Origin of the sequence: Nostoc sp., assembly GCF_036917635.1 — a bacterium.
In the GTDB taxonomy this organism is placed as follows: domain Bacteria; phylum Cyanobacteriota; class Cyanobacteriia; order Cyanobacteriales; family Nostocaceae; genus Nostoc.
The window spans coordinates 57672-115143 of sequence record NZ_JBALCW010000018.1; the positions used below are offsets into that span (position 1 = coordinate 57672).

Below are 57472 nucleotides of genomic sequence, written 5' to 3' on the forward strand. Positions count from 1 at the left end.
CCTATTCCTAAGTGGTCGGAAGCTACATTCAAGACAACTCCTACATTTGCTGCTTCAAAGCCCAATCCCGAGCGGAGAATGCCACCGCGAGCCGTTTCTAATACCGCTACTTCTACTGTGGGATCTTGGAGGATGAGGTGGGCGCTTTGGGGACCTGTGTTATCGCCAGCTTCTACTAAGTAATCACCGATATATGTTCCATCGGTAGTAGTATAACCAACTACTTTACCAGTCTGTTTATAAATATGTGCTAGTAGTCGAGTTGTAGTAGTTTTGCCGTTAGTACCAGTAATACTAAGGATGGGAATTTGGCCAGATTGCTCGTTGGGAAACAGCATATCCATCACTGCGCCAGCAACGTTGCGGGGGATGCCCACACTTGGGGCAACATGCATTCGGAAGCCAGGAGCGGCGTTAACTTCGACAATTACGCCATCAACTTCCCGCAGAGGACGGCTAATATCCGTCGTGACAATATCGAGTCCGGCGATATCCAAACCGATAATTTTGACTACCCGTTCTGCTAACCAACGGTTTTCGGGGTGAATTTCATCGGTACGGTCTACGGCGCTACCACCTGTACTTAAGTTTGCCGTTGCTCTGAGATAAGAGATAGTGCCTTTGGGTGGCACACTATTTAGGGTATAGCCTTGCCTTTCTAATAGTTGGTAGCTGGTGCGGTCTAGTTCAATCTTGGTTAGGACGTTATCATGTCCTTCACCGCGATTTGGGTCAAGGTTTGTTTCCTCAATCAGTTCGGCGATAGTGGATCTGCCATTGCCAATTACATGAGCCGGAACGCGTTCGGCTACTGCTACTACTTTGCCATTTACCACTAGTACCCTGTGGTCACGCCCAACGTAATATCTTTCGACAATAATTGACCGAGAAACCTGTCTAGCAGCTTCGTATCCGGCTTCAGCTTCTTCCCAAGTTCTAATATCAATGGTGATGCCGCGTCCATGATTACCATCCACGGGCTTGATGACGATGGGATAGCCGCCAACCAATTCAAGGGCTTGTTCCAAATCGTCTAAGAAGTTGATCACTGTACCTCTTGGTACTGGCGCACCAGCGGCCGCGAGGATGCGTTTAGTGGCTTCTTTATCGCAAGCTAGTTCTACACCCAGAATGCTGGTGTTGTCCGTCATTGTGGCCTGCATCCGCTTCTGATTCACGCCGTAGCCCAGTTGAATTAAAAAGCGGGCTTCCAGAGACATCCAGGGAATACCTTTTTTTTCTGCTTCTTTGATAATCGCTTCAGTCGAGGGACCCAAAGAAGCATCACGGGTGAAGTCTTTCAGGTCTTGGATATCTTGCTCTAGTTCTGCTTTAGGATAACGGCCTCGATCAACGATACTCTGGCACAGCCGGACTGCGGCTCGTCCAGCGTAGCGTCCCGCTTCCTCATTCTGGTACTCGATTACTACTTGATAAATTCCGGGTGTGGCAGTTTCGCGGGTGCGACCAAAGCCAACATGCATACCAGCTAATTCCTGGAGTTCTAGGGCTACGTGTTCTACGATATGACCAATCATAGTGCCTTCTTTGACTCGCATCAGAAAACCACCACGACAGCCAGGAGAACAATAATGACCCTCCAGACTTGGCAACGCCTCAACTAGTCCTTCATAAAAGCCAGGGATTTCATTCGAGGGCGTCTCGGCAAGGTTTTCTAAATCGAGGCGCATGACGATCAGCTTGTGGCGTCGAATGCTCCAATAGTTTGGGCCGCGTAAGGTCTGGATCTTGAGGATTCTCATGGGAATAGGTAGATGGAGATTCGGAACCAAAATTCTAGTTTCTTACTGCAATTGACCGCTAAACTGTTTGCAACGAACAGTTTTTTCTTTTTACATAGTATTCTCATCATTTTTCTACAACAAGAAATAAATGTGCGGTCAACCGATTTTGGATTTTAAATTTATGATTTTGGATTAAAACAGACAATTAGGGTACTTCGCTCTCTTATTTAGATTTACGATCGCAAAGTCTTAACGAGTCCTTGAGGTTTTTAGATTTGTTTGTCCCACTTTTTGGCGGCATTTGCCAAAAAGCTCTTTTAATCTAAAATCCGTCTTGAAAAGTTTGCTAGGTGGGGAAACCCTCCTTACAACTTTTTGCAAAATCCAAAATCTCAAATTTGTGGCCAACTCAGTGTAACCTCAGATACTTTATCCCGTCAGCTGGAGATGCGGTGTACAGCAGGTAATACAGTGCGCTGGTACAAGTGGAAGCGATCGCCGTAGCTGAGGATATGTAAACGTAAATTATGTACTGTTAATGGTTCGTTAGCACCGACATGGGGTTCGTTGGTGTGGGTGGCTTCAGTGGGATCAACAATGGTGACACTGCCTTTACCCATAACTTGTAACCAACCATCACGTTCAAACACTGCACAAGTATCTTCGTCAATGCCAATACCTAAGCGATCGGGGTGAGCTGCGATCGCACTAATCAGCCGTCCCATGCGATTCCGGTTGTGAAAGTGTTGGTCAACGATTACTTCAGGAATAAATCCTAAACCCGTTGCCATATCAACTAGGGAACGATTTGGCGTCTCTCCACTACCGCCGCCAGCAATCATATGATGCCCCATTACTGCTGCTCCTGCACTCGTGCCTGCTAAGGTAAGTTGCCCCGCCCTCACACGCTGGCGAATAATTTCCATTGCTGGCGTATCTGCCAATACACCACAGAGACGCAGTTGGTCGCCTCCTGTCAAAAATACCCCACTACAGGCTTCTAAGGATGCTTTGATCTGGGAGGACTCACACTGTTCCCGTTCGCGGATGTCTAAAATCTCTACCTTCTGGGCACCCATTTCTTCAAAAATGCGAATATACCTACCACCGATGATGGCGGGTTCGCGGGAGGCAGATGGAATAATTGTAATATAAGCCTTACTAGCACCAGCGCGTCCAAAAAAAGTTCGTAGGATTTCGCGCCCATGAACTTTATCTTCTGCACCTCCGATAACCAGAACGGCGGTTTTTGTTGCTTGGGGTGTCCTCATTTCTAGCGATTTAGCTTGTAATTGCGGCATTGTGTTTCTCCTGTCAACAACTTCAGGTGAATTTAACAAGGTTCAGTTGCAGCCATGATTTTTGCGCTTTGCAACTTTCGAGAGGACACTTTTTGGAAGTTTGGAACTGGATCAGGCACTCTCCAAATTTTCACTTAACGCTCGCGTTGCTTCAGTCTAAACGTGTTCGTCCCCATTCCTCAAACCCAGCGCCTTGTTTTTCACCTGTCCACTTACAGCAGGGCAAAATAGTCTTTATCGGGCTAAATTCCCGCTTTGGGCTTGAGGACGAGCAGTTAAGACTACGCTTTTTTCTGAGGCTGGCTCGATGCATCCTGGAAGTTGTTAACTTGATAAGATTATTAATTTAAATGTAGTTGTGACAACATTTAAACATAAATTAAGTAATTAGAAAAACTTTTAATCCCATCTAAAATCCAAGAGGTCTGGTAGTTTTAGATACTATTGATAAAGTTTAACTGGAGTTTCACCCGAATGGCGGCTTGTTGATGTTTCCTAGACATTCAAATTTAAGATTAGTGTCCTTGAATACGAATAACTGTGCGCTTTGATATAGTTACGCTTTTTCCTGACTGTTTTAACTCTGTTCTCAATTCTGGTTTGCTAGGTAAAGCCTTAGCCAAACAGATTGCCGAAGTGCATCTGGTTAACCCACGAGACTTTACCACTGATAAGCACCGAAAGGTGGATGATGAACCCTATGGTGGCGGCGTGGGGATGCTAATGAAGCCAGAACCGATTTTTAACGCTGTGGAGTCGCTGCCAACTCTACCCCGAAGAGAGATAATTTTGATGAGTCCACAGGGTCAAACAATTAATCAACCTCTTTTGAAAGAATTGGTCACAAATTACGACCAGTTAGTAGTTATTTGCGGGCATTACGAAGGAGTGGATGAGAGGGTGCTACATTTAGTAACTCGTGAAGTATCTTTAGGAGATTTTATTCTGACTGGCGGGGAAATTCCAGCAATGGCTTTGATTAATGGCGTAGTGCGGCTGATCCCAGGAACCGTAGCCAAAACCGAGTCCCTCACTGCAGAAAGTTTTGAGGAAGGGTTATTGGACTATCCCCAATATACTCGTCCTGCCAATTTTCGCGGCTTGAAAGTGCCTGATGTTTTGCTCAGTGGCAATCACGGCGCGATCGCTCGCTGGCGTTACGAACAACAAATTGAAAAAACCCGCGATCGCCGCCCCGATCTCCTGGAGAAATTGGAGCAGGGGGTAGGGGAGGCAGGGGAGGCAGGGGAGGCAGGGGAGGCAGGGGAGGCAGGGGAGGCAGGGGAGGCAGGGGAGGCAGGGGAGGCAGGGGAGGCAGGGGAGAATAATAACTCCTAACTCCTAACTCTTAACTCCTAACTCCTAACTCCTAACTAATGACAAATGACAAATGACTAAAATTCGTATTGGTAACGGCTACGATATTCATCAACTGGTGAGCGATCGCGCTTTGATTTTAGGTGGAATTCAAATTCCCCATGAATTGGGTTTGTTGGGACACAGTGACGCTGATGTGCTAACACACGCGATTATGGATGCCATGCTTGGGGCATTATCTTTGGGGGATATTGGTCATTATTTTCCGCCTAGCGATCCTAAATGGGCAGGAGCAGATAGTTTAGTACTATTAAATCAAGTACATCAACTGATTCGGGATCAAGGTTGGCAAATCGGAAATATTGACTCGGTGGTAGTAGCAGAACGTCCGAAATTAAAACCGCATATTCACAATATGCGCGACAAACTAGCGGCGGTTTTAGAATTAGAACCAAATCAAATTGGTATCAAAGCTACTACTAACGAAAAATTAGGCCCCGTTGGACGTGAAGAAGGTATATGTGCTTATGCTGTGGTTTTACTAGTGGCTTTAGAGTAACTTTTATTTGGAACCATCGGTAAAAATATTGAAGACTCACGATGATTGAAATCAATGATTTATAGCAACCAACAAACCTTAACTTGGTTGGAAATTAGAGCCTTACAAGCTACAAACATAGAAGATATAGACTTTCCCGATATAGTTGCTTTAGACAAAGATGAGCAAATTATTCTCATAGCTGAAGTCAAGGGTTTACCATTCAATTTTCAAGTAACAAAAGCCAAAAAATATGCTATTTTACGGCTGATTAATTACTTACAAGCTGCAAAGATAGTGATTCCCTTTGCCATGCTTGTTGATGTAAATAACATTTTGATTTTTAAATGGGATGGCAATAATTTATCATAGGCAATTAAATTATTACATTAACTACGGCTATTTTTCAAGGAACTTTAAATAGAGTAATTTTTGAGAAGCATATTATAGATAGAATAATCTTGGAGTGTATAATTTTTCATGCTGGGTTACATCCCAATGAGAATAAATTATTTTTAAGTAGCAATTCTAAAGAATTTGGTAAACGTGAAGTTATAGAGGTTTTACGAGATCGTGGGATTCAATATTTAAATAAAACCCAAAACTTCCTTGGTTGGCTAGAATCTCAAGCAAATTAATTACAATACTCACATATTGAAGTTATGAAATTTTTTAGAAAAATATTTCTGGCGATTAAAAGTTTTTGCTTACCAATAATTCTAACTTCAGCAACAGCTATTACAGTTACTGCGTGCAATCCAGCGAACTTTAAAACCGCAGCTGCACAAGTTCCCCAGTTGGTGATTTCTACTACCACTGACCCTAAGACTTTTAACTTAGCCCTCATCCAAGAATCTCCCAATATTTCTGGTTTCACTTATGAAGCATTAGCCGCTCAAAATGGAATAACTAAAGAAATTGAGCCAGCTTTGGCTGAATCTTGGGAACTTTCACCAGACAAACTGCGGTTTGTCTTTACCTTACGAGAAGGATTGAAGTGGTCGGATGGTCAGCCATTAACAGCCGATGATGTCATTTTTTCTTTTAATGACATCTACATGAACAAGCGCATTCCCACTTATACCCAAGATGCTCTCCGCATTGGTATCAGTAAAGCTTTTCTCAAAGTCCGCAAAATCGATGAACGCCGGGTAGAATTTATTCTGCCAGAACCGTTTTCTCCTTTCTTGCGATCGATTGCAGCAGGGGTAGGAATACTACCAGAACACGCCCTGCGTACAGCAGTAGAAACCAAAAACTCTGATGGTAAGCCTGTGTTTATGTCCACTTGGGGAACCGATACAGACCCGAAAAAAATTATTGTTAATGGCCCTTACACAATCGAGAGTTATTCAACCAATCAACGCGTAACATTTCGGCGCAATCCTTACTACTGGCGTCCAAAAGATGCACAAGGAAAACAACTGCCATATATTGAGCGTATAATTTGGCAAATTGTGGAATCGCCTGATACAGCTTTGCTGCAATTTCGTTCTGGTGGCTTAGATTTACTAGAAATTGGCCCTGGAAATTTTCAATTGCTCAAGCGTCAAGAAAAGCAGGGTAACTTTACTATTAAAAATGCTGGGCCTGACTCTGGGACAAGTTTTATGACTTTCAATCTCAACAAAGGTAGTCGCAACGGCAAACCTGTTGTAGATCCTATTAAGTCCCGCATTTTTAACAACGTTGCTTTTAGACAGGCTGTCGCCTACGCTATCGATCGCCAAACGATGATCAACAACACTTTGCGGGGATTGGGGGAACCACAAGACTCTCCAATTTCTGTTCCCAGTCCCTATTATTTGTCTCCAAAAGAAGGTTTAAAAACATATAACTACAATCCAGAAAAAGCTAAACAACTTTTACTAGGAGCAGGATTCAAATACGATGATAAAGGTCAACTGTTGGACGCGGATGGTAATCGAGTCCGCTTCACAATGATGGGTGTTGCTGGTAATAGACCCACAATCACACCGAAAATTCAACAGGATCTCGCCAAGATAGGAATTAAAGTTGATTTACAATTTATTGACTTTAGTATTATTGGAGAAAAAATCTCTAACACCTTAGATTGGGAATGTTGGTATGGATCTATCACAGGTGGTATTGAACCGCAAGATGGTTTCAATGTCTGGTCTGTAGATGGTAACTTTCATGTATTTAATCAAAAAGCTCAAGCCGGACAATCTGCAACCGTAGGTTGGAAAGCTACCGATTGGGAGCAGAAAATTGAAGACCTCTACATTCAAGGAGCAAGAGAATTTGATGAAACAAAACGCAAAGCTATCTATGCAGAAACACAACAACTATCACAAGAGTATTTGCCTTTTATTCACCTATTCAATTCCCTAGCTTTAGTAGCCGTGCGTAATACCATTGAGAACGTAAAATATTCGGCGATCGCTAGTTACAATTGGAATCTTTATGAACTCAAAGTAGTAGAAGATAAAAAAGTTAGTCATTAGTCATTTGTCATTAAGTAGGTAGACGTAATTAAACATCTATATAAAACCTCACCCTCAATCCCTCTCCGATGCTTTGGAGAGGGAAGCCGGATTGAGGGTGAGGTTTTATATTTAATTTGACCCACTTACTTAGTCATTGGTCATTTGTCAGGAATTATTATTCTCCCCCTGCTTCCCCTGCTTCCTCATCCCCCCACTCGCCTCTTACCTTTATGCAGTCAAGGCTGAATATGAGGTGTATTATGCAAACAGTTTAGTCTTTCAGTTTTATGATTTTTGCCCTTTTGGCTACTCGCCGCCGTGGGTTTGTGGTTTTAGTAATATTCGGTCTATTCTTGATTTGTCAGATAGCTCTTATCAGTTGTAACCTAATTAATTTTAAGAGTAAGGCAGCACAAGTATCGCAATGGGTTACAAGCACTATCGGCGATCCAAAAACTTTTAACTACGCCTTCAATCAGGAATATCCTCATGTTTTTTTGTTTACGACTGAAGGACTAACTACCCTCAATGGAATTACAGGCAAAATTGAGCCAGCTTTAGCTGAATCCTGGGATATTTCTGAGGATAAAAAGCGAGTCGCTTTTACTTTGCGAGAAAATTTGAAATGGTCAGATGGCGAACCACTTAGCGTAGATGATATTATCTTTACCTATGAGGATGTAATTTTCAATCCACAGATTCCTACCGATTGGAAAGATGGTCTTAAAATTGGTTCTAGTGGTAGTTTTCCTAAGATCAGAAAAATAGGCGATCGCAAAATTGAATTTATTCTACCTGAGCCTTTTGCTCCTTTCCTTTCCACCACAACCGGAGCATCAACAAATTCAGTTGGAATTTTACCAAAACATGCTTTAGCTGAATCATTAAAATCTAAAGATGCTAAAGGTAATCCCAAGTTTCTATCTACTTGGGGAACGGATACAGAACCCAGTAAAATTATTGTCAATGGTGCTTATAAAATAGAAAGTTATACTCCCAGTCAACGTGTAGTATTTCGGCGCAATCCTTATTACTGGCGCAAAGATAGCCAAGGTAATCATTTACCTTATGTTGAACGTATTGTTTGGCAAATTGTGGAATCTACAGATACAATAATTCTTCAGTTTCGCTCTGGAGGATTAGATACAGTGACTGTTTCTCCTGAAAACTTTTCACTACTTAAGCGCGAAGAAAAGCGAGGAAAGTTTACTATCTACAATGGAGGCCCGGAATTTACCAATACTTATATTTCATTTAATCTCAATAAAGGTCGGCGGCAAAACGGGCAGCCTGTAATTGACCCAATTAAATCACATTGGTTTAATACCCTTGCTTTTAGACAAGCAGTTGCCCATTCAATCGACCGTCAAACAATGTTAAATAACGTTTTTCGGGGAATTGGTGTGTTGCAAAATTCGCCGATAGAAATTCAAAGCCCTTACTACTTTCCTCCAGAGAAAGGTCTTAAAGTTTATGAATATAATCAAGAGAAAGGTAAAAATTTACTATTAAATGCAGGTTTTAAATATAATGCTAAGAAACAGTTACTAGATGCTGATGGTAATCGGGTGCGCTTCAGTTTATTAACGAATGCTGAGAATAAAACTCGTGTATTAATGGGAGCGCAAATTAAGCAAGATTTAAGTAAAATTGGTATCCAAGTCGATTTTAATCCAATTGCTTTTAATACCCTTACAGACAAGCTTTCTAATTCTCTCGATTGGGAATGTTATATGCTAGGCTTTGTTGGAGGGATTGAACCAAATGACGGGGCTAATGTTTGGTTACCATCAGGTGGACTACACACTTTCAATCAGAAACTTCAAGCAGGACAAGAAGCACTTATTGGTTGGGAAGTTGCAGATTGGGAGGCAGAAATTGGTCGTCTTTACATTCAAGCAGCACGAGAGTTAGACGAAGGAAAGCGCAAAGAGATTTACACCGAAACGCAAAGCCTCTCTCAGGAATATTTGCCTTACATTTATTTAGTGAATCCTTTGTCTTTGGTTGCAGTGCGCGATCGCATCCAAAACGTCAAATTCTCTGCTCTTGGTTCTCAAAGAGGAACGTTATGGAACAAATATGAACTGAAAGTAACACAATAGAGTTTAAAGTATTAAAATCTCCGCCCTAAGTGGCACGTTTGGGAACATTTATAAAATCAAAACAACAGACTAGTGTCTCAAAATGAAACTCTGCGATCGCTACTCGTTGCCGTTGCCAATGGTAAAGTTACCCCAGATACGGCATTCGACTCACTCAAAGACTTAACTTATGAATCTGTGGGTGAATTTGCCAAAATCGACCACCATCGCCAGCTAAGAACTGGTTTCCCGGAGGTGATTTGGGGACCGGGTAAAACTCCCGATCAAATTGCTCAAATTATCGAGGTGATGCGCCTCCGCAACCCGGTGGTAATGGCAACCCGCATTGAATCAGCAGTTTATGCCGCACTGGAATCAAAAGTTAGCGGTTTGCGATATTACGAATCGGCGCGAATTTGTGCGATCGCTCCCCCTACCATCGAACCACAATTTGCGGGTGAAATTGGCATTCTTTCTGCTGGTACTGCCGATTTACCCGTTGCTGAAGAAGCTGCTGTCACTGCTGAACTTTCTGGTTTCCGCGTCCAGCGCCTGTGGGATGTTGGCGTTGCTGGGATTCACCGCTTATTAAGTAACCTCCACCTGATTGAGTCCGCATCAGTGTTGATTGTCGTTGCGGGGATGGAAGGCGCTTTACCCAGCGTTGTTGCTGGTTTAGCGAGTTGTCCTGTGATTGCCGTACCCACCAGCATCGGTTATGGTGCGAGTTTTGGCGGTTTAGCACCTTTATTGACAATGCTCAACTCTTGTGCAGCGGGAGTAGGCGTAGTAAATATCGATAATGGTTTTGGCGCAGCAGTTTTAGCGGGGCAAATTTTGCGGACTGCCGAGAAATTGCGGTTGGCATCGGCTGCATCTTGAGTTAAGACATTGAAGTTACACCCAAGATTTCAGTAAATAAGCTAAAAAACATCTAATTTGCATAACCCTTATTAAATAGAAATCTTGTGGGGTGGGCATCCTGCCCGCCCAGCTTATGCAAGTTTATTTGTGGAACAGCTTATCAGGAATTTATCTAAAAAATAAACTGATACTGAATTTTGCCACCTCCAACCTCTTAATCACCAAATATGAGCTATTACAGCGATTTGATATCTCAGTTATATTGGCATTTGCCTGTAAATTTGACAGCACTACTAGCACAAACAGTTACCGATCCAGACTTGATGGGTCAGGTTGAGAAATCTTGGCGTCACTTTATACAAACAGGTCAAGTGTGGGCATTGTTGATTGGTTTAGTCATTGGCTATATGATTCGGAATCTAACTAGCTACGGTTAAATCTAAAAGTTAGGAGTTGAAAGTGAGGAGTGAGGAGTTATGAGTTTTTAACTCCTCACTCCTCACTCTTAACTCTTAACTCTCCCCCCACTCCCCTCATAATATTTATGACCAAAGAAGAAACTTGGAGCCAGAGGTTTGAATCAGCGTTACATCCAGCGATCGCTCGTTTTAATGCCAGTATAGGTTTTGACATTGAATTAATCGAATATGATCTGACTGGTTCTCAAGCCCATGTCAAAATGCTCGCTCACACGGGCATCATCTCCCCAGAAGAAGGAGAGCAACTGGTTGCAGGTTTAGAACAAATTCGCCAAGAGTACCGCCAGGGTAAATTTCAGCCTGGTGTTGATGCAGAAGATGTACATTTTGCAGTGGAACGGCGACTGACAGAAATTGTCGGCGATGTGGGTAAAAAGGTGCATACAGCGCGATCGCGTAATGACCAAGTTGGTACTGATACCAGACTCTACCTCCGCGACCAAATCCAGCAAATTAAAAGCGAATTGCGAGAATTCCAAGGTGTTCTACTGGATATAGCCGAAAAACACGTTCAAACCCTGATTCCTGGCTATACCCACCTCCAACGCGCCCAACCCCTGAGTTTAGCTCATCACCTATTGGCATACTTTCAAATGGCGCAACGCGACTGGGAACGCTTAGGAGACGTTTCTCGCCGCGTGAATATCTCACCTTTGGGGTGTGGTGCTTTAGCGGGAACTACTTTCCCCATTGACCGCCACTACACAGCCAAACTCTTGAATTTTGACGATATTTATGCTAATAGCCTCGATGGAGTGAGCGATCGCGATTTTGCGATCGAATTCTTGTGTGCTGCTAGCTTGATTATGGTTCACCTCAGCCGCCTTGCAGAAGAAGTTATTCTTTGGTCATCTGAAGAATTCCGTTTTGTCACCCTCAAAGATAGCTGTGCCACAGGTTCTAGTATCATGCCCCAAAAGAAAAACCCTGATGTACCAGAATTGGTGCGGGGGAAAACGGGGCGTGTATTTGGTCATCTCCAGGCGATGTTAGTCATTATGAAGGGGCTACCTTTGGCGTATAACAAAGACCTGCAAGAAGATAAAGAAGGTCTATTTGATAGTGTCAACACAGTCAAAGCCTCTCTAGAAGCGATGACGATTTTGCTCAGGGAAGGCTTAGAATTTCGTACCCAACGATTAGCAGAAGCTGTGGCGGAAGATTTTTCTAACGCTACCGATGTCGCAGATTATCTGGCAGCACGGGGCGTTCCTTTCCGGGAAGCTTACAATCTCGTGGGTAAGGTGGTAAAAACTAGTATTGCCGCAGGTAAACTTCTGAAAGATTTGAAATTGTCAGAGTGGCAACAACTACATCCGGCATTTGCAGCAGATATTTATGAGGCAATATCCCCCCGCCAAGTTGTGGCAGCCCGCAACAGTTACGGTGGTACTGGCTTTGTACAGGTTAGCAAAGCACTGATCGCGGCCCGCGCTCAAATGGCTCAATAGAGGGAGTGGGGAGTAAGAATTTTAGATTTTAGATTTTAGATTTTGGATTTTAGATTGAAATTTAATCCAAAATCTAAAATTCAAAATCCAAAATTGAATTGCCTAATGCCCAAAAATAAATAAAGGCGTACATTTATTTGTACGCCCTAAAAGATAAATAATCTAAATAAGAAGGATTTAAGCAGTCAGCTTAGTCAGTGTCAGCTGCTGTTGCTGCTCCTTCTTCTTCTTCACTCTTTGGTGGTCTTTGTTGGAACCTTCTCTGCATTCTTCCTGTAGTAGTCCGTTTACGAAACTTTCTGGCATACGCCTGGTTCCGTAGCGCCTTTTCTTTTTTCGGGTTACGGCGCTTGGCCATGTTCACCTCATTAAATAAACAACAAAAAAGTAGCAACTAGGCATCACGTAGGCAATATCAGTTACCAATGTTATTGATATACTTGTAGCCTAGTGCAGCAATAAATACGCTTTAAACAGTGTACTAGTCTATCGCATTCTACCTTGCTCTGTCAATAACATTTTATAATTATTCCCACCAGCTAGCCGAAAAGCCCGGAATACAATTATGCGTGACTTTTGAGTTCCGCCTTGCAGTACTAGTTGTTGTTCTTGGAACAAACTAATCAATATTATCAAGAATTAGGTGGCGGTCTTAAACCCCGCTTAATTATCTCTTCTAATAAATTTGGGATTCAAACTTATCATTCAGATTATTTTTTTTAATGTGTGCTGAAAAAATATTACTGATAGCTGGTTTGGGCAAGGTTAATGTTAGTTATAAACTGAAAAACTTTCTGATTAAACAAATTTTATGTATATATGAATACAGTGCTTCTATTGAAACTTGATGTTAGAATCAAGAATATTCTACGTAAATCGTGAGAATAAAATCTCAAACCGCAAACAATTTTGTATAAACAATAACTCAATAATATTTTAATAAGTTGAGTTTATGTAAGTGGTAGAGAAGTATAGAATACAATACAAAAATTTTGAAGATTGAACGTTATTGCTTTTTTTCCGGCAGCTGTCCAGTCCACACGTAGCTTATGGCGTATTGGACAAACAGTATTGGGTATTATATTTCGTCATCCCATTACTGGCACTAGTATCATCCCAATTTTACCCGATGGTCGCATAGTACTGATCAGGCGGCGTGATGATGGTCTTTGGGCATTGCCTGGAGGCATGGTGGATTGGGGAGAAGATATTCCCAACACAGTCCGCCGGGAATTGCTTGAGGAAACCGGGCTAGAATTGGTGAAAATTAATCGTTTGGTAGGAGTTTACTCCGCACCAGACCGCGATCCCAGAATCCATTCAATTTGTGTTGTGGTTGAAGCCGAGGTACATGGGACAATGGAGATTCTAGATACTTTGGAAGTCATGGAAATCCAAGCTTTCTCTCCCAATTTACTACCTTCAGGGCAGATGTCTCACGACCATACTCGGCAGTTGCAAGACTACTTGAAGGGACTGACAACATTGGCATAACAATATTTAGTCATTTGTTATTTGTTATTTGTCATTTGCCGCCAAAGTATATGATCTAAGGAAGCTTTTCTACGAGATAAATTCGCGTTCGGCTCACACTTGTGTGTTTGTAATTTGTCAAAAAATAATTACTAATGACTAATGACCAATGACCAATTAGGGCTATTTCATTCTATAAATAAACCGCCCAAAACTAAAGTTCTAGGCTCATAGTTATAGTCCGTTTTAACGGACTATAACATGAGTCTCAGTCATCTTTAGATGAATGAGTGCTATAAGAGAGGTGAATTCATTCTGAGGCGGACTAGATGAGAATGAAATAGCCCTAATGACTAATGACTAATGACCAATGACTATTTATTATGGTGCTAAAAGTTAACTACTAAATTAAAATGAATATACTTTTCCGTAACTCGCGGATAAAGCTCTCTCAAGGGCTGATATTCTGGCGTGAAGTCGGTGAAAAAACTCCTATAATTTTTTTACATGGTGCTTGGAATGAGAGCAGTCAATGGTTATCTGTGATGGAGTCCCTTGCACAAGATTTCCATTGCTTTGCACTTGATTTGTTGGGGTTTGGTGAATCAGAAAATCCGAATATCCACCATTCGATAGATTTACAAGTAGAGTGTTTAGCTGAATTTTTGCAAGCTGTCAAGCTAGAAAAAGTATATTTAGTAGGACATTCTCTTGGGGGTTGGGTTGCTGCTAGCTATGCTTTAAAGTATCCAGAGAAAGTTGATGGTGTGGTACTGCTAGCACCAGAGGGTGTAGAGATAGCTGGACTTGAAGAGTATTGCCACAAGATGCGGCGATTATTGAATTATCCACCACTAATAGTTAAATTGTGGCGATCGCTAACTCCTTTCACTAAAATTGGGGGTTGGTATGAAAAAATTGCCCAGGATTTACAATTACTTCAGGAATTGTTGCGTTACCCCATAGCTTGTCAGTTACTCTTCAAACGGCGACAAGCAGAGATTGAGGCGGAATTAGTGCAAAAGCGGCTTTACATGATAGATGTGTCGGTTTTGATTTTACAAGGTGGCCAAGATTCACCAGATGCTTTAGCTAAAAGTCGGGTTTATGCTCAACTGATGCCGAAAGTCGAGTTAAAAATGATTCCCCATGCCGGAAATGACTTACCAAAATCTTGTGCTGGGGTTGTGGCGATGGAGATTGGGGATTTTATTAAAGATATTTTAAAAAGCCATAATTTAAACGAATTAAACTAGCTCATTAAGAGTTTGTTGCCAATCCACAACACATATTCCTTCGCTCTCAAAGCGTGATATGTGTTTCAAGTTTGTTGTTACAACTATGACTTGATCAAAACTCTTCAATTGGAGAATTGCTTGAGCAGCAAGAATTACATCACCATCCAAACTTTCATTGCTTGCTGTAGGCTGACCCTGGTTTCGTACCCATGCCCATAATTCGGCTGCTTTTAGCATCGTTTCGGGAGTCAGTGGTATGAGACAAATTTGGCTAAGTTTGTTAAGGCGATCTATACTTTTTTGTTTTCCTTGTCTCAATAGTTCACGCCGAAGTTCATAATCGGCTATTTCTGGCACACCTATAACAGTTTCAGTTTTCTGTAAAGATTTCAACCACTGCTGAACTTTTGGGTTTACTTTTGGATGCGTTACTTGACTCAAAGGATGAGTGTCTAGCAATATGGCTCTACCCATCTAAGTTTTTATAGTGATAACTGACTTTGGTTCAAAGCTGTCTTAATCTGCGGGTATGTTTGCTCATCGTATCCACATTCATCAGCCATCCATTCGTCAACTAGTCCTATTACTTTTTCTAAGGAATCATCCCCTTTTGCTTCCGATTCAGAAAATTGTAGAGCAAATTTATATTTATCCAGCTTGGTTACACTCGATGAGAGGGCAGGGAATTGGTTAGTCATAGCTCCTTCATTAATGTCTCTCGTCTCATTAGAAACAGATGTTGCTATACGATAGTTTTCAGAAATCAGAATATTGGACAATAGGGAAGATTTTTCTTCAATCAACCCATCGATTTGCGTTCTAATTTTTAGCAGTTCCACTAAAGATAAGGTATCTAATTGACGCAGAATCACATCTAGCTGTGATGTCTCGGACATAACTTAACGCTGGGTAAACTTCTATTTCAATTTTATGCTATTCAAGCTTTGTTTGTTTGCTGACCTTCTGATCGCTCTAAAACTCCCCGTTTACCTTTACCAGAATCTTGTGCTGGGGTTGTAGCGATCGAGATTCGGGAGTTTATTAAAGGGAATTAGTAATTACAGATATCTATAAAAAAACGTTTATTTATATTAATTAAATAAACGTCAGGGTCAATATAATCGCTAGGTCTTAATAAAGTTATTGATTTTCTGCAATATCGACGCTTAGTCCATCTCCAGTTTCTGCATCCACTACCATTAAAATTTTCGATTTTTTAAATTTTTCTGGATGTGGTGTTTTTTCATCACGGACTCGTTGTGCTACATCAATCCCGTTTGGTGCGTCAATTTCAATTAACCAGACACGACGGTTAGGGTGTACTTGAGCGTTTTCGACGATATCGCCGCCAAGTTTAGTTTTAAATTTGATGTAATCGGCGTAAGTTATAAGCCGTGCATTTTTGAGATTTAAACCCTGTCGTAATTGTCCAATTGCACGTTCTTTTGTAATCATCTGCAAAACGGATTTTGCGCTGTTATCTGGGTAAAGATATTCTGTCGGTGTTGTTGGTAATGGTGGCTCAGGAATAATAGGATGATTGAATTCAGGTGGTCTTCTCAATCCCGGAGGGTCACTGTTATCTGGGTTATCTACTGAATTTTGCGCTAATAATGATGTTGTCGGAATTGTCATACCAATCGCCAAAATACCTAAAAACAAAAGCTTTTTCATTTTTAACTCTGTTGATTACAATCTATTAAGGACGTAAGAATTGAATAACGTTTGGGTTCCCATTTTGTATAGAATACCAACTTGAATACCACCCATAGCTATTATTTTCTGCGGCTACAGGTGCAGTTCCGGTGTAATTCTGAAATCCTGATGCACCTACAGGATAAGTCCAGATATTCTCGACAGAAGTTCCATTTGTAAATGAATGTTGATTATCTTTTGACTCAATACCAATATTTAACTGCTTCCCAACATTGTAATTACTCGCACCTGCAATCGTAATGAAGTAAGCTGCAATGTTGTCAACAGATGACTTCCATCGATTAGGTTGAGTTAAATCCCGCTCTAGTTTATATCGGTGAGATCCTGTAGGATTTGCACTACCAATCGTCCCCTCGTAATACCATCTGCTACCATCGGCAGTAACACGCTGATAAGTGAAGTAGTGCCCATCCCAGTAAGTTTGTTCCTCTGGTCGTGGGTTAAGAATTTTAATTGATGTCGCAGTCAATCCTTTGCCTCCGCCCAATTCTACCCATTCTCCCGGTTTATTAATTTGTTGCGGAAAAAATATCCACATTGCTTTGTTTAGCGGGTATGGCGTGGCTGGTGAAGAAATTAAATCTTCAGTCTGTCCATTTGCGGTAAATGCAGCACCATACATATCTTGTATGATGTATCGCTGTGTGTACTGTGAAGATGTTTGTGTAGCATTAACTTTCGTCACACCAAGTATTGAGGCTGTCAGTACGAAAGCTGCTATCAATTTTTTATTCATAGTATGTGAATATGTTCCAATATTTACTTTAATCTCTGTGCTACGCCTTGTAAGTCCTAGTGTCCAACTAAATCTATACTCTTTATGAGTACGTTAGTAACCGTATATTTACTTGATAAGAGAAAATCAGTATTTACTGATTAGCTAACGAAATTTTATAAAGCTAATACAAAGACATTCCCAAAAAAATCAAATTGGGTTCCACAATCAAACGTGCTGCAATTTCAGGATAAAAGGCTTGTAGATAATTTAGTAATAAAGTGCGATCGCCCCCTTTAATCGCAATTTTTCCATTAGGAAATAATTGCAACCACGCTTCAATAAAATCTTTAATTCCAGCTAATATTGTATAAAATACTCCACTTTGAATAGCTTCTGTAGTATTCAAAGCAAAACGTGGTGGTAGAGACGGGAAATTTTGCATTTCTACTAATGGTAATTGTCCTGTTTTTTGACTGAGAGTTGCAAATTGTAAACCTAATCCTGGCAAAATTGCACCTCCAACTAGACACTGATTAGCATCCGCAGCCGTAAAAGTTAGCGCTGTCCCAGCATCAATTACCAACATTGGAAAACCCCACGTTTTCCCCGCTCCCCACAAAGCTAAAGCGCGGTCAATTCCGAGTGTGGGATAAACACCTGTTAGTGGTAATTGGTCTAAGGTAATAACATGAGTATTTGGGTAAGTTTGCCAAATAGCAGTTTGACTGGGAACTACAGAGGCGAGAATCAGGGGAGGCGGAAAATTTAAAGTCTCTCTCATTTTAGGAGAAAGATTTAGAGAGAGGTTTTCCAGATACTGTGAAAAGTCAGAAGATGAGGGGGATAAGGGAGATAAAGAACGATTTTCTTCCCCTGCTCCCCTAATTTTCTGATGGGATGGAAAAATTGCCAGTAGTAAATGATCCAAGGTTTGACATTTAGCTAACTGTTGCATGACAGACTCAGCTAGATGGTCGGTATCCCAAGCTGAGTAAAGCTTTTTGCCAATAAACAACGCCCAATGTAGCCGAGAGTTCCCAATTTCTAAAGCTAGCCAAATTTCTCCTATCTCCCTCATCTCCCTAATCCCTCTGCGGTTTCACACTTTTAACTTTTTTAAGTCAAGGATAGATTTTTTAATAAAACTTAACATTCAAGTCATGTCACAATAAAACTAGAGGAACAAATACTCATTGTGTCAAGGAGGGAGTTATGGTAGCGCTCACCGAAAAAACTGAAAAACGGCTCACCATACAAACTGTGGAGATTTCTCAAGGGACTACGGCTATTCGCTCTTTGGATTGGGATCGCGATCGCTTCGATATTGAGTTTGGTCTGCAAAACGGTACCACCTATAACTCGTTTCTCATCCGTGGGGAGCAGACAGCCTTAGTTGATACCTCTCACGAAAAGTTTCGTCAACTATACTTGGATACGCTCACCGGACTAATCAAGCCAACAGATATTGATTATTTGATTATCAGCCACACCGAGCCAGACCATAGCGGTTTAGTTAAAGATTTGCTGCAAATGGCTCCAGAAATAACCGTTGTCGGCTCTAAAGTGGCAATTCAGTTTCTGGAAGATTTCGTACATCAGCCATTTAAACGGCGGATTGTGAAAAATGGCGATCGCTTAGATTTGGGCAATGGTCATGAATTTGAATTCGTGATTGCCCCAAATTTACACTGGCCGGATACCATTTTCAGCTTCGACCACAAAACCAAAATTCTCTATACCTGCGATGCCTTTGGGTTGCACTATTGCTCAGATAGCACCTTTGATGAAGACTTGGCGGCGATCGAAGAAGACTTTCATTACTACTACGATTGCTTGATGGGGCCAAATGCCCGGTCAGTTTTATCTGCCCTCAAGCGGATGGCGGAACTGAAAACCATTAACATGATTGCCACAGGACATGGGCCATTATTATCTCACAATGTTGAGGAATTAGTTGGACGTTACCGCATTTGGAGCCAAACCCAAACCAAGCCAGAAACCGTGATTGGGATATTTTACGTTTCCGAATACGGATATAGCGATCGCCTCGCTCAATCAATTGCCAACGGTATCGGTAAAACCGGTGTTGCCGTGGAAATTGTCGATTTGGGATCGGAAGTAGATTTACAAGAACTGCGGGAATTAGTTAGCCGTTGTGCTGGGCTAATCGTTGGTCTACCTCCGGCTTCTGGGGCTGGGAACATCCAAGCTGCACTCAGCACAATTTTAGGATCTGCCAAAGAAAAGCAAGCTATCGGCGTATTTGAAACCGGCGGTGGCGATGATGAACCGATAGATCCTTTGCTGAGTAAATTTCGCAATTTGGGTTTGACAACAGTTTTTCCAGCGATTCGGATTAAACAAACGCCCACAGAAAATACATACAAGCTGTGTGAAGAAGCGGGTACAGACTTAGCTCAATGGGTAACACGCGATCGCAGTATTAAAGCCATGAAATCCCTTGGTGCTGACTTAGATAAAGCATTAGGTAGGATCAGTGGCGGACTGTATATCATCACTGCCAAAAAAGGCGATGTTTCCAGTGCCATGTTAGCCTCCTGGGTTGCTCAAGCCAGCTTCAAACCCTTGGGATTTTCCATTGCAGTAGCCAAAGATCGGGCAATTGAATCACTCATGCAAGTAGGCGATCGCTTTGTTCTCAACGTCTTAGAAGAAGGCAATTTCCAACCACTAATGAAGCACTTTTTGAAACGGTTCGGCCCAGGTGCTGATCGCTTTGAAGGAGTGAGAACCCAGCCAGCCGAAAATGGTGCGCCTATCCTCAACGACGCCCTCGCCTATATGGAGTGCGAAGTCGTCAGTAGAATGGATTGCGGCGACCATTGGGCAGTATACAGCACCGTCTACGCTGGACGAGTTTCTAAGCCAGAAACTTTAACTGCTGTGCATCATCGTAAAGTTGGTAATCATTATTAAAAAGTTAAAAGTTAGGAGTTAGAAGTTAAAAATTAGGAGTTGTAGAGATGAGTTTAACAAAAAATATCGTCTGCACAACGGAAGTTAAAAGATTTGGATTAACGACTTTCTTAAACTCCTAACTCCTAACTCATAACTCCTAAGTAAGTGGGCGCAAATAATCATCACTGGCTCGTAGTTGCGCTAAAGCGCAAGAGGGCGCAACTACGAGCCAAATACAGAGATTTTACTTTTCGTTACATAGTTTGGTTTTATCTTGCCTACCTACTTAACTCATAACTCATAACTCCTAACTCATAACTCCTAACTCATAGCTCCTAACTCCTAACTCCTAACTCCTAACTCTTGTTTTAGCCATGTCACAAAATAAACCCCGTGATGTTCAAGTTTATCCAATAGCTACAGATACAAGAATACTGCGATCGCGCAGTTGGTCTAGGCTCAGATTTGAAATTGAATATGCTCTTGCTAAGGGTACAACTGCTAATTCTTATTTAATCGAAAGCGAAAAAACTGCCATTATTGACCCTCCAGGGGAAACGTTTACGGAAATTTATTTAAAAGCGTTGCAGCAGCGTTTCCATCTCGAAGACTTAGATTATGTAATTTTGGGACACATCAACCCCAACCGGGCTACAACTTTAAAAGCTTTGTTGAAAATTGCCCCGCAAATCACTTTTGTTTGTTCTAATCCTGGGGCGATAAATTTACGTGGGACGCTGGAAAATCCAGATTTGCAAATTCTTGTGATGCGGGGTGAAGACACCCTAGATTTAGGCAACGGGCATAATTTACAATTTATTCCCACACCCAATCCCCGCTATGCAGATCAACTTTGCACCTACGATCCGCAAACGGAAATTCTCTACTCAGATAAGTTATTTGGGGCGCATGTTTGCGGAGATCAGGTATTTGATGAAGGCTGGGAAATATATAACGAAGATCGGCGCTATTATTTTGATTGCCTCATGGCTCCCCACGCTCGTCAAGTTGAAACAGCGCTGGAAAAATTAGCTGATTTTCCCGTGAGAATGTATGCCACTGGACACGGGCCTTTGGTACGCTATGGCTTAATTGACCTGACTAAAGCTTATCGCCAATGGAGTCAACAGCAAACATCTGCGGACTTGACAGTGGCGTTGATTTATGCGTCAGCTTATGGGAATACGGCAACATTAGCCCAAGCGATCGCTCGTGGGATTACCAAAGCTGGTGTTGCTGTAGAATCGATTAACTGCGAATTTACTGAACCAGAAGAAATCCGGGCGGCTGTAGAAAAAGCCGATGGTTTCATCATGGGTTCTCCTACCCTCGGTGGTCATGCACCTACACCCGTGCAAACAGCTTTAGGAATTGTACTATCCACAGCGACTAATAATAAACTCGCTGGTGTTTTTGGTTCCTTTGGCTGGAGTGGGGAAGCGGTTGATTTAATTGAGGGTAAATTGAAAGATGCTGGCTATCGGTTTGGTTTTGACACCATCCGCGTCAAATTCAAACCCGACGATGCTACCTTACAATTGTGTGAAGAAGCCGGAACCGACTTTGCCCAAGCATTAAAGAAAGCCAAAAAAGTGCGATCTGCGCCTCGCAGCAGCGCTTCGCTATCGCCAAGTCTTCCTGCTACTAATGTAGAACAAGCAGTTGGGCGGATTGTCGGTTCTCTTTGTGTTCTCACAGCCAAAGAAGGCGATCGCTCCAGTGCCATGTTAGCCTCTTGGGTGTCTCAAGCTAGCTTTAGTCCTCCTGGTTTAACCATAGCTGTAGCTAAAGACCGGGCAGTAGAAACACTGACACATACAGGCAATAAATTTGTCCTGAATATTCTTAAAGAAGGCAATCACTTGGGATTGATGAAGCACTTCCTCAAACCCTTCGGCCCAGGACAAGACCGATTCGCTGATGTCGCCGCAGAAGTTGCTGAAAACGGTTCTCCCATACTTACAAATGCCCTAGCATATCTTGAATGTTCCGTACAAAACCGGATGGAATCTGGCGATCATTGGCTGGTTTATGCCACTGTGGAGAATGGCAAATTGTTAGATAACGATGGTGTTACAGCTGTGCATCATCGCAAGTCGGCAACTCATTATTAAACATCTCCGAAAAAGAATGTAGAGACGTAGCAGTGCTATGTCTCTAGAAGGGTTCTGCGTAACGCATATTTAATTTCTGGAGATGTCTATTCAGCAGGGTGGTTTAGTCTCTAAGCGGTTGAAGAATAGGTATAAAACTACTCTTAAAGCTTTCTTGGGAATACCGTAAGATGTTGAACGTAAATTCTAGATTATGTCAATTTTGATGATTAGAGAATGGTTGCAAGGGGAGTATTCAATCACCACAGATGTTAATCAGCTAGACCTGAACATTATACACCAGTTTCTGGCAAGTTCTTACTGGGCAAAAGGGTTGCCACTTGAGGTTTTACAAAGATCCATTCAAAATTCCCTTATATTTGGTTTATATAAGGGCAAACAACAAATTGGCTTTGCCCGCTTGATAACAGATCATGCCACATTTGCCTATGTTGCTGATGTGTTTATTTTAGAGCCTTTTCGGGAGCAAGGTTTAGGCAAGTGGCTGATAGAAACGATTATTTCTTATCCTGAATTGCAGGGCTTGCGCCGATGGTTGCTAGCAACAAAAGATGCACATGAGTTGTACAGACGATTTGGATTTACTGAACTTAAGAATTCAGACCGCTTGATGGAGAAGTGGAGTCCAGATGTTTATCAGCAGACAGGTGATTGACCTCAATCCAAAAAAGCGTAGTCAAAGCGATCGCTCGCTTTGAATAAAGAAGGAGCAGTTCAATATTTAGGCTTCCCAATAGACCTGTAAAAACTCAATAGCACTCTACACAAATCATCTAACTGAGCAATTGAAAGCCTTTGAGTTGGGCTTGCAACTCAGGTGTAACCGTTGCAATACGACTGTTAAGAATGATACCAATGACAGATGTACGCCTCTACTGAGTATTATTAACAAGTAAAGTTTTGCGTAAAAAAGGCTCAAGCATTGCTGCCTAAGCCTTTTCTAGATTCAACTAAATGACTTTCGCCTACTTAGCTTAGTAGCGACCACGGTTGTAGCCGCCGCCGCCGCCGCCGCCGCCGCCGCCACGATTACCACCACCACCGAAGGAGCCACCTCCACCTCGGTCTTCTCTGGGCTTGGCCTTATTCACTTTAAGGTCACGACCCAACCATTCAGCACCATCAAGCGCTTCAATGGCTTTTGTTTCTTCATCTTCTGAACTCATTTCCACGAAAGCAAAGCCGCGTAAACGACCTGTTTCACGATCAGTAGGTAGCTGAACACGCTTTACAGCACCATATTCTGCAAATACAGCACTCAGCGCATCTTGTGTAACTTCATAGGAGAGGTTACCAACGTAAATTGACATTAAATGTCTCCAAAATCATAAGTTTGTAGAGATTTAGATTTCGGAGAGAAGTCTGTAATACCAAAAGGGAAAAGCCTGTCAATACTAAAAACAAACACTGTCGCCGAATTAATTCTCATTTCACTTCCCATGATGACATAGCAACTAACTTTCTGGGGGAAATTTTCAAAATTGTTATAAAAAGTTATATAGCAGTCCGCTTTGATTTTTGAAATTATTTGCGTAGACAGGGAGTCGGGAGTAGGGAAGAAGCTAATCTATTCTATTTTCTAAATATTGCCCAATCATCAACTGCTCACCAGCACGAGAGATGATCGTCTGTCTGGTGCGGTATTTGCTGCCAATTAGCTTTAACTCTTCCTCAAACACTGAACCGTTGTATTCAGTTCGCAAACATAGTGTTTTCGGGTTAGAGAAATAATACTGGGCGGTAACTGGTTTGGATATGGCAAAACCGCGATCGCGGTACAAAATGTTTCCCTTAACCCCAAATATTGTTGAACCTTGCGATTCTTTCTTTGTATTTAGCACATTTGTACTTTCCCATACAACTGCTGCACCACAGATTAAACTACCTGCATCAGACAAATCGTGCATCTGAGCTAGCTTTTGCAATTCATCACAGCCCTGCTCTAAAAAATTGATCGTAACTATACTCTCCATCTCCTTAGTTTCTCCCTGCGGTAGCGTGTAGTAGCGTCGTTGCGATCGCCACTTCCCTGCTGATTCCTGGAAAAATTCAAAAATCTGGGATTCATCAGTGGTTTGTACGATTTTGAGCAATGATGTCACGCCTTACCTTCCTCGCCTAATGCAAATATATTTCTGGCAAAAAACTTTATTCTTGCTGTTGTTGCTATGGTACTTTTCGCCCTGTTCTTGCCATATTACGCAAGGGGGGTAAGAAAAATAGTGTCTTCTAATGCATTATAAACATAAAAAAGCAATAAATATTTAATATTCTTAATGAAGTCAATAAAATACTATAAATATAGCAACAGACAAGAAGGTTAAAACATTAAACCACGTCTATCTTGAAACCTATAGTTCTTCCATGATGAAAAGGATTTGCCCTCATCCCCCAACCCCGAATCCCTCTCTCTGGGATTCGGGGAGCCAGAATTTCAAACTCCCTCTCCCAGAGAGAGGGAGAGGGATTTAGGGAGAGGGTGAAAACTACGGTTCTCAACTAAGATTTGGTTTAACTGATGATAAAACCTATATACAAAAAGACTTTCAACCCAGTCCCTAGTAAAGAGTCCCCTGCTATATCAGGATTTTCGTGAATTGGTACGAGAACCGCAATAATTGACAATGAAAAAAAGGAGCCTAAATCAGGCTCCTTAATCACAAACTGGTAATAGAATTGTGACTACTTAACAGTCACCTTACCGCCAGCTTCTTCGATGCGCTTCTTAGCATCTTCAGCAGCATCCTTAGCAAGACCTTCTTTAACTGCCTTGGGCGCAGCTTCTACCAAGTCTTTCGCTTCTTTCAGACCCAAACCGGTCAATTCCCGGACAATCTTCAGCACGGCAATCTTCTTATCAGCTGGGACTGATTCGAGAATTACTTCAAACTCGGTTTGCTCAACAACTTCCTCAGCCGGAGCAGCACCACCAGCACCAGGCATCATCATCATGCCGCCAACGGGTGCAGCAGCACTCACGCCAAAAGCGGTTTCAATTTGCTTGACTAACTCAGAAGCTTCCAGCAAAGAAAGGGTTTTTAGTTGTTCTAAAATTTGATCGGTTGCAGCAGACATTGATATAACTCCTGTAATTTTGATTATTTATTAGTCATTAGTCATTAGTCATTAAGTCATTGGTCATTAGCTTTTGACTTTTGACTGACGAACTACGAAGTCTATTCAGCAGCAGTTTCAGTGCTACTATCAGGTTCAGCAGCAGTTTCAGTGCTGCTATCAGGTTCAGCAGCAGTTTCGGCGCTGCTATTTTGGACAGCAGCAGTTTCGGTGCTACCACCACTTTGCTCTTGTTCAGACACAGCCTGCAAAGCACGAGCCAGTGAACCAGGAACTTCGTTGATACCCACAGCAATCTTAGTAGCCAAGGCGTTGATAGCCCCAGCAATTTGGGCGATGAGTTGTTCCTTAGATGGCAAGTCTCCCAGTATCTTGACATCAGGTTCTTTGAGTAGGCGACCTTCTAGTACACCACCACGAAGTTCTGTCTTCTTACTGACTTTTTGGAATTCTTGGTATGCCTTAATTGCCGATGAAAAATCTTCTTTTACCAGCAAAAAGGCGGAAGAACCATTGAGCAATTCCGACATAGGCTGCCATTTTTCATCATCTTTAATGGCAATGCCCATAAAAGTGTTCTTAGTCACCTTACAAACGGTGCCACTAGGACGCAGCCGCCGCCGTAAGTCTGTGATTTCAGAAACTGTTAGCCCCTGATAGTCAATTACCAGTGCCAGAGTTGACTGACTCAAAGTTTCTTTGAGGTCAGCTACTATCTCTTTTTTATTTTCTAGTGTTCTACCCATTGCAATCTCACCTCCTTAAAATAATCGGTGAAGTACCCTACTTGTACGTTTCTTCTAAACCTGAACCCAAACAACAAACCCCAGCTAACTTAGCCGGGGTTGACTATTAAAACTCTTAACGCCATAGTTATCACACCTTTAAGGGTGGTAATTCTGACTATTAAAGTTTTAACCTCGGCAGGATATTTAAGCTATTAGCACCTGCTGTCTCCGGCTTTGCCTATTTAATTTAAAGTGAGGAGTGAGGAGTTAAAAATAAAACTCATAACTCATAACTCTTAATTCCTAACTCATAACTCCTAACTTTTAGTTAACCTGCTTCGCTCAGTTTCAAATCTCGTAGGGCGGTGACATCAATTTTAATCGATGGCCCCATTGTGGCTGACACATAAAATGTGCGCCAATAACGACCTTTAGCTCCTGAAGGACGGTTACGGTCAATCGTCTCTTGTAATGCCTTCAGGTTGACTAACAAATCTTCAGGCGAGAATGTTGCCTTACCAAACATAACATGAACAATACCAGTTCGGTCAGCTCGGAATTCTAATTTACCAGCTTTGAATTCTGCGATCGCACTTCCTAAATCAAATGTTACGGTTCCACCTTTGGGCGATGGCATCAAACCACGCGGACCAAGCAACTTACCCAGCTTTGCCACCTGTGGCATCACATCGGGTGTGGCAATTAGTTTGTCAAAATCCATTCTACCTTTCTGGATTTCGTCAATCAGTTCTTCTGATCCTACTATATCAGCACCAGCGATGCTAGCTTCGTTTACCTTTTCGCCTCTGGCAATCACCGCTACCCGGACGATTTGTCCTGTACCTTTAGGCAGTGCTACCGTTGTCCGCAACTGTTGGTCTGTATACTTAGGGTCAATTCCTAACCGGATATGTGCTTCCGCAGCTTCGGCAAATTTAGCTGTTGCTGTGTCTTTGAGAAGGGCTAAAGCCTCTAAAGGATGATAGTCCTTGTCTTCTACTTTTGCTTGCAGCGTCTGCAAACGACGCGATATTTTTACCATTTTTTTCTCCTGGGGTAATTCCGAAGCCTCGCCTCTCCCCCGATACAATTTTGGATTTTAGCTTTTGGAGTAGCAAGTTAGGAGTAAGGAATGAGGAGTTACTAATTTAAAACTGATAACTCATAACTCATAACTTTTTTACTCTGTGATTGTTACACCCATATTTTTAGCCGTTCCTGCCACAATCTTCATTGCCGCGTCTATGTCGTTGGCATTAAGGTCGGGGAGTTTGGTTTGGGCTATTTCTTGCAATTGGGCTTTGCTAATTGACCCAACCTTCTTTTTGTTGGGTTCATTCGAGCCTTTTTCAACTTTCGCCGCCTTCCGAATTAACACTGATGCTGGTGGCGTTTTGAGGACAAATGTAAAACTCCGGTCTTCAAAAACCGAGATTTCTACAGGTATCACCATTCCAGCTTGGTCTGCTGTTTTGGCGTTGTACTCTTTGCAGAACATCATGATGTTAACGCCATGTTGACCCAAGGCGGGCCCGACTGGCGGTGCTGGGTTGGCTTTTCCAGCATTCAGGGCCAGTTTAATGACCGCCACTACTTTCTTCGCCATTTGTATTTAACTCTGTTTCTCTACCTGATTAAATTCCAGTTCTACTGGTGTATCCCTGCCGAAAATTGAGAGCAAGGCTTTAAGTTTACTCCGTTCTGGAGAAACTTCAATCACCTCGCCTTCAAAATCTTTAAATGGGCCCGAAAGCACCATTATCTTATCACCAGTAGCCATGTCAATTTTGAGAACCGGCTCTTGTTCGCTGGTTTGTTTGAATATACGTTCGACTTCTGAAGAACTCAGTGGTATGGGGTTCACATGACCGCGACCCTTACTGCTACCACGTTTTTGTTCTGCACCGACAAAGTTAATTACATGGGAGGTGTTTCGTACTACCTGCCAGGTATCATCATCCATCATCATCCGCACCAGCACATAGCCAGGGAAAACTTTTTCTTCTGTATGCTGGCGACTGCCATCTTTGCGGATTTTCACCGCCGGCGTTTGCGGAATTTCTACCTGAACAATTTTGTCGGCTACATCAAAAGTTTGAATGCGTTGCTCTAAGTTAGTCTTTACACGCTTTTCACAGCCTGAGGCTACTTGCACTGCATACCAGCGTGCTTCTTTTGACGCTGCTTCTACTGTTTCTCCTGTTTCCTCCGACTGGAACGTGGAGTTACGAGGTTCGTCTGTTGCAAAAGTCATCAGAACACCTGTTGTGCTGCCCAACGAAACAATCCATCGACCAAGTATATCAAAGATGCGGAGAGTGCAACCATTAACAACACAGCGGCGGATTCGCTCACTATCTGTTTCCGACTGGGCCAAACTACTTTATCAAGTTCTTCTTTGGTTCCCTGTATGAAGTTGTTAAAGCTAAACCCATTTGTGGTTTCTGGCAATTCTGCTTCACTTTTTTTGGCCACGACCCTTAATTCTCCCGTTTGTCACTCAATTTTGGTCATCCAGGTTTGCAGTTTCGACTCTATTTCACTTACTGAAAGCAAAACAACTACAAATACAATAAGTTTACCCGAAATTATTATCGCTAACTGCTAATATAGCAGTTGCGTAATTATTTCGGGCTTTGTTTTTTGCTCTTGAGCGCGCCCTGGAGGACTTGAACCCCCGACATCAGGTTTTGGAGACCTGCGTTCTACCAACTGAACTAAGAGCGCACAAGCTGTTTTTGATTCAGTTATTGCGCTGAACTAAATTTTAGTCTAACGCAACACCCAATTTTTATCATACCTCAATTTCGCCCTTGAAAACAAGTTAGCGGCAGATGCCGCTTAAGATTTCTCTCATACTATTGAAGGACGAATCACAAAGGGCGGTCAAACCGTTGCTTGATTCGGGTTGCCTTACCTACGCGATCGCGGAGATAATACAGTTTAGCACGGCGTACCTTACCACGACGTAATACTTTGATGCTGTCAATCCGGGGAGAATGCAACAGAAACACCCGCTCAACGCCCACACCTTGAAAAACTTTACGGACTGTAATAGTTTCGTTGATGCCACCGTTGCGCATGGCAATCACTACTCCCTCGTAGGGTTGTACGCGGTATTTTTCGCCTTCCTTGATTTTCACTCCCACTTTTACGGTGTCGCCCACATAAATGTCGGGCAGATTTGATTTTATTTGTTCCGCTTCAATGGAGCGGATAATCTCTTGAGCATTCATAGTCTTTGGTGTCTGCTTAAAAAAATCTCACGATTATCAATGATAAATCGATAATCCTATTTCAGTCTACTTGTTAGGATTGATAATTTTACTGATACAACAGCCTAAAGTTCAAAGCTATATTGCAGAATGCTGTTACACAGGGGTGAAATTTATGAAATTTAGCGTCGTCATCAGTACCTATAATCGCTTAAATTTGCTACAAAGAGCAATTGACTCGGCTCGTAACCAAACAATCGAGTGTGAGGTGGTTGTTGCCGATGACTGTTCTTCTGACGATACCCAAACCTATATTAAAAGTTTAGGGGACAAGGTTGTTTACCATCGTAACGAAGTGAACCAGGGCCATGCAGCAACGGTAAATGCTGGAGTTGCCAAAGCTAGCGGCGACTGGATTAAATTTTTAGATGATGACGACTATTTAGCACCTAACTGCATAGAAGAGATGATTAAGGCGATCGCACTTCGTCCCGATGCTGTAATCTGCTCTTGTGTGGCGGCTCAGGTGGATGGTAATGAAGTTGAACTCAGTCGCACTCCCGAAGTTGGCCCCGGTTTAGCTTTTTATATCCCACAAGCCGATATTCACTACGGTATGCTCTTAGAGCTTGTACCATTTGGTACGCCTGTACAAGTAGCTTCCCGACGTGATGCTTTCGTAAAAAGTGGTGGTTGGGATTCCACACTCGATGCTAACTGTGATGATATCGATTCCTGGATTCGGATTGCCCAGTTTGGCGATGCAATTTTCCTTAATCAGTGTCTGGCTTACCGCACCGTCTGGCCTGGTGCTTATAATCAAAAGTTTTCTTTGTCTCGACGGTTAGCTACAAATATTTTGATGAAGGAAAAAATTTATGCTTTGGTAAATGAGCAACATCGCTCAAAGATTCCTCTACTTCAAGATATCAAAAATTACCTGAAACTCCATTGGAGTTTAGTAGCACTGAAGCAAAAAAATTTCAAGAGTTTTCTTTCAATGATAGATCCTTCTATAATTTCTCCTCAGTCTTGGAAGTTTTTGCTAACAGCTGCCTCATCACGCCGCGCTCAGGGAAACAATTCTCAAGTTCGCAAACTTGTGTTAATTGAGTCGTAACTTTTTAGGTGACGATGGTTTTTGCTGTTAAAAACTTAGCATTTACAAAAGTGAATTAGTAGATAATTTCGGAAATTGGTGACTAATTGAGAGTTGAAATTGAAATGTAACGAGAAATCTGAGCAGCAGCTTTTACTGCTCAGATTTTAGTGAGGGCGCAGAGTCTGTTTTCGTCAATTCGCTATGAACTTATGCAATTTAGTACTGGCATGTACATTTTCGCCATACTATGATAAATCTGAGCGCTAGACGAGGGAGCATCCCAATTTTGGCTTAAATCTTTTCCCTCACCCCCAGCCCCTCTCCCATGTTTGGGAGAGGGGAGACATAATTCTAGTTCCCCGAATCCCATAGATGGGATTCGGGGAAAGGGGATGAGGGCTATCAAGGTTTTTGCACCTGACGGGATGCTCTCCTAGACGATGACGTTACTACCGACTACCAGATTTGTCGCGGTGAAATTATCCAACGTTGCGAAGGTTATAAAAGGAGAATAACTAGGATAATAATAAATAAAGACTTCAACTAGTGTAGAAGTATCCGATTGCACAAACTTTAGGTTGCCATCAGCGCTGGGATTGCTGCTACGACAGTCTTCACTATGCCTAATCGCCTTTAACAGGTCATCGATGATCGCATAGACAGTAATAATTTCGTTTAACATATTCCCCTCCGTTTTTCATCTCTGGAGGGTATTTTATTGCACCAAGCGATCGCCTGAATCAATAACTAGCAACTTCGCTTATTACTATCCTGCGGCAGTATTTTGTATAAGGCGATTATAGAAACTACCATATGTGTTTATCTTATTCATCATCTCTATGTTACTATTAACGCTTCCGGCGAGATTATATTCATAGCTTAACGAATCAGTCGCATTAATATAAAAATCGTAATCAGTATTCCCAGCTTGAGGTTGAATGTCTAGATAATAAGTTCCTGCATTTAATGAAATGCTTAGGGATGGGTTGCCCGTAACACTACCATTTGAGTTATACACCCCACTATTTCTAGAATTTACAACCTGACCGTTACTGTTCAATATTTCCTCACCTACGCTTCTAGACAAGCCATAGTCATATATCGTAACAGTACTAGCTTGACTCAAATTAAATTGATAATAGTCCGACGGCTCGGATGAGCCAACGTGTCCTAGTACTAAAGTATAATTTGACCCGATTGTAAGTTCGGGAGCAGTACTTAATGTGTTTCCTGCATATTCACTAGCAGCTTGTCGTCCTTCAAATACTCCATATTCATCAAAATGTTCAAGTAGATTGATGCCTTTCAAAGAAACCAAATCGGGATTATTTGCTTTATAGAAACCAGCATCAAAATAGGGTGAAGATTTACGCCCTTCATTTATCCCATTGATTTCAAAGTGCTGCAACAACTGGCTGTTGTTCAAATTAGCTAAGTCTTGGTTGTTAGCGCGATAGTAGTTAAAGTCAAAATAGGGTGAGAAATTACGACCTTCATTTATCCCATTGAGTTCAAAATGCTGCAACAGTGCAGAATTTGTTAGGTTTGTGAGGTCAGAGTTAAGCGAATTATATATGTTAAGATTGAAAACCGGACCAAAGGTACGTCCCTCAGTAATACCATTGTTTTCCAGATGATTAAATAATTGCTCGTTGTTAAAGCTTGCAAGGTCACTGTTGTTAGCACGATAGTAGTTAAGGTCAACAAGTGGAGAGAAACTGCGTCCCTCAGCTACACCATAATTCTCCAGATGATTCAACAGTTGGCTGTTGTTGAAGTCTGCCAGGTCAGAATTGCTAGACCGATAAAAACTTAAATTAATCAGTGGTGAGAAGGAACGGCCTTCATTTAAACCATAAGCCTCGAAGTGTGATAAAGCTTGAGCATCATTTAAACCAGCTAAGTCAGTATTGGCACTACGATAGAAATTGGGATCAAATACACTTGATATACTTAGGGACATACACCCTCCAGAATTGATTTTATACGATTCGCCTGTCAACTAAATATACTACTCCCGGTTCGCCCATTTTAAATTGAGTTAGAAAAAAGCTGAACGATTTAATAGGGGTTTCACCCCATAATACAAATGTATTTTCGTCCCGACTTTGCGCGATCGCATAAGAATAGAGTTTTTAGAGCAGGGTGGTAGTTCAAGGTAAATTTAGGGGAATGCCTAAAACCATTACTACACCTAGATTTTATATTTTTCGGCAATTTCTCGAACTCCAAAAAAAATGAGCTAACCGGGAGATACTATTTAAAAGTTTGTTGGCAAGTGGCACCTTGGGTTTCAATTGAGAAATTTTCGTACATACACTCAAGAACCAGACGAGATAGAAGCATTAATTATTTTGATAAATTTTTATCCTAACAGTGCTTTCGTATTCCCGGCAGAACGTGGTGAGCATGTCTCGGTTCCTGGGCTAGGAAGGAATGGCACTAAGAAAAGGGAAAATCGTTGAGGTAGCAGGGGTGCAGAGAAGCGCAAGAGCAGGGGAGAAGAAGAAATTTTAGGCATACGAACGGATATTTAGAAATTCCCCTCTGCACCTCTGCAATCCTTAGCTGGAGAATTTTGGAGTTTTACCCCGATTTATCGAGATGTTAATGAATAAGTCTTTAAGCTAAGTAATTAGTTATAAGCGCTCTTGGTCAGTTCGCACTACTGACTCCTTTTGAGTTGTCATTGAAGACCTCAAGAATTATTTTTATTTCCACTCAGTTACTTATCTTGATTTTTTATACATATCTTAAAGATGATGCGAATCGTACATATTTTGAACCACGTTCAAGAAATAGGTAACGGTATTGTGAATGTGGCTGTGGATCTGGCTTGTTTACAGGCAAAATCGGGTCATCAGGTAGCGGTTATTTCCGGTGGTGGTGAATATGAGAAGTTACTAAATATCTGTGGTGTAAAACACTACCAACTAGACCAAGCTAGGAAACCGATAAGTATTATTAAAGCATCTGTGCGTTACCTGGCGATCGCAGCAGAATTTCAGCCGGATATCGTTCACGCCCACATGATGACGGGAGTTATCCTAGCCCGGATTTTTAAAGGGCATAAATATGCTTTAGTTTCCACAGTCCACAATGAATTTCAGCGTTCTAGCCTATTGATGGGTTTAGCTGATAGGGTAATTGCCGTCAGCAAGGCTGTACGAGATTCTATGGAAAAGCGCGGTATCCCAGAAAACAAGTTGCGGGTAGTATGTAATGGAACTTTGGGCAGCCCCCGCACCCGACAAATACAAGATTATCAAGCTTTACCATTACAACGTCCAGCGATCGCAACTGTAGCCGGGATGTATCAACGCAAGGGTATTGCTGAGTTAATCGCTGCTTTTGAGCAAATTGCCTTAGATTTTCCCCAAGCGCATCTTTATTTGGTAGGAAATGGCCCTGATAAACAGCTATTTGAGGCACAGGCAGAAGCAACTTCTGTCAAAGAACGTATCCATTTTGAAGGCTTCCAGGCAGAACCTCAACGCTATCTGATATCTTGTGACATATTTGTGCTGGCTTCCCACCGCGATCCTTGTCCTTTGGTACTTTCGGAAGCAAGGGAAGCTGGAAATGCAATCGTTGGCACTCAAGTAGACGGGATTCCTGAAGCTTTGGACAATGGCGAAGCAGGACTTTTAGTGCCAGCAAAAGATAGTAATGCTTTGGCTGGAGTTTTAGTGCAATTACTGAGTAATGCCGATATGTTGCACGAATGGAAACACCGGGCAAATCAAAACCTACAATGGCTGAGTGTTGCCCGCGTCCATCAGGAAACACTGGCGGTGTATCGTGAATTAGTTACATCAGAGCGTTAGGGGAACCTTATTAGGCGCACTGGCTTCTCTGCGCCTAATAAGGTTCGTTATTCCGTAACTCTTGCGTAAGTCCTATGATATTTAGCCGAGTTTTACAGGCTGATTTTGGACAATAATTCTTTAAAACTGATTTAATTGCTGAAAGCCGCGAAAATACGTAATTTATGCCCCTGAACTTGGAAAAAATCGATAAATGGAGAATAACGGATTTGAACCGATGGCCTCTGCGGTGCGATCGCAGCACTCTACCAACTGAGCTAATTCCCCAAAATTCGTACAAAGTCAAGAGTAATATTACTCATTAACTCAATATACTATCACCATATAGTATTCTAACATTCAGTTATCGATGGTTGAGGCTGTTTTTGAGAATAAACCTTCTGCACGCGTTCGAGTTCCAAATCACTGAGATAATCAACAGTCCAGTTACAGCAGCGCTGGAGCATGTGGAATGGATAAGTATTCGCTACACCTACAACTTGCATTTGCGATCGCTTTGCTGCTTCGATACCTGCTGGAGTATCTTCAATTGCCAGACATTCGTGTGGTTGAAGATTTAATTCTGGATATTCTTTATTTAGGCGTTTCACTGCCAGTAGATAACCATCAGGTTCTGGTTTACTGGTGGTAATGTCATCACCGGCGACGATAATTTTAAAATGTTCAGCTAGTTTAGCTCGATCGAGTACCAATTCTATTTCTTGACGAATAGCACCACTAACTAAACCTAGTTTTAGATTTTGCGATCGCACCTGAAATATTAAATCTTCTACGCCTGGATATAAAGGCAGTTTCTTGATTTTATCTAGTTCCACCACATAGGCTTGGGCTTTGCGGTAGAGCAATTGAGTTAAATAGTTTTCGTTACCGACTCTACCACGATTAGCGAGTAGTTGCCCAAAACAAGCGCGATCGCTGCGTCCAAGACAAGCTTGACGCTCGCTTACGCGTTGGGGTTGGAGATTTTCTTGAATGAGAATCTCATCTATCAGTTGCAGGTGGATTGGCTCATCGTTAATGATCACACCATTAAAATCAAAGAGAACTGCCTTTAAACTCATGCCCTTATGCCAAATGCTGGAGATCCAAGTCCCTCCAAATCATTATTATCTATTGATGTGGGAGTATACCGACGGATATTTTCGGTTGAGAGCGGTTTAACGCCCCTAGTTACCTGATTTATCCACCATACATCCTGCGATCGCACAGCTTCAAATCCGGCTGCACCCATATTCGCCTCTACGCTACTAGCAGCATATTCACGAATATATGGCTCCTCAAAAACATCATTAAGCCATTCTAACTGACGCAGAGTCTTCTGATTCCCATCTAGAATTAATACTTGCCCTCCAGCTACCAGCAACCGGAAGCTTTCGCGCAGAATTGCTAGAGACACTGCATCTGGTGTTTCATGGAATAGCAAAGAAGCTGTCACTAAGTCAAATGTTGCATCTCTAAAACCAGTTTTTTCAGCATTCCCGTGTCGCCAGACTATATCTAAACCAGCGTTTATAGCTTTATCTTCTGCCCTTACCAGCATATATGGTGATAAATCCAAACCAATAACTTCCGCTTCGGGGAAAGTCTGCTTTAACATTAAAGTAGTGGAACCTGTACCGCAGCCTAAATCGAGTATGCGTCGTGGTTTTACCTTCACGGCATCAACTAAAGCCTGACGGACAATATTTTCATTCGGTGGCAGAACATATTGGGTAATCGGATCGTAAGTAACTGCTGCACCGTAATTCAGATATCCACCTGCAATCCCGTGAAAGTTTTGATTACTGTAGTACAAGGGAATTATCACATCATCTCGTCGATAGTGATCGCCCTCTTTCTCCCAGTCAATACTATCAGCGTAACGCCGTAACCCGTCTTCATCAATCAAAAGACGCACTACAGGGGATAAGAAACGTTCCCAGATTGTATCTTGACGCACTGCCATATTCTGTCAGAACTCTAAGCGGCTATTTAAACAGAGTAATTTTCTTTACAAATTTTAATACATTTGCTAAACATCTGCTGTCACTCTGTGGTCATAGGTTGACTTTTGTAATTTTATTTATTACGCTTGTAGTATAAATAGTAGTTCTTCAGCTTTACGAAAATTGAGCAAGCCAAATGAAAGACAATAAATATTTAAATTGCTACAAATAACTAGTAGTATGTCAAGTTTAAATTGATGGGTAAGCAAGTTCGTAATAAGGACTAAAATCCTTACTACAAACCCTGGAAAGTCACTAGATAATGGGTTATAAGTCAGACAGATAATTATCAATCAGTAAAATCTACCCAATCCAAAATCTAAAATTTAAAATCCAAAATACAAAAAATTATGCCCTACGAAAAGTTAGAAATTACCACGCCAGCACCCGTATTATCTTGGGCGAATCACTCTTTGGGACTAGAAGAAACTAAGATGGCAAAGAATGTCGCATCACTACCATTTGTGTTTAAGCACGTGGCACTAATGCCAGATGTTCATTTAGGAAAAGGTGCCTTAGTGGGTTCTGTAATTGCAACCAAAGAGGCAATTATACCGGCTGCTGTGGGTGTGGATATTGGTTGTGGAATGAGCGCTATCAAAACATCATTTACCGCCGAACAATTTGAAGGTAAACTGAAGAAAATCCGCCTGGATATTGAAGCAGCAATTCCGACTGGATTCAACGAAAACAAAGACGTTGAAAAATCTGTTAGCAATTGGCAACACTGGGAAGATTTTAAAGACTTGCATCGCGGCGTGCAAGACTTACAAAGTAAAGCCATGAGACAGATGGGTTCTCTGGGTGGAGGAAACCACTTTATTGAAGTGTGCCTTGATACAGAGAATCAAGTTTGGCTGATGCTGCATTCTGGTTCGCGTAACATCGGCAATAAACTCGCCCAGTGTCATATTCACACAGCTAGAGAATTAGCAAAAATGGCAGGCAATAAATTACCTGACCCTGATTTAGCTCATTTTGTCGCAGGTACGCCAGAATTCCAAGCATACTGGCACGATTTGCAATGGTCACAAAACTATGCGCGTGTCAACCGCGATGTGATGATGGCGCGTTTTAAGCACATAGTTGAGAAGCATTTGGTAGGTGGGAAGGCAACTAAACCTTTATTACAGGTTAATTGTCATCACAATTACGCCGAAAAAGAGGTGCATTTTGACGAGGATGTATACGTTACTCGTAAGGGTGCAGTCCGCGCCCAGACTGAAGACTATGGGATAATTCCTGGTTCGATGGGAGCAAAGTCTTTCATCGTTAAGGGTAAAGGTAATGCTCAGAGTTTCTGTTCTTGTTCTCATGGTGCAGGGCGTTTGATGTCTAGAAATAAGGCAAAAAATGTCTATACGCTTGATGATTTAATTGAGCAAACAAATGGTGTTGAATGCCGCAAAGATGAGGGGGTGTTAGATGAAATTCCTGGTGCTTATAAGTCGATAGAAAAAGTTATGGAAAATCAAGCAGATTTGGTTGAAGTTGTAGCAACACTCAAGCAAGTTCTTTGTGTGAAGGGATAATTTATGTAAAGTGGGTAATGCCCACTTTTTTATTTTTTTAAACGCAGAGGCACGCTGAGAAATAAATGATTGTTTTAAGTGAATCAACCGAACAAATAGAGCTATCTGCTAGCGCTAACGAAAATAAATTGATGACTGAGGCGGCACAATTATTAGGGTGCAAAGTCTACTATATCCCGCGAGATTTAGAACGATGTGGTACAGCAGAAAATGCTCTATGGCACATTCCTAATTATCCTAAAGCAACTGTAGGTGTCTGGATAGGTTATATTCCTGAGTTTCAGCGTTACAAAGCTATATATTATGCAGCTTTGGCTAAGGGGATAAAACTACTCAATACTCCTTTAGAACACCAGACAGCGCTAGAATTTGACCTATTTTATCCTCACTTAAAACGATTGACACCTGAGAGTTTAGTAATTACCTCAACAAACGAATGTATTGAGGCTGGTGAATTATTAGGATTTCCTCTGTTTGTCAAAGGCGCAGTTCAATCTATAAAAATGCAAGGATGGAAGTCTTGTGTAGCAAATAATCAAGAAGAATTAATCATAATTACAGAAGGGTTATTAAAACTTAAATATCATTCACGAGGTAGAGTTATTGTTAGGAAATTAGTAAAATTGCGATATACACGCCTAGCCCCAAATGGTTTTCTAATGGGAAGAGAGTTTAGATGTTTTATTTATAATCAGCAGATTCTAAAATATGGATATTACTGGGATGGGCAAGATGACTTGAGCAAGTTATCAAAACCAGAAGAGGCGCAAGTATTAAAGTTAGCAGTCTTAGCTGCTGAACGCCTTAGTGTTCCTTATATAGCAATTGATATCGGGCAATTAGAAAGTGGAGAATGGATAGTGATAGAAACAGCCGATGCACAATTTGCTGGTTTGAGTCACATTCCTGCACTTGAATTGTGGAATAAGTTAAAAGATATAAGCTACTGATGCTTTTTCGCTTTGAGTCATGAAAAACTTTCCTTTTATGACAATACGGTTCAGTTAAGGCTAAAACTCTTTGTCAAACTCAATTTTTTTAACGTTCGCGGAGCGTGCCGGAGGCATTACCGCCAAGGACGCAGACAGAAGAAAGAAATGCTTAACCCAAGCGTATTGCCTTTGATCAGTCATTATTAGCTTTATCTATACGATGTATACAAGCGAATCATACTAAAGTTCACAATTCTAAATTCGGCGGCAGGGGTTTAGTTTCTGATTTAATTTATTGTTAGCGCTACTCTACGAAAACTACTACTCGCTCATAGCGCTAACATTTAAATTTGGTATCTTTTCAAAATTACATTGTCAAAGATTGAGGATTTGTCTCAATCAATTTCGCTAAATCTTGCAAGAACGCCGCAGCATGGGCACCGTAAATAATCCGGTGGTCAGAAGTAATATTCACTTGCATTTGTTGCCGTACACTAAATAAACCGTCGGGTGTTGCTACCACTTGCGGACGTGATGCCCCGATCGCTAAAATTGAACCTTGTCCAGGCGGTAAAATCGCATCAAATTTATCTACGCCAAACATCCCCAAATTCGACAGGGTAAAAGTACCACTGTTGTATTCTTGAGGCTGTAATTGTTTAGCCCTCGCACGTTCTACCAAAGACTTCCAAGTCCGCGATAGAGAATAAATATCTACTCCATCGGCATTTTGCAGCACAGGCGTAATTAATCCGCCATCATCCATCGCTACTGCTACGGAAATGTTGATATCAGAATGATAAACAATACCCTGCTCTGAGTAGCTAGCATTTAACAATGGGTGTTTTTGCAATGTCACTGCTACAGCTTTCGCCAGTAGCGCTGTCATTGTCACGCCTTTGGATTTAATTTGTTTATAAAGTTTGTCTAACCCATCAGTGGTAATTGTATAACCGACACGGAAAACGGGCACGGATATGGTAGCTACCATGTTCCGCACTACGGCATTTTGGAAGGTAGTTAGAGGGACGATTTGACCAGGAACAGCCGCTACTGCTGGCGTGGGTGCGGGTGTGCGAGGTGCTGGGGGGGCAACTGGGGCGCTGGTTGGTACAGGTGCTGGGGGGGCAACTGGGGCGCTGGTTGGTTGTTTGCCCTTATTGGACAATGCTTCTACATCTTCGGCGACAATGCGACCGTGGGGGCCACTACCTTGGAGTGTAGTTAAATCAACTTTGAGTTCTTTCGCTAATTTGCGAGCCCGGGGTGAAGCTACAAGTCTTCCTTCTTTGTGGTTAGACCCGTTTTGAGACGCTAAGGCAGGTGTGGCGGCTGAAGCTGTGGCGGTGACTGGTTCAGGGGAAGCGGTAGTAGTAGCAGCCACGCCGGAGGAATTGGCAAGAGATTTGGCCTGTTCAATTTCAGCTTCCGTTTCGGCGATGAAAGCGATCGCAGATCCTACCGGGGCAGTTTCACCAGCTTCAACTATGATATGGGCAAGAAAGCCTTCATAAAAGGTTTCTACATCCATATCTGCCTTATCTGACTCTACAACCACCACTGTTTCGCCTTTTTCCACTTTGTCCCCTGGCGATTTTACCCAGGAAACGATTTTGCCTTCGGTCATGGTAGAACTCAGCGCCGGCATAAATACTTCGTGAATGCTCATAGGGTGGTTTGGAAATCAATGGTTTATGGAGTTTAACAGTTTTTATCAGATCGAATTGTATCTTGGTGGGAGAGTTTTGGACTGGATATTTTATATTTTAGGTTCGGGATTGGGGATTGGGGACTTGTACTGAGCGAAGCCGAAGTATTGGGCATGGGGCATTGGGGATGGGGGAGATGAGAGAGCAGTGGGGGAGTTCCTAACTCCTAACTCCAGGAACCTAAATATAACTTAGAGGTCTATAATACAGAGCTATCCTCAATAGACATCTCCGACAAGGAATGTAGAGACGGGAAATTTCGCGTCTCTACAAGGGTTTCAGGTTACGCATATTTAATTTCTGGAGATGTATAATGGTTAGCCAATATCTCGATCTCGTTTTAGTGGTTGACTTTGAACAACCATCATGAGTTTCTTAAGGATTAAATGGGATTGCTATTTATATTCCTCATAACCACTGCTTAAAATACAGGAGCTTCTCACAAGTAGAGGATATGGGATACAGTTCAATCTAGAATTCAAAATTGGTCATAAACCTATTTGAAATTCCTGTTTACTTTTATGTCGGCAAAGTTGAAAATCTTTTTGATTGTGATACTAAGTATCTTTGCGACTGCTGGCGCTGGAGTTTATATCATCCACCGCCAGCCATCTGCACCGATTGTTGAGACTACTGATGCACAAACCCAGCAAGTGGCAGCAATACATCAGTCTCAAGAGGTTGTGGCATACCCAGAGCGTTCCGATTATAAAACTATACCTCTAGAAAAGCTCAACTCATCTCTCCAAGGTAGCGATCCTGCTACCCTCGCCCTGAATGCCTTTGACGACATAGGATCAGTGGGAGGAACGCGAAAGGTAGAGGTAGCTTATCCACAACGAAATCAAGCCTTTGTGACGATTACGCAAATCAAAGGGGGTGATGATTTAGTTGGCATAAAATATCGAGTTGAGATGACTACTTTCGGGCGATCGCTTTTTATTAGCTCACCTCCAGTCTGGCAAATTGTTTGGGCTGGAGTCAGGAATTAGTTAGGAGTTAGGAGTGAGGAGTGAGGAGTTAAGAGTTAGGAGTGAGGAGTTAGGTAAGAGTTAGGAGTGAGGAGTTAAGAGTGAAGAGTTAGGAATTTAAACTCATAACTCATAACTCATAACTCATAACTAATTCCTGACTCCTCACTCCTAACTTTATTAAATGTCGCCGCGAATTTCTTCTACAACGCCATCGCGCAGAACAATTTCTACCTGCATTTTGCTAATCAGGTTATCACCAATCTCTACCCGGAAAAAGCCTTCCATTTGGAATTGGTTGACTTCTTGATCTTGCTGAAGAAACTGCACTTGCTGGAGGTTTTGCAGCAATTGATTTTTCTGCTCTAGAAATTCACTTTTCTTTTGATTGACTTGGAGTTGGATATTGTCAATTTGTTGGAGGGTCTGGGGGCCTGGTGGTTGCAGACTCTGCTTTTGAATTGCAGTAACTGCTCTTTGTCCTTCTACGTCTAGCTGTTGCAGTTGCTGATCGAGTTGATTGATTTGCGTTTGCAACTGCTGTTGTACTTCCTCTTTCCAAAGGGGAGTCACAATAACTTTGACGTTAACAACACGTTTCAGGAGCAAGTTAGATTTGGAGACATCCATAAATATTTCACGTTCACTCTTACTAGTTGGGAGGTGGAATCATCAAGCAAACATGCCGTCAATAATATCGTGATAGCGTTCCGTGACGACGTGTCGGCGAACTTTTAGTGTTTGTGTCATCAAGCCATTTTCGATAGAAAACGGTTCCAGAATCAGTTTAAACGTTCCGATGCGGTCATCCGGTCGATAACCTGGACGATTTTGCACTTCCCGATTCAATTCTTGCCGAAATAAATCCTGGATCATTTTACTCTCGAAATCAATTTTTTGACTATCTGAAGAAGCAACCTGATCGTTGTGCATATCCAGTGTCAGATTTTGACTTGCTGCCCATTTTTCTAAGGCTTCGACATTGGGGACAATTAAGGCTCCCAGGCTGCGCTGATCTTGGCCGACGAGCATAATTTGATCGATGTATGGCGATCGCAAACACACATCTTCAATCGGCTGTGGCTCGATGTTTTCCCCATTAGTCAATACAATCGTATCCTTTGCTCTGCCAGTTAGCACCAAATCGTCTTGTGGTGTCAGCCAACCCAAATCGCCGCTATCAAACCAACCTTCAGCATCAATTGCTTTCGCTGTCGCTTCGCTATTTTGGTAATAGCCTTGCATAATCTGCGGCCCCTTCAACAATACTAAGCCTCCCTTCTCTACTGGCAAAGGCGCTTTTGTCTCAGGATCTACGATTTTAGCTTCTGTAGCGGGTAGTGGTTGCCCTGATGCACCAATCAAATTTCGCCAAGGACGCCGCACATGGGTAACAGGAGAAGTTTCTGTCAAGCCATAACCTTGCAAAATCTGCACACCAATAATTTCAAAGAAGTTATCTATGTGTCTGGGAAGCGCACCGCCGCCGCTAATCATCTGCTTAATTTCTCCTCCTGTAGCTTCTCGCACTTTGGCATAAACCAGTCGTTCTCCCAGAGCATGGAGGGGTAATAAAGCAGATGCTTGGATCTTAGCTGATAATCGTTCGGCGGCTGAAGCATGAAGATTATTTAAACTCAATCCTTGAGCAACTCGCCGCGCTTTTATATATTTCTCGCTATTGCCGATTAAAAAGTTAATTAGGCGTTGTTTATTTACTGGTTGCTCGCGGAACTGCTTTTGTACTCCTTCATAAATTGATTCCCACAGGCGGGGTACACCCACCATGTAGTTGGGTTTAAATTGTCTCAAATCGGCTTTTACCGAGCGCAAGTTGGTATAAACTTGCGTGCAACCTTGAGATAGTAAATAATATTCAACAGCTCGTTCGTAGCTGTGCCACGAAGGTAAGATACTGAGAACGATATCGCCCACATTTGGTTGCAATACTGTCCCCATAGTTATCACTTGGTGGAGCAAATTCCTATAAGACAGCATTACACCCTTGGGTTTACCTGTGGTGCCAGAGGTATAAATTAGGGTTGCCAGAGCCTCACGATTTTGCTTGACTGGCACAAAATTATGATTTTTCCCAATTTCGAGTAACTGGGCAAAGTTCAGCACTTTTAGGGTTTCCTCTGTCGGTGGTGGTTCATCCGAAAGTAATATTACCACCTGAATTGGTAAATCTTTGAGGCGGTCTTGCAGTTTTTTAAGTGTCTTTAAATCCTCAACTACTATTGCCGTACTGCCACTATTAGCGATGATAAACAGCAGTTCTTCTTTTTCCGCTTGGGAGCTACGCACCGCATCAACGGCTCCAGCAGTCATTATGCCTTGATCGGCAATGAACCAGCGAGGACTGTTGTCAGAAATTAAGGAAATGCGATCGCCTACTTTTACTCCCAACGCCTGCAACCCAGCAGCAAATAGTTGCATTTGCTCTGCCAACTGAGTATAAGTAATCACGATTTCTGGTTTAGTGTGAGGGCTACGGAGGGCGACAACATCACCAAATCGTCCAGCTGCTAAAGGCCAAATTTCTGGTAACGATTCCACATTTGTGTAATCTACCAATCGCTTTAATGCCTCGCGTTCTTGTTCACTAATGTTAGATAAAAAAGAAGACGTGGTTTGGGTTTTTGACATAACACCTTACCTAAATATCGTAAACGGATCGTTTTTCAGCTTATTTTGTTATTAGGCTACAATAACCGTCCTTATTATCCACATTCTCTTCTGTGTATGATAATTCCAGGAATTCCACGTTTATATTTACAAAAATTTATGTTAAAGTTAATTTACATAGACTGCAAGCAATGATTGTGTTTGCAGCTAAGAACAGCGATGTCTACGACGGGCTATTCGGCGTCGCCTACGTTTCACAGGAGATGATTACCTATGAATTTGATAGACCCTATAATGCTAACGCTGCTCAACATTGCTGCTTGCATAGCGTTCCCTAAGCTTTTAGCTCTTTTTATGGCTGAGAAAACCAAACTTACTGAAGCGTTGCCGAATGGTTCCAAATTACAAGTAGCTAAAATTGAACTTACCAGTTTTCCTTATTGTACAGCTTATGGATTGACAGGTAGCCAATTCTGTAAATTTAGTCCTAATTTCTGTCCTAATTGTTCTCCGAATTGATGGACAAATTGCCAGTAAATTATTTTAAAATTTAGATGAAGTAGTTTATCTACTTCACCTAAATTTTGGCAACACAACCGACTTTAACGTAGGCAGCCTAATGTCTACCTATGAATAACGCAAAACTCCATTATTATTGTATATTCCCTTAATCAAAATTGATGTTGATCTATATCTGCCATCAATTCTGCGACAACTTGCCGTTAAGGTAGCTCCAGCAATATCAATGCGCCGACAAGAATCTTGATAACTACTAGCGGATCTGGGGTTACTACTATAAAGCAAAACTCCATTGCCATTGAATATTCCCCGAATCAAGATTGATGTTCGGTTGTATGTGCCATTAATTCTGCGACAACTTGCCGTTAAGGTAGCTCCAGTAACATCAATGTTCCGACAGGAAGCTTGATAACTACTAGGATCGGTGGGTGCTGCAAAAGCAGCATTAATAGGAATTGTAGCGATGATTGCACCACAGGCCGCAAGAGTCATTAAACGTTGTGAACGACTTAGCTTGGTGAAATAAGACATTAGTTTCCTCCTTTGAGAAATTAAGTTTTATTGCCCTTCTTTTACATGAAAAAGGACAATATAAATACTACCATCTGTGTTCAATAGGTAAGTATGAAAATTTATAACTATATCATTGCGAGTACAACGTTCGCGTAGCATCTCATAGAGAAGCAATCACAAAAACTTTGACGATTTTACATTTTGTTACAGGTGAGCTTACAAGTTTGCTAATGCTTGAAGAGTGCGATCGCAATGCTGACCTAACTGGTGCGATAATGCCAGATGGAGAAGTCTACAAGCCGATCGCTTCTGAAGCGGAAATCGGTAAACAGGAAACATCGTTAAAGAAAGTAATATCTATGACCCGTAAAGTAATTAATACTGATAACGCACCCGCTCCAGTCGGCCCTTATAATCAAGCGATCGCAGCTTCAGGTCAATTTGTATTCATCGCTGGACAAATTGCCATCGATCCTCGTCTTGGTGATGTCGTCTACACTGAGGATGTCAAAAAGCAAACTGAGCAGGTATTAGCTAATCTTGAAGCCATCCTCACAGCAGCTGGTGCAACTTTTCAAGATGTGGTGAAGACCACTGTATTTTTAGCTGACATGAATGATTTCGCGGCGGTGAATGCCATTTATGCTAAATATTTCCCGGAAGATACAGCCCCAGCACGAGCTTGTGTTCAGGTATCGCGCTTACCTAAAGATGTGTTGGTAGAAATTGATGCGATCGCTGTAATTAGCGGTTAAAAGGAACGTATCAATGAGCAAAATATTAACGCTTACATTTGATGGTTCTATTTTGCGATGCAAATTCCATATTCCTGCTCTAAAAACTCCATCACTTCTTGTAGCACATCGGCTATATGTGGCTTTTCGCAAGCAATTACGTTGTCTAAAAGATGTTTATGGCGATCGCCTCTATAACTTTGGAAATGGCGCGGTATAACTTACCGCTTAATGGAGCGTTACCCAGAAGCCCTACAAGATTTTGACCGCGCGATTGAACTTGACCCCAAATATGCCTGGGCGATCTACCTAAAATCTTCTAAACAAAACTAGAAAAGGGTTTCAGTCCACTTAAGTGGACTTGCGCTATGAGCCTGAGATTTCAATCTCTGGTGGACGCACGGGTAGGCGCAAAATTCCACCTAACTTGTCGTTCCGAAGACTGGCGGCTAAACCCAATTGCATACAAATATTAAGCGATCGCTACTACTACTTTGCCTTTCTTATGACAAATCGTAGGCGATCGCTTAATTTGAAACTCTTACAAATACTGGGCTAAAGCCGAATGCCGAGTATTAATGGAACACACTTAATGAAGATATTATGAAACTTTTTCATTCAATTGTCAAGATTTCGCTAATTTTTCAGCAAAACTTAGTATTAAATATCGCCCCTTTCCTTAAATTCTCTGGCTGCGTTTCTAAACTCTTGTCAGCAAAATGCTTATCCATCAACGCTGGAACATCTGTAGCTTGAATCCGGCTATGGCGCGTTTTATCTGGCATAACTAAGTTAGGCCCAGCTTTACAATTCTTCATACAACCAGTACCCTTGATTGTAACTTGGTCTTCTAAACCGCGATCGCTTAAAGCCGCCTCCAACGCCTGACAAACTGCTTTACCACCGCGTTTCATACAATCAGACTTTTGACATACCAAAATCGTGCTTTTAGTCTTAGCTGGTTTTACCTGGACATTATCAATAGATAGGGGTTCAACGGGTGCAGCGATGGTTTGAACTGTCGCCATTTCAGAACGCGCCGCCATCACACGTACAGCTTTGAGTGTAACTTTGTCTTTTTTTATATCGTATTCTTTATAACCAACAACTTGTAGCCAAGTACCTGGTGGTAACCGCAAGTCAAAAGCAGCCCGTAAATCTTTAGCGAATTTAATATAAAACTCACCCTCATGAGTCCCCAGCATTAAGCCTTTAAGCTTATAGCCATCTTTAATAACAAAATCTATAAATCTGCCCTCAAGGCAAAATTCTGATACTTCAATACTGTCAGATGCACCCATTTTTTAACCTCTTTTTAATTAATACAAACTATCAAGCAAGATATTCTCAGTAGCTAAAGATTAGAACTGTTGGTAGCGATTTTTCCAGCAACACTCAAGATTCCAAATCTGGTCTTGACGGGAGGCCGTTAATCGCCGTATCACACTCCAAAGTTGAACAACTGTCATAGGAGAAGCAATTTCAACTTGTAATGGCTGGTTAGCCGTACAACTACAGGGAATGTCTAACTCCTTTAGACGTTGATATACTTGCCAGCGATCGGCCCAATTCACCTCTACAAGGTGGTTGCTTTCTACTTCTGAACTAAACGATTTCAAGAGAATTACCCTCAAAGTGCAACAAACTTGCAGTAACTACCGCCATTTAGGGACTTCCAAATAAAAAAATACTCAACTACTTCTTGTGGGGTGGGCAACATGAGCGCCCTTGTATATGGGCGCTCATGTTGCCCACCCCACAAGATTGGGGAAGTTATTTGTTGGAAGTCCCTTAACACTCTGCTTTTTGAAACTCCGTAGACTTTCACCTCTTAAAACCAGCATACCTTAAGTGCAAACAATTCTCAATAATTTTGGAAAAAAATCAAATTTTTGCAGCCATCCCATACTGAGATGGGAAAATACATATTTAACCTAGTTTGTCAATGATAATGATAAAACTATGCAATTTGATGGGTGTGCGATCATCTAGCCGACAATCAACTTGAGATTTTTAGTAAGCAAAAATACAAAATATTGTGATGGCGAATTGGCTTGCTCTTATTATTAAAATGTTAATATGTTAAGAATAAGCAGTTAAAATCTATAACTGTTAAAAAGAGAAGAACACAATGGCTGAAACGCAAACTTTGTTACGGAATTTTGGTAATGTATATGACAACCCTGTGTTATTGGATCACAGCGTAACTGCACCAGTAACAGAAGGATTCAACGTTGTATTAGCTAGTTTCCAGGCACTATACTTGCAGTACCAAAAGCATCATTTTGTAGTTGAAGGCTCAGAATTTTACTCTCTGCATGAGTTTTTTAACGAAAGCTACAACCAAGTCCAAGACCACGTTCATGAAATTGGAGAACGTTTGGATGGACTGGGTGGTGTGCCAGTAGCCACCTTCAGCAAATTAGCAGAATTAACTTGTTTTGAACAAGAATCTGAAGGTGTATATTCTTCTCGCCAAATGGTGGAAAATGACCTAGCTGCCGAACAAGCAATTATCGGTGTAATTCGTCGTCAAGCTGCTCAGGCAGAGAGTTTAGGCGATCGGGGTACACGCTATCTGTACGAAAAGATTTTGTTGAAAACTGAGGAACGTGCATATCATTTATCTCACTTCCTTGCTAAAGACAGCTTAACTTTAGGGTTTGTCCAAGCTGCTCAAAGTTAAAACTCTCATAATCTAGATTTGTCTACCTAGACTGAAACAAAAAGTTAGCAGCACTAACTCTTAAAATATTATAAAAAATGGCAGAGAATGGTATTCGTATCTATCTGCCATTTGTAATCTAACTAAACATATTTTCATAACAGTTAACGTTGCACATATTTAGCAATTACTTAGATAGTTAATAAATATTTTTAGTTAAAAAAATTATTAATATTTAATAATTAGATAAATCCATGCCATAATAAATAACCATTTGTTGCCAAATTTCATCAAATTAAATAACAAAGATTCGCAAAAACTTTAAAATTTTTAGCATCCTAATTAAATAAAATTAGAAATACAAAATAATCTTGGGAATTTGGCATGGGGAATTGGGACGAAACAAGGTAGTAGTCTGTCAACATAAAAATGACGGATGTAGAGACGCGAAATTTCGCGTCTCTACAAGGTTTTGCATAGTACAAACAATCTCCCAAAATCAAATTGACAGACTAGTAGAAACTTTTTCAATAATTCCCCCTTGTCTTCCCTGCTCCCCCTGTTCTCCCCACTCCCCTTTACGAGCAAACTTAGAAAACTTAATAATAAAAAGCACGACAAGGGGTAAAGACCCTTAGAATAATCAGGATTTGTATTCTCGTACTCCAAGGCAACGACTATGCCCCGCCGTGATGACCTCCGGAAGATTCTACTGTTAGGCTCTGGCCCAATTGTGATCGGACAAGCCTGTGAGTTTGACTACTCTGGCACTCAAGCCTGTAAAGCGCTCCGAGAAGAAGGCTATGAAGTGGTTTTGGTCAACTCCAACCCTGCAACAATTATGACCGACCCGGAAACGGCCGATCGCACTTACATTGAGCCGTTAACTCCAGAATTGGTCGAAAAAGTCATTGAGAAAGAACGCCCCGATGCTTTATTACCTACAATGGGAGGACAAACCGCCCTCAACCTTGCCGTTGCTTTAGCCAAAAATGGGGTGTTGGAAAAGTACGGCGTTGAGTTAATCGGCGCTAAACTACCAGCCATCGAAAAAGCCGAAGATCGAAAACTTTTTGGTCAAGCAATGGCCAGGATTGGGGTAGCTGTCTGTCCCAGCGACACAGCCGAATCTTTGGAAGAAGCCAAAGCTGTTGCTCGCAAAATTGGTACTTATCCCCTAATTATTCGTCCAGCTTTCACAATGGGTGGAAGTGGCGGCGGTATTGCTTACAACCAAGAAGAATTTGAAGAAATGGCACAAGTTGGTATAGATGCCAGCCCCGTCTCCCAAATTCTCATTGACCAGTCTTTACTCGGCTGGAAAGAATATGAACTCGAAGTAATGCGTGATTTGGCAGATAACGTGGTGATTATCTGCTCCATCGAAAACCTTGACCCTATGGGCATCCACACTGGCGACTCAATTACCGTCGCTCCCGCGCAAACCCTCACTGATAAAGAATATCAAAGGCTGCGGGATATGGCAATTAAAATCATCCGCGAGATCGGTGTGGAAACTGGCGGTTCTAATATCCAGTTTGCCGTCAATCCGGTTAATGGGGATGTGGTTGTAATTGAGATGAACCCCCGCGTTTCTCGCAGTTCGGCTTTATCTTCCAAAGCTACGGGTTTTCCCATTGCCAAAATTGCCGCAAAATTGGCTGTGGGCTACACCTTGGATGAAATTCAAAATGACATCACCAAGAAAACTCCCGCATCCTTTGAGCCGACAATAGACTATGTGGTGACAAAAATTCCTCGCTTCGCCTTTGAAAAATTCCCCGGTTCTGACCCAGTGTTAACAACCCAAATGAAGTCTGTCGGGGAAGCAATGGCAATTGGGCGGACATTTAACGAATCCTTCCAAAAGGCGGTGCGATCGCTCGAAACCGGACGCGCTGGTTGGGGTTGCGACAAAGCCGAAAAATTACCCAGTGGTGAACAAATCCGCGCCCAACTGCGGACACCTAACCCCGATCGCATTTTCTCTGTGCGCCATGCCTTGCAACTAGGGATTAGTGCTGAGGAAATCTACGAACTAACTGGTATTGACCCGTGGTTTTTAGATAAATTTCAGCAATTGCTAGATGTCGAGAAATTCCTGAAGCGGACACCTTTGCAGCAATTGACAAAAGAGCAACTTTATGAAGTGAAGCGAGATGGATATAGCGATCGCCAGATTGCTTATGCCACCAAAACCACCGAAGATGAAGTTCGCGCTTACCGCAAGTCACTAGGGATTATCCCAGTTTATAAAACTGTAGATACCTGCGCCGCTGAGTTTGAAGCGTTTACTCCCTACTACTATTCTACCTACGAAGAAGAAACAGAGGTTTTGCCCGCAACCAAACCAAAAGTGTTGATTTTGGGTGGTGGCCCCAACCGCATTGGACAGGGAATTGAGTTTGACTATTGTTGTTGTCACGCCGCCTATGCTTTACACAAAGCAGGGTATGAGACGATTATGGTCAACTCTAACCCAGAGACAGTTTCCACAGACTACGATACTAGCGATCGCCTTTACTTTGAGCCTTTAACAAAAGAAGATGTCATTAACATCATCGAAACTGAAAATCCAGTTGGGGTGATAATCCAGTTTGGCGGACAAACACCACTAAAGTTGGCTATCCCATTACAAGAGTTTCTTACTAATAACACTTCTAAACTGGTGACTAAAATTTGGGGTACATCACCAGATTCTATCGACATGGCAGAAAACCGGGAGCGGTTTGAAAAGATTCTCCAACAGTTAAATATTGCTCAACCGCCGAATGGTATTGCTCGGACTTATGAAGACGCGCTGATTGTCGCCAAACGGATTGGCTATCCGGTGGTGGTGCGTCCCAGTTATGTGTTGGGGGGACGGGCGATGGAAATCGTTTATTCCGATGCTGAGTTGGAACGCTACATGACTTTTGCGGTACTAGTGGAACCAGAGCATCCGATTTTAATTGATAAATTTTTAGAAAATGCAATCGAAGTGGATGTAGATGCGATCGCCGATCATACCGGACGGGTAGTAATTGCTGGTATTATGGAACACATTGAGCAGGCGGGTATTCACTCAGGAGATTCTGCTTGTTCTTTACCTTCGATTTCCCTATCACCAGCAGTTCTCAACCAAATTCGCACTTGGACAGTGCAGCTAGCGCAAGCGTTGTCAGTTGTGGGGTTGATGAATATTCAATTTGCCGTTGTCGGCGCAAGCAGTTATTCTCCGCAAGTTTACATTTTGGAAGCCAACCCCCGCGCCTCGCGTACAGTCCCATTTGTTTCTAAAGCAACGGGCGTACAGTTTGCGAAACTAGCATCCTTAATTATGTCAGGCAAAACCTTAGAGGAGCTACATTTTACCGAAGAAGTCATTCCCACACATATTGCTGTAAAAGAAGCAGTATTACCCTTTAATAAATTCCCCGGAACTGATACAATATTAGGCCCAGAAATGAGATCCACTGGTGAAGTGATGGGGATTGACAGCGACTTTGGCCGGGCTTTTGCTAAAGCGGAAATGGGTGCTGGGGAGCGTTTACCACTAAGTGGAACTGTATTTGTATCAATGAGCGATCGCGATAAAGCATCTGCCGGTGCTGTGGTGAAGGAGTTTATCGATTTGGGCTTTACAGTGATGGCTACTATTGGTACACGGCGAGTTCTTCTCGAACAAGGATTAAATATTGAATTAGTGCTAAAACTGCATGAAGGCCGTCCCCACGTCCTAGATGCAATAAAAAACCAGAAAATCCAACTTATTATCAACACACCTTCAGGGGAAGAAGCCCACACTGATGCTAGGTTAATCCGCCGCACAGCTTTAGCTTACAAAATTCCCATCATTACTACCATCGCCGGTGCCAAAGCTACCGTTGCCGCCATCCGTTCTTTACAAAATACAACCTTGGACGTAAAAACCATTCAAGAGTACTGTCCGATTGCGAAGGAGTAGGGAGTGGGGAGTGGGGGGATGAGGGAGCAGGGGAAGCAGGGGGAGAAGAACTATTAATATTGTCCAATCCCCCATTCCCCATTCCCCATTCCCCACTCCCCAATCTCAGCAAAAATTAAGTAATTGTTATAAGAGAATGACTATAGTTCTCATTAGAGATACTTTTACAAATATGAGGAAAATTATTTGAACCTGAGAATTTCTTAAATTGACTTTTAGTCAGCCTGGAGAGAAAGGGCGACATTGCCTGAACTGGAACAACCAGGAAATTTAATGTCGCCATATAGCCAAAGTATTCTCATAAATGTTACAATTGTTAATAAGGCTCCAATACAAAAATGTTTAAGAAGCTACCTTTTATCTAACTGTAGATACTTGTAATAACTAGGAAATAACTGTAACTTTTAGCAGTTAAGAAGCCTAAATTTGATTATTATGAGCAGCCGAGTTTCTCGGATGCGTAAGTTGCAAACCATAGCATAGGTTCCCAGCCTAACTGGGTAGCACCCTAAAAAAGCATCTATCCCTTAATGACCCTACCGCCAAACCCATCATTACCAAAGAGTAGCGCCATGAAGACCGCTCAGACAGCCACAGACCTCGTGCGGACTTACCTGCGTGAGATTGGCCGTGTGCCACTCTTAACACACGAGGAAGAGATTTTCTATGGTAAACAAGTGCAACGTTCTTGCACTTTGCACGAATCAAGAGAATTTCTTGCCACCCAGTTAGGTCGTCAACCGACTTTAGAAGAGTGGGCTAAAGCGACAAAGCTAGAACCAGCAGAGTTGAACGAAGCGATCGCTGATGGTGAGATTGCCAAGCGTAAGATGGTAGAAGCCAATTTGCGGCTGGTAGTCTCCGTTGCGAAAAAGTACATAAAGCGCAACGTCGATTTACTGGACTTGATCCAAGAAGGTAGTATTGGTATGCAACGGGGCGTAGAAAAGTTTGACCCTACCAAAGGGTATAGATTTTCTACCTATGCCTATTGGTGGATTCGGCAAGCTATTACTCGTGCTATAGCCGAAAAAGCCCGCACCATTCGGCTGCCTATCCATATTACTGAAAAATTAAATAAAATTAAAAAGGCACAGCGCCAATTGTCTCAAAAATTGGGACGCGCTCCAACCGCTGGTGAGCTAGCTGAAGAATTAGAATTGACCCCCAAACAAGTGCGAGAGTATCTAGAAAAAGCACGTTTGCCCCTTTCTTTGGATTTGCGTTTGGGTGATAATTACGACACCGAACTTGGAGAAATGCTAGAAGATCCAGGAGCATCTCCAGAAGAGTTTGTCATGCAATCTTCCCTATCTTATGACTTAGATCGCCTGATGGGTGACCTCACGCCACAACAGAAGGAAGTGATTACGCTGCGCTTTGGCTTAACTGATGGGCAAGCCCTGACGCTGGCTAGAATTGGTGAAATCCTGAACATCAGCCGAGAACGAGTCCGGCAAATTGAGCGGGAAGCTTTAACCAAACTTCGCAAGTCTAAAGCCAACATGGGTGAATATTTGGCAAGTTAAGGGAAAGTTAGGACTCAGGAGTGAGGAGTTATTAAAAACTCCTCACTTTTGACTTTATTTATTGGGGTGAGAAAATACGCTGACTTTGGTACGGTTACGCCTACTTCGACTCTTACGCTAGCTTGTTACATTAGTTGACAGGAAGACAAAAGAGCTAGCTAAGTCTAATCCAAAACAGACATTTTATATTCAAATCACAAGCACCGCAGCTAGCAGTGGTAGTTAAGGAGCTAAAAAATGAATAACCCATCCAATCGTGTCTCAGAATTTTTCAATAGCGAATCAGAAACTAGTGATTTACTATGGCAGTATGTTAAATCCTTGAGTCCTGAAACAGTTACCCAACTATCTAAACCCACGTCTGCCGAAGTTTTTCAGGTAATGGAACGGAATATTACAGGACTATTGGGTAATCTACCTTCAGAAAGCTTTGGCGTTAGTGTAACTACCAGTCGAGAAAGTCTAGGTCGGCTTCTGGCCTCTGCTATGATTAGTGGTTATTTCTTACGGAACGCTGAACAGAGAATGGATTTTGAAATCGCCCTACAAGGAGCTGAAACCAACAGCAGCGAAATTGACTAGAAATGTAATGGTAAATTCAATATTTTTGTTGAGTTTATAGCTAGTCACAGTCATGGCGATAGGAATTTAAAATAAGCCTCTGCGAAATCTTTGCTCCTAATTCCCAATCATGTATGAGCTAAATCTTTTTAAAATATCCAAAACAGTGACAAATTAAAGTTGAATTTAAATGAATAGGCACTTTGCCGAACCGCATACTAGGAGTGCGGAGATTAGCGCAGAGGTTTGGAATGTGGTTCTCTATGAACTTATGTAGTTTGGTAATCAGTTCAATTAGAGGCGTATGTCTAAATGATTAATACATACGTGTGGGTAAACTAACGACAATAAACCATATTCGTAATAAATTCAAACTCGGCAAAGTAGTCTAAACTCTGCCGAGTTTTATTATGAGTCAACAGCATACTTTGAATAAAGAATTAAAAGTGAAAAATTAGGAACTTTATTGTAACCCACATTCCGCACTTCAAAATGTATTATCTATCTTTTCAATAAAAATTCCTAATAATGTTCAAATTATTAAGTATTAATATTGAATACCATTGGCGATTTATGTTGTTGATTTAACCATTTTTTTCCACCTATGGGAAATCTACGCATATTACACGATGAAGTGCGGAAAGTCGGTTGTAAATTAAAGAGTTTAAGACCCCAACCATTACATGTAGCATTAATTACCTTGCGGTATCTTGCTACAGTCGGGATTTAAATCCCTGTCAGAAATATCTTTAATTTTGAATCGCTAACTCTGCCTATCTACCCATAAACTATGAGTAAAATCAACTCTCTCCCACCCCATAAAATCATTGGTGTTGCAGTAATTTGGAACGACCAAAAGCAAATTTTAATCGATCGCCGTCGAAAAGAAGGAGCAATGGGTGGTTTGTGGGAATTTCCTGGTGGTAAAATTGAGCCTGGTGAAACTATCAGCGAGTGTATTCAACGAGAAATTTCCGAAGAACTGGGAATAGTAATTGAAGTAGGAGAGCATCTGATTACTATTGACCACACCTATACAGACTTGCGCGTTACCCTCATAGTACATTACTGCCGCCATCTTACAGGTGTTCCCCAACCTTTGGAATCTGATGAAATTCGCTGGGTAACTTTGGAAGAACTGGAGGAGTTTACTTTTCCTAAAGCAAATATTCAAATTATTGCTGCTTTAAAAGGGATGGGGAGTAGGGAGTAGGGAGTAGGGAGTAGGGAGTGGGGAGTGGGGGGAGATGAGGGAGCAGGGTAGGCAAGGGTAAGAAGAATTATTAATGACCAATGCCCAATGCCCTGCTTGGCCAATACCGTAACAATCTATTAATTGCACTAGGTTGAGTCCCGCAATTTTCTACAATAGGCGCAGGGACTTTGATTAAAGGTGTCAATAAATAAATGCCTAAAACCGTTGCCGATGTGATGAGCCGCGATCCTATTGTGGTCCGGGTGGAAACTCCACTGAATGAAGCTATCCAAATTCTCGCAGAACGCCACATTAGTGGATTACCTGTTGTTGATGATCTCGGTAAATTGGTGGGTATTATATCAGAAACCGATTTGATGTGGCAAGAAACTGGTGTTACTCCACCTGCGTACATCATGTTTCTTGATAGCGTTATCTATTTAAAAAATCCTGCTACTTATGAACGTGATTTGCACAAGGCTTTAGGGCAAACCGTTGGGGAGGTGATGAGTAAAAACCCGATCGCTATTTCCCCTGATAAAACTTTAAGGGAAGCCGCTACCATTATGCACGATCGCAGCGTTCACCGCTTGCCAGTACTTGACGACACGGATCAAGTAATTGGTATCCTCACTCGTGGTGATATTATTCGGGCAATGGCAGCAAGTCAAGATTAGTAAGTTAACAGTTATTAGACTGTTAACTATTTTTTACACCTTTGAAAATCAGGATAATTAGATGAGTATTACTCCGGAGTCGGTTAAGCAATTGCTCAGTTCTGAGAATTTAGGCGATCGCTTACGTGCAGTAAATCAAATCCGCGAACTCGAACCTGCGATCGGTTTTGAATTAATTCAAAGTGCTATTGGCGATAGCAATTCACGTGTCCGTTACTCGGCGGTGAGTCAAATGGATACACTCGGAACACAAGATTTACAGTTATCGTTGGATATCTTGCGCGATCGCTTGCTTCATGACTCCGAAGTAGATGTACAAGCAGCAGCAGCAGACTGTTTGGGCGCTCTGAAGTTACATGAAGCTTTTGAAGACTTGCAACACGTTTACCATACAACCGATGAATGGTTAATACAATTCAGTATCATCGCCACATTGGGAGAGTTAGGCGATCCACGAGCTTTTGAACTACTCAAAGAGGCACTTTCATCAGAAAACGAATTAGTCCAAACTGCTGCTATTAGTTCTTTGGGTGACTTGGGAGACTTACAAGCAGTTCCTTTGTTGGCTCCCTATGCTACCAATCCAGATTGGCAAATTCGTTACAGACTTGTACAAGCTTTGACTCGTTTGGGTAGTGCAGAAGCTAAATCTATTTTAGAAACTCTGGCTAATGATGAAATGGAAGCGATCGCAACTGAAGCGAAACAATCTTTGCAATCAGTTTAAGTCTAAGTAAGTGGGCGCAAATAATCATCACTGGCTCGTAGTTGCGCTAAAGCGCAAGACAGCGCAACTACGAGCCAAATACAGATATTTTACTTTTCGTCACATAGTTTGGTTTTCTCTTGTCTACCTACTTATCTCAGATTTCAAAAATTCACCAATAAATAGATTTGTGTGACAAAAGAAAAAATTCGACTTGGTTGGGAAAATTTTGCATTCCAGCCAAATCGAATAGAAAATTAGAGTTACTTTTAGCAACTAAAAGTAACTTTTTTATATTTAGGATATGGTCTATTGA

At 41.9% G+C, this 57472-nt stretch carries 56 protein-coding genes, 2 tRNA genes, 1 pseudogene and 1 other annotated feature (2 of these 60 only partly in view); of the genes and pseudogenes, 29 read left to right on the forward strand and 30 right to left on the reverse strand.

Features of this window, described 5'->3' with window-relative positions; all coding sequences use genetic code 11:
* Positions 1 to 1763: the 5' portion of a cyanophycin synthetase gene (gene cphA / locus V7K32_RS04385; protein ID WP_334990789.1), read on the reverse strand. Its footprint begins 943 nt before the window's first position; 1763 of the gene's 2706 nt are visible here — the first part of the coding sequence; the start codon lies at positions 1761 to 1763; the stop codon falls past the left edge of the window.
* Positions 1764 to 2182: 419 nt separating this feature from the next.
* A complete protein-coding gene (locus V7K32_RS04390; RefSeq protein ID WP_334990681.1) occupies positions 2183 to 3046 on the reverse strand; it encodes a cyanophycinase in 864 nt (287 codons plus the stop codon).
* Positions 3047 to 3586: 540 nt separating this feature from the next.
* Here V7K32_RS04390 and trmD point away from each other — a divergent pair.
* The 8 genes from trmD to argH all read left to right on the forward strand — a co-directional run bounded on the left by trmD (position 3587) and on the right by argH (position 12229).
* Positions 3587 to 4384, forward strand: a complete 798-nt coding sequence (gene trmD, locus V7K32_RS04395) for a tRNA (guanosine(37)-N1)-methyltransferase TrmD (protein WP_334990683.1) — start codon at positions 3587 to 3589, stop codon at positions 4382 to 4384.
* A gap of 52 nt (positions 4385 to 4436) precedes the next feature.
* Positions 4437 to 4922, forward strand: coding sequence for a 2-C-methyl-D-erythritol 2,4-cyclodiphosphate synthase (gene ispF, locus V7K32_RS04400; protein ID WP_334990685.1), 486 nt, complete (start codon positions 4437 to 4439; stop codon positions 4920 to 4922).
* A 54-nt stretch (positions 4923 to 4976) separates the two neighbouring features.
* A complete protein-coding gene (locus tag V7K32_RS04405) occupies positions 4977 to 5273 on the forward strand; it encodes a hypothetical protein (RefSeq protein WP_334990687.1) in 297 nt (98 codons plus the stop codon).
* A gap of 290 nt (positions 5274 to 5563) precedes the next feature.
* Entirely contained in the window at positions 5564 to 7369 is a 1806-nt protein-coding gene (locus V7K32_RS04410; RefSeq protein ID WP_334990689.1) for an ABC transporter substrate-binding protein, read from the forward strand.
* Positions 7370 to 7638: 269 nt separating this feature from the next.
* Positions 7639 to 9456, forward strand: a complete 1818-nt coding sequence (locus V7K32_RS04415) for an ABC transporter substrate-binding protein (RefSeq protein WP_334990691.1) — start codon at positions 7639 to 7641, stop codon at positions 9454 to 9456.
* A 72-nt stretch (positions 9457 to 9528) separates the two neighbouring features.
* Positions 9529 to 10317 (forward strand): nickel pincer cofactor biosynthesis protein LarB, encoded by a 789-nt coding sequence (larB, locus tag V7K32_RS04420; protein ID WP_334990693.1) that lies wholly within the window; start codon positions 9529 to 9531, stop codon positions 10315 to 10317.
* 209 nt (positions 10318 to 10526) lie between these two features.
* Entirely contained in the window at positions 10527 to 10736 is a 210-nt protein-coding gene (locus tag V7K32_RS04425) for a hypothetical protein (protein WP_334990695.1), read from the forward strand.
* A 107-nt stretch (positions 10737 to 10843) separates the two neighbouring features.
* On the forward strand, positions 10844 to 12229 hold the full coding sequence (gene argH, locus V7K32_RS04430) for an argininosuccinate lyase (RefSeq protein ID WP_334990697.1): 1386 nt from the start codon (positions 10844 to 10846) through the stop codon (positions 12227 to 12229).
* Positions 12230 to 12419: 190 nt separating this feature from the next.
* On the opposite strand, the gene V7K32_RS04435 is transcribed toward argH, so the two are convergent.
* Positions 12420 to 12587, reverse strand: coding sequence for a hypothetical protein (locus tag V7K32_RS04435; RefSeq protein WP_012412073.1), 168 nt, complete (start codon positions 12585 to 12587; stop codon positions 12420 to 12422).
* A 641-nt stretch (positions 12588 to 13228) separates the two neighbouring features.
* Here V7K32_RS04435 and V7K32_RS04440 point away from each other — a divergent pair.
* Positions 13229 to 13723 carry an NUDIX hydrolase gene (locus V7K32_RS04440; RefSeq protein WP_334990699.1) on the forward strand — a complete coding sequence of 165 codons (495 nt, stop codon included), beginning with the start codon at positions 13229 to 13231 and terminating at the stop codon, positions 13721 to 13723.
* 392 nt (positions 13724 to 14115) lie between these two features.
* The gene (locus tag V7K32_RS04445; protein ID WP_334990701.1) at positions 14116 to 14958 is read left to right on the forward strand and encodes an alpha/beta fold hydrolase; all 843 of its coding nucleotides are present in this window, start codon (positions 14116 to 14118) and stop codon (positions 14956 to 14958) included.
* On the opposite strand, the gene V7K32_RS04450 is transcribed toward V7K32_RS04445, so the two are convergent.
* The 5 genes from V7K32_RS04450 to V7K32_RS04470 all read right to left on the reverse strand — a co-directional run bounded on the left by V7K32_RS04450 (position 14950) and on the right by V7K32_RS04470 (position 18452).
* Positions 14950 to 15414 carry a type II toxin-antitoxin system VapC family toxin gene (locus tag V7K32_RS04450; protein ID WP_334990703.1) on the reverse strand — a complete coding sequence of 155 codons (465 nt, stop codon included), beginning with the start codon at positions 15412 to 15414 and terminating at the stop codon, positions 14950 to 14952. The two genes, V7K32_RS04445 and V7K32_RS04450, sit on opposite strands and share 9 nt — an antisense overlap.
* 8 nt (positions 15415 to 15422) lie before the next feature.
* On the reverse strand, positions 15423 to 15836 hold the full coding sequence (locus tag V7K32_RS04455; protein ID WP_334990705.1) for a hypothetical protein: 414 nt from the start codon (positions 15834 to 15836) through the stop codon (positions 15423 to 15425).
* A gap of 244 nt (positions 15837 to 16080) precedes the next feature.
* Positions 16081 to 16614, reverse strand: coding sequence for a hypothetical protein (locus tag V7K32_RS04460; protein ID WP_334990707.1), 534 nt, complete (start codon positions 16612 to 16614; stop codon positions 16081 to 16083).
* Between the two features lie 25 nt (positions 16615 to 16639).
* Entirely contained in the window at positions 16640 to 17392 is a 753-nt protein-coding gene (locus tag V7K32_RS04465; RefSeq protein ID WP_334990709.1) for a hypothetical protein, read from the reverse strand.
* Between the two features lie 163 nt (positions 17393 to 17555).
* A complete protein-coding gene (locus V7K32_RS04470; RefSeq protein ID WP_334990711.1) occupies positions 17556 to 18452 on the reverse strand; it encodes a pantothenate kinase in 897 nt (298 codons plus the stop codon).
* Between the two features lie 134 nt (positions 18453 to 18586).
* Here V7K32_RS04470 and V7K32_RS04475 point away from each other — a divergent pair, with 134 nt between their 5' ends.
* The 3 genes from V7K32_RS04475 to V7K32_RS04485 all read left to right on the forward strand — a co-directional run bounded on the left by V7K32_RS04475 (position 18587) and on the right by V7K32_RS04485 (position 23062).
* Entirely contained in the window at positions 18587 to 20311 is a 1725-nt protein-coding gene (locus V7K32_RS04475) for a diflavin flavoprotein (protein WP_334990713.1), read from the forward strand.
* A 356-nt stretch (positions 20312 to 20667) separates the two neighbouring features.
* On the forward strand, positions 20668 to 22407 hold the full coding sequence (locus V7K32_RS04480; RefSeq protein ID WP_334990715.1) for a diflavin flavoprotein: 1740 nt from the start codon (positions 20668 to 20670) through the stop codon (positions 22405 to 22407).
* Between the two features lie 193 nt (positions 22408 to 22600).
* The gene (locus V7K32_RS04485; RefSeq protein WP_334990716.1) at positions 22601 to 23062 is read left to right on the forward strand and encodes a GNAT family N-acetyltransferase; all 462 of its coding nucleotides are present in this window, start codon (positions 22601 to 22603) and stop codon (positions 23060 to 23062) included.
* A 319-nt stretch (positions 23063 to 23381) separates the two neighbouring features.
* Here V7K32_RS04485 and V7K32_RS04490 read toward each other — a convergent pair whose 3' ends face one another.
* The 10 genes from V7K32_RS04490 to rplS form a co-directional block, all read right to left on the reverse strand.
* The gene (locus tag V7K32_RS04490) at positions 23382 to 23717 is read right to left on the reverse strand and encodes an RNA recognition motif domain-containing protein (protein WP_334990718.1); all 336 of its coding nucleotides are present in this window, start codon (positions 23715 to 23717) and stop codon (positions 23382 to 23384) included.
* Between the two features lie 252 nt (positions 23718 to 23969).
* Positions 23970 to 24509 (reverse strand): phycobiliprotein lyase, encoded by a 540-nt coding sequence (locus V7K32_RS04495; protein ID WP_334990720.1) that lies wholly within the window; start codon positions 24507 to 24509, stop codon positions 23970 to 23972.
* 580 nt (positions 24510 to 25089) lie between these two features.
* The gene (rplL, locus tag V7K32_RS04500) at positions 25090 to 25482 is read right to left on the reverse strand and encodes a 50S ribosomal protein L7/L12 (RefSeq protein WP_334990722.1); all 393 of its coding nucleotides are present in this window, start codon (positions 25480 to 25482) and stop codon (positions 25090 to 25092) included.
* 101 nt (positions 25483 to 25583) lie between these two features.
* Positions 25584 to 26228, reverse strand: a complete 645-nt coding sequence (gene rplJ / locus V7K32_RS04505) for a 50S ribosomal protein L10 (RefSeq protein WP_334990724.1) — start codon at positions 26226 to 26228, stop codon at positions 25584 to 25586.
* A 63-nt stretch (positions 26229 to 26291) separates the two neighbouring features.
* Positions 26292 to 26460, reverse strand: a sequence feature (ribosomal protein L10 leader region).
* 78 nt (positions 26461 to 26538) lie between these two features.
* Positions 26539 to 27252, reverse strand: coding sequence for a 50S ribosomal protein L1 (gene rplA, locus V7K32_RS04510; RefSeq protein ID WP_334990726.1), 714 nt, complete (start codon positions 27250 to 27252; stop codon positions 26539 to 26541).
* Positions 27253 to 27390: 138 nt separating this feature from the next.
* The gene (rplK, locus tag V7K32_RS04515) at positions 27391 to 27816 is read right to left on the reverse strand and encodes a 50S ribosomal protein L11 (protein ID WP_334990728.1); all 426 of its coding nucleotides are present in this window, start codon (positions 27814 to 27816) and stop codon (positions 27391 to 27393) included.
* Between the two features lie 6 nt (positions 27817 to 27822).
* Positions 27823 to 28464, reverse strand: coding sequence for a transcription termination/antitermination protein NusG (gene nusG / locus V7K32_RS04520; protein ID WP_334990730.1), 642 nt, complete (start codon positions 28462 to 28464; stop codon positions 27823 to 27825).
* A complete protein-coding gene (secE, locus tag V7K32_RS04525) occupies positions 28464 to 28685 on the reverse strand; it encodes a preprotein translocase subunit SecE (RefSeq protein ID WP_334990732.1) in 222 nt (73 codons plus the stop codon). The genes nusG and secE overlap by 1 nt, the downstream gene beginning before the upstream one ends.
* 179 nt (positions 28686 to 28864) lie before the next feature.
* Positions 28865 to 28937: transfer RNA gene (locus tag V7K32_RS04530), tRNA-Trp, on the reverse strand.
* A gap of 146 nt (positions 28938 to 29083) precedes the next feature.
* On the reverse strand, positions 29084 to 29446 hold the full coding sequence (gene rplS / locus V7K32_RS04535; protein ID WP_273766612.1) for a 50S ribosomal protein L19: 363 nt from the start codon (positions 29444 to 29446) through the stop codon (positions 29084 to 29086).
* Between the two features lie 154 nt (positions 29447 to 29600).
* Here rplS and V7K32_RS04540 point away from each other — a divergent pair, with 154 nt between their 5' ends.
* Positions 29601 to 30545 (forward strand): glycosyltransferase family 2 protein, encoded by a 945-nt coding sequence (locus V7K32_RS04540; RefSeq protein WP_334990734.1) that lies wholly within the window; start codon positions 29601 to 29603, stop codon positions 30543 to 30545.
* Positions 30546 to 30960: 415 nt separating this feature from the next.
* On the opposite strand, the gene V7K32_RS04545 is transcribed toward V7K32_RS04540, so the two are convergent.
* Both V7K32_RS04545 and V7K32_RS04550 read right to left on the reverse strand, forming a co-directional pair.
* Positions 30961 to 31209, reverse strand: coding sequence for a hypothetical protein (locus V7K32_RS04545; RefSeq protein WP_334990736.1), 249 nt, complete (start codon positions 31207 to 31209; stop codon positions 30961 to 30963).
* An 84-nt stretch (positions 31210 to 31293) separates the two neighbouring features.
* Complete coding sequence (locus V7K32_RS04550; RefSeq protein ID WP_334990738.1) at positions 31294 to 32490, reverse strand: hypothetical protein; 1197 nt, start codon at positions 32488 to 32490, stop codon at positions 31294 to 31296.
* A 799-nt stretch (positions 32491 to 33289) separates the two neighbouring features.
* Here V7K32_RS04550 and V7K32_RS04555 point away from each other — a divergent pair.
* A complete protein-coding gene (locus V7K32_RS04555; protein ID WP_334990791.1) occupies positions 33290 to 34354 on the forward strand; it encodes a glycosyltransferase in 1065 nt (354 codons plus the stop codon).
* A 194-nt stretch (positions 34355 to 34548) separates the two neighbouring features.
* On the opposite strand, the gene V7K32_RS04560 is transcribed toward V7K32_RS04555, so the two are convergent.
* The 3 genes from V7K32_RS04560 to V7K32_RS04570 form a co-directional block, all read right to left on the reverse strand.
* A tRNA-Ala gene (locus V7K32_RS04560) sits at positions 34549 to 34621 on the reverse strand.
* 65 nt (positions 34622 to 34686) lie between these two features.
* Positions 34687 to 35415 (reverse strand): HAD family hydrolase, encoded by a 729-nt coding sequence (locus V7K32_RS04565; RefSeq protein WP_334990740.1) that lies wholly within the window; start codon positions 35413 to 35415, stop codon positions 34687 to 34689.
* Positions 35412 to 36299, reverse strand: coding sequence for a class I SAM-dependent methyltransferase (locus V7K32_RS04570; protein WP_334990742.1), 888 nt, complete (start codon positions 36297 to 36299; stop codon positions 35412 to 35414). Before V7K32_RS04570 ends, V7K32_RS04565 begins: the two co-directional genes overlap by 4 nt.
* A 390-nt stretch (positions 36300 to 36689) precedes the next feature.
* On the opposite strand from V7K32_RS04570, the gene V7K32_RS04575 reads away from it, so the two are divergent.
* Together V7K32_RS04575 and V7K32_RS04580 are read left to right on the forward strand one after the other, a co-directional pair.
* Positions 36690 to 37871 carry an RtcB family protein gene (locus V7K32_RS04575; RefSeq protein WP_334990743.1) on the forward strand — a complete coding sequence of 394 codons (1182 nt, stop codon included), beginning with the start codon at positions 36690 to 36692 and terminating at the stop codon, positions 37869 to 37871.
* Between the two features lie 65 nt (positions 37872 to 37936).
* Entirely contained in the window at positions 37937 to 38821 is an 885-nt protein-coding gene (locus tag V7K32_RS04580) for an ATP-grasp domain-containing protein (RefSeq protein ID WP_334990745.1), read from the forward strand.
* Between the two features lie 349 nt (positions 38822 to 39170).
* Here V7K32_RS04580 and V7K32_RS04585 read toward each other — a convergent pair whose 3' ends face one another.
* Entirely contained in the window at positions 39171 to 40472 is a 1302-nt protein-coding gene (locus tag V7K32_RS04585) for a dihydrolipoamide acetyltransferase family protein (protein WP_334990747.1), read from the reverse strand.
* A 561-nt stretch (positions 40473 to 41033) separates the two neighbouring features.
* Between V7K32_RS04585 and V7K32_RS04590 the strand changes: the two genes are divergently transcribed.
* The gene (locus V7K32_RS04590) at positions 41034 to 41504 is read left to right on the forward strand and encodes a hypothetical protein (RefSeq protein WP_334990749.1); all 471 of its coding nucleotides are present in this window, start codon (positions 41034 to 41036) and stop codon (positions 41502 to 41504) included.
* Positions 41505 to 41663: 159 nt separating this feature from the next.
* On the opposite strand, the gene V7K32_RS04595 is transcribed toward V7K32_RS04590, so the two are convergent.
* Positions 41664 to 42113: a YlqD family protein gene (locus tag V7K32_RS04595; RefSeq protein ID WP_334990751.1), complete on the reverse strand. Its 450-nt coding sequence runs from the start codon at positions 42111 to 42113 to the stop codon at positions 41664 to 41666.
* A 42-nt stretch (positions 42114 to 42155) separates the two neighbouring features.
* Complete coding sequence (locus tag V7K32_RS04600; RefSeq protein ID WP_334990753.1) at positions 42156 to 44132, reverse strand: AMP-dependent synthetase/ligase; 1977 nt, start codon at positions 44130 to 44132, stop codon at positions 42156 to 42158.
* Positions 44133 to 44302: 170 nt separating this feature from the next.
* Here V7K32_RS04600 and V7K32_RS04605 point away from each other — a divergent pair, with 170 nt between their 5' ends.
* Positions 44303 to 44449 carry a hypothetical protein gene (locus V7K32_RS04605; RefSeq protein ID WP_334990755.1) on the forward strand — a complete coding sequence of 49 codons (147 nt, stop codon included), beginning with the start codon at positions 44303 to 44305 and terminating at the stop codon, positions 44447 to 44449.
* Positions 44450 to 44738: 289 nt separating this feature from the next.
* Here the strand turns inward: V7K32_RS04605 and V7K32_RS04610 are convergent, their stop codons facing one another.
* Positions 44739 to 45161 carry a CVNH domain-containing protein gene (locus V7K32_RS04610; RefSeq protein WP_334990757.1) on the reverse strand — a complete coding sequence of 141 codons (423 nt, stop codon included), beginning with the start codon at positions 45159 to 45161 and terminating at the stop codon, positions 44739 to 44741.
* 233 nt (positions 45162 to 45394) lie between these two features.
* On the opposite strand from V7K32_RS04610, the pseudogene V7K32_RS04615 reads away from it, so the two are divergent.
* The 3 genes and pseudogenes from V7K32_RS04615 to V7K32_RS04625 all read left to right on the forward strand — a co-directional run.
* Positions 45395 to 45898 (forward strand): annotated as a pseudogene (locus V7K32_RS04615) (RidA family protein); the annotation flags it as partial.
* A gap of 13 nt (positions 45899 to 45911) precedes the next feature.
* A complete protein-coding gene (locus V7K32_RS04620; RefSeq protein ID WP_334990759.1) occupies positions 45912 to 46097 on the forward strand; it encodes a hypothetical protein in 186 nt (61 codons plus the stop codon).
* Positions 46098 to 46108: 11 nt separating this feature from the next.
* Entirely contained in the window at positions 46109 to 46210 is a 102-nt protein-coding gene (locus V7K32_RS04625) for a tetratricopeptide repeat protein (protein ID WP_334990761.1), read from the forward strand.
* A 311-nt stretch (positions 46211 to 46521) separates the two neighbouring features.
* On the opposite strand, the gene V7K32_RS04630 is transcribed toward V7K32_RS04625, so the two are convergent.
* Together V7K32_RS04630 and V7K32_RS04635 are read right to left on the reverse strand one after the other, a co-directional pair.
* Positions 46522 to 47178: a (2Fe-2S) ferredoxin domain-containing protein gene (locus V7K32_RS04630; protein WP_334990763.1), complete on the reverse strand. Its 657-nt coding sequence runs from the start codon at positions 47176 to 47178 to the stop codon at positions 46522 to 46524.
* 60 nt (positions 47179 to 47238) lie between these two features.
* Positions 47239 to 47496 carry an Asr1405/Asl0597 family protein gene (locus V7K32_RS04635; protein ID WP_334990765.1) on the reverse strand — a complete coding sequence of 86 codons (258 nt, stop codon included), beginning with the start codon at positions 47494 to 47496 and terminating at the stop codon, positions 47239 to 47241.
* 512 nt (positions 47497 to 48008) lie between these two features.
* Here V7K32_RS04635 and V7K32_RS04640 point away from each other — a divergent pair.
* The 7 genes from V7K32_RS04640 (at position 48009) to nblB (ending at position 57177) form a co-directional block, all read left to right on the forward strand.
* Positions 48009 to 48563, forward strand: a complete 555-nt coding sequence (locus V7K32_RS04640; protein WP_334990767.1) for a Dps family protein — start codon at positions 48009 to 48011, stop codon at positions 48561 to 48563.
* Between the two features lie 658 nt (positions 48564 to 49221).
* Positions 49222 to 52488 (forward strand): carbamoyl-phosphate synthase large subunit, encoded by a 3267-nt coding sequence (gene carB / locus V7K32_RS04645; protein ID WP_334990769.1) that lies wholly within the window; start codon positions 49222 to 49224, stop codon positions 52486 to 52488.
* A 572-nt stretch (positions 52489 to 53060) separates the two neighbouring features.
* Positions 53061 to 54017, forward strand: coding sequence for an RNA polymerase sigma factor, RpoD/SigA family (locus V7K32_RS04650; protein ID WP_334990771.1), 957 nt, complete (start codon positions 53061 to 53063; stop codon positions 54015 to 54017).
* A gap of 237 nt (positions 54018 to 54254) precedes the next feature.
* Positions 54255 to 54599, forward strand: coding sequence for a DUF760 domain-containing protein (locus tag V7K32_RS04655; protein WP_334990773.1), 345 nt, complete (start codon positions 54255 to 54257; stop codon positions 54597 to 54599).
* A 769-nt stretch (positions 54600 to 55368) separates the two neighbouring features.
* Entirely contained in the window at positions 55369 to 55791 is a 423-nt protein-coding gene (gene mutT, locus V7K32_RS04660) for an 8-oxo-dGTP diphosphatase MutT (protein WP_334990775.1), read from the forward strand.
* 194 nt (positions 55792 to 55985) lie between these two features.
* Positions 55986 to 56450 carry a CBS domain-containing protein gene (locus tag V7K32_RS04665; protein ID WP_334990777.1) on the forward strand — a complete coding sequence of 155 codons (465 nt, stop codon included), beginning with the start codon at positions 55986 to 55988 and terminating at the stop codon, positions 56448 to 56450.
* Positions 56451 to 56511: 61 nt separating this feature from the next.
* Positions 56512 to 57177 (forward strand): phycobilisome degradation protein NblB, encoded by a 666-nt coding sequence (gene nblB, locus V7K32_RS04670; RefSeq protein ID WP_334990779.1) that lies wholly within the window; start codon positions 56512 to 56514, stop codon positions 57175 to 57177.
* Positions 57178 to 57465: 288 nt separating this feature from the next.
* On the opposite strand, the gene V7K32_RS04675 is transcribed toward nblB, so the two are convergent.
* Positions 57466 to 57472: the 3' portion of a PEP-CTERM sorting domain-containing protein gene (locus V7K32_RS04675; RefSeq protein WP_334990781.1), read on the reverse strand. The gene runs 644 nt beyond the window's last position; only the last 7 of its 651 coding nucleotides appear in the window; the start codon falls outside the window, past its right edge; the stop codon is at positions 57466 to 57468.

What these genes read in the sequence shown, in the direction of transcription:
- V7K32_RS04405 (WP_334990687.1), top strand. Translation starts at nt 4,977, where the DNA reads ATGATTTATAGCAACCAACAAACCTTAACTTGGTTGGAAATTAGAGCC.
- V7K32_RS04485 (WP_334990716.1), top strand. Translation starts at nt 22,601, where the DNA reads ATGTCAATTTTGATGATTAGAGAATGGTTGCAAGGGGAGTATTCAATC.
- V7K32_RS04565 (WP_334990740.1), bottom strand. Translation starts at nt 35,415, where the DNA reads ATGAGTTTAAAGGCAGTTCTCTTTGATTTTAATGGTGTGATCATTAAC.
- V7K32_RS04580 (WP_334990745.1), top strand. Translation starts at nt 37,937, where the DNA reads ATGATTGTTTTAAGTGAATCAACCGAACAAATAGAGCTATCTGCTAGC.
- carB (WP_334990769.1), top strand. Translation starts at nt 49,222, where the DNA reads ATGCCCCGCCGTGATGACCTCCGGAAGATTCTACTGTTAGGCTCTGGC.
- V7K32_RS04610 (WP_334990757.1), bottom strand. Translation starts at nt 45,161, where the DNA reads ATGTCTTATTTCACCAAGCTAAGTCGTTCACAACGTTTAATGACTCTT.
- V7K32_RS04490 (WP_334990718.1), bottom strand. Translation starts at nt 23,717, where the DNA reads ATGTCAATTTACGTTGGTAACCTCTCCTATGAAGTTACACAAGATGCG.
- V7K32_RS04415 (WP_334990691.1), top strand. Translation starts at nt 7,639, where the DNA reads ATGATTTTTGCCCTTTTGGCTACTCGCCGCCGTGGGTTTGTGGTTTTA.
- V7K32_RS04460 (WP_334990707.1), bottom strand. Translation starts at nt 16,614, where the DNA reads ATGAAAAAGCTTTTGTTTTTAGGTATTTTGGCGATTGGTATGACAATT.
- V7K32_RS04570 (WP_334990742.1), bottom strand. Translation starts at nt 36,299, where the DNA reads ATGGCAGTGCGTCAAGATACAATCTGGGAACGTTTCTTATCCCCTGTA.
- mutT (WP_334990775.1), top strand. Translation starts at nt 55,369, where the DNA reads ATGAGTAAAATCAACTCTCTCCCACCCCATAAAATCATTGGTGTTGCA.
- V7K32_RS04470 (WP_334990711.1), bottom strand. Translation starts at nt 18,452, where the DNA reads ATGAGGGAGATAGGAGAAATTTGGCTAGCTTTAGAAATTGGGAACTCT.
- V7K32_RS04665 (WP_334990777.1), top strand. Translation starts at nt 55,986, where the DNA reads ATGCCTAAAACCGTTGCCGATGTGATGAGCCGCGATCCTATTGTGGTC.
- V7K32_RS04575 (WP_334990743.1), top strand. Translation starts at nt 36,690, where the DNA reads ATGCCCTACGAAAAGTTAGAAATTACCACGCCAGCACCCGTATTATCT.
- V7K32_RS04540 (WP_334990734.1), top strand. Translation starts at nt 29,601, where the DNA reads ATGAAATTTAGCGTCGTCATCAGTACCTATAATCGCTTAAATTTGCTA.
- rplA (WP_334990726.1), bottom strand. Translation starts at nt 27,252, where the DNA reads ATGGTAAAAATATCGCGTCGTTTGCAGACGCTGCAAGCAAAAGTAGAA.
- V7K32_RS04445 (WP_334990701.1), top strand. Translation starts at nt 14,116, where the DNA reads ATGAATATACTTTTCCGTAACTCGCGGATAAAGCTCTCTCAAGGGCTG.
- V7K32_RS04620 (WP_334990759.1), top strand. Translation starts at nt 45,912, where the DNA reads ATGAGCAAAATATTAACGCTTACATTTGATGGTTCTATTTTGCGATGC.
- rplJ (WP_334990724.1), bottom strand. Translation starts at nt 26,228, where the DNA reads ATGGGTAGAACACTAGAAAATAAAAAAGAGATAGTAGCTGACCTCAAA.
- V7K32_RS04605 (WP_334990755.1), top strand. Translation starts at nt 44,303, where the DNA reads ATGATTGTGTTTGCAGCTAAGAACAGCGATGTCTACGACGGGCTATTC.
- V7K32_RS04545 (WP_334990736.1), bottom strand. Translation starts at nt 31,209, where the DNA reads ATGTTAAACGAAATTATTACTGTCTATGCGATCATCGATGACCTGTTA.
- V7K32_RS04640 (WP_334990767.1), top strand. Translation starts at nt 48,009, where the DNA reads ATGGCTGAAACGCAAACTTTGTTACGGAATTTTGGTAATGTATATGAC.
- V7K32_RS04595 (WP_334990751.1), bottom strand. Translation starts at nt 42,113, where the DNA reads ATGGATGTCTCCAAATCTAACTTGCTCCTGAAACGTGTTGTTAACGTC.
- argH (WP_334990697.1), top strand. Translation starts at nt 10,844, where the DNA reads ATGACCAAAGAAGAAACTTGGAGCCAGAGGTTTGAATCAGCGTTACAT.
- V7K32_RS04650 (WP_334990771.1), top strand. Translation starts at nt 53,061, where the DNA reads ATGAAGACCGCTCAGACAGCCACAGACCTCGTGCGGACTTACCTGCGT.
- V7K32_RS04590 (WP_334990749.1), top strand. Translation starts at nt 41,034, where the DNA reads ATGTCGGCAAAGTTGAAAATCTTTTTGATTGTGATACTAAGTATCTTT.
- nblB (WP_334990779.1), top strand. Translation starts at nt 56,512, where the DNA reads ATGAGTATTACTCCGGAGTCGGTTAAGCAATTGCTCAGTTCTGAGAAT.
- rplS (WP_273766612.1), bottom strand. Translation starts at nt 29,446, where the DNA reads ATGAATGCTCAAGAGATTATCCGCTCCATTGAAGCGGAACAAATAAAA.
- V7K32_RS04550 (WP_334990738.1), bottom strand. Translation starts at nt 32,490, where the DNA reads ATGTCCCTAAGTATATCAAGTGTATTTGATCCCAATTTCTATCGTAGT.
- V7K32_RS04480 (WP_334990715.1), top strand. Translation starts at nt 20,668, where the DNA reads ATGTCACAAAATAAACCCCGTGATGTTCAAGTTTATCCAATAGCTACA.
- V7K32_RS04475 (WP_334990713.1), top strand. Translation starts at nt 18,587, where the DNA reads ATGGTAGCGCTCACCGAAAAAACTGAAAAACGGCTCACCATACAAACT.
- V7K32_RS04425 (WP_334990695.1), top strand. Translation starts at nt 10,527, where the DNA reads ATGAGCTATTACAGCGATTTGATATCTCAGTTATATTGGCATTTGCCT.
- V7K32_RS04600 (WP_334990753.1), bottom strand. Translation starts at nt 44,132, where the DNA reads ATGTCAAAAACCCAAACCACGTCTTCTTTTTTATCTAACATTAGTGAA.
- V7K32_RS04390 (WP_334990681.1), bottom strand. Translation starts at nt 3,046, where the DNA reads ATGCCGCAATTACAAGCTAAATCGCTAGAAATGAGGACACCCCAAGCA.
- rplK (WP_334990728.1), bottom strand. Translation starts at nt 27,816, where the DNA reads ATGGCGAAGAAAGTAGTGGCGGTCATTAAACTGGCCCTGAATGCTGGA.
- V7K32_RS04630 (WP_334990763.1), bottom strand. Translation starts at nt 47,178, where the DNA reads ATGGGTGCATCTGACAGTATTGAAGTATCAGAATTTTGCCTTGAGGGC.
- V7K32_RS04455 (WP_334990705.1), bottom strand. Translation starts at nt 15,836, where the DNA reads ATGTCCGAGACATCACAGCTAGATGTGATTCTGCGTCAATTAGATACC.
- V7K32_RS04655 (WP_334990773.1), top strand. Translation starts at nt 54,255, where the DNA reads ATGAATAACCCATCCAATCGTGTCTCAGAATTTTTCAATAGCGAATCA.
- V7K32_RS04410 (WP_334990689.1), top strand. Translation starts at nt 5,564, where the DNA reads ATGAAATTTTTTAGAAAAATATTTCTGGCGATTAAAAGTTTTTGCTTA.
- nusG (WP_334990730.1), bottom strand. Translation starts at nt 28,464, where the DNA reads ATGACTTTTGCAACAGACGAACCTCGTAACTCCACGTTCCAGTCGGAG.
- rplL (WP_334990722.1), bottom strand. Translation starts at nt 25,482, where the DNA reads ATGTCTGCTGCAACCGATCAAATTTTAGAACAACTAAAAACCCTTTCT.
- V7K32_RS04435 (WP_012412073.1), bottom strand. Translation starts at nt 12,587, where the DNA reads ATGGCCAAGCGCCGTAACCCGAAAAAAGAAAAGGCGCTACGGAACCAG.
- V7K32_RS04465 (WP_334990709.1), bottom strand. Translation starts at nt 17,392, where the DNA reads ATGAATAAAAAATTGATAGCAGCTTTCGTACTGACAGCCTCAATACTT.
- V7K32_RS04625 (WP_334990761.1), top strand. Translation starts at nt 46,109, where the DNA reads ATGGAGCGTTACCCAGAAGCCCTACAAGATTTTGACCGCGCGATTGAA.
- ispF (WP_334990685.1), top strand. Translation starts at nt 4,437, where the DNA reads ATGACTAAAATTCGTATTGGTAACGGCTACGATATTCATCAACTGGTG.
- V7K32_RS04585 (WP_334990747.1), bottom strand. Translation starts at nt 40,472, where the DNA reads ATGAGCATTCACGAAGTATTTATGCCGGCGCTGAGTTCTACCATGACC.
- V7K32_RS04555 (WP_334990791.1), top strand. Translation starts at nt 33,290, where the DNA reads ATGCGAATCGTACATATTTTGAACCACGTTCAAGAAATAGGTAACGGT.
- V7K32_RS04450 (WP_334990703.1), bottom strand. Translation starts at nt 15,414, where the DNA reads ATGGGTAGAGCCATATTGCTAGACACTCATCCTTTGAGTCAAGTAACG.